Origin of the sequence: Microcoleus sp. MON1_C1, from assembly GCF_036701945.1 — a bacterium.
In the GTDB taxonomy this organism is placed as follows: domain Bacteria; phylum Cyanobacteriota; class Cyanobacteriia; order Cyanobacteriales; family Microcoleaceae; genus Microcoleus.
The window spans coordinates 1-57,671 of record NZ_JAUBRO010000005.1 but is presented as its reverse complement, the minus strand read 5'-3'; the positions used below and the strand labels follow the sequence as shown (position 1 = coordinate 57,671).

Genomic DNA, 57,671 nt, shown 5'->3' with positions numbered 1-57,671 from the left:
TGACCTTTGGCAGGAGGTTTGCCGAAAAGGGTGCGACCTGCTAGCAGTAAATCGGGGCGGCTGGTGGTGAAATTGGCATCTACCAGGAAGTATTCTTGTTCGGAACCGCAACTGGAATTTACCGGAGCAATTTCGGTGTTTCCTAATAGCTTTAACACTCGGGTTGCTGCTTTGTTCATTGCGGCAATGGAACGCAAAAGCGGCGTTTTCTTGTCTAAGGCTTCACCTGTCCAGGAGATGAAAACAGTAGGAATGCACAATGTCATGCCGTTGTCTGTTTCCATGACATAAGCAGGGCTGGTGACATCCCACGCTGTATATCCGCGAGCGGCCGCAGTCGAGCGGATGCCACCGTTGGGGAAGGAGGAGCCATCGGGTTCGCCTTGTACCAGAACTTTCCCTGCAAATTCTGAGATGACGGAGCCGTCGCCTTGCACTGAGATGAAACCATCGTGCTTTTCGGCGGTGCTGTTGGTGAGCGGGTAAAATACGTGGGCGTAGTACAGGGCTCCTTTGGAAATAGCCCAATCTTTCATTGCTGCTGCAACTACATCAGCTACGGAAGCATCGAGTTTTTGGCCGGTTTGAATGGTGTTTTTTACTGATTTGAAAATACTTTTGGGCAGACTTTCTTGCATCTTGCTCAGACTATAAACGTCTGTTGCCCACATATCTTCTAGCCGCTTGGGAGGCCGACCAGGCATCAGTTTGCGGTTGACGATTTGAGAAATTGCTTGAACGCGCGATTCGTTTCCACTCATGGTTATTTTTATTGGGATTGGGGGACGAGTAGTTGTGAAAAAATAGATGTTAGCAAAAGTTTAACGATTGACAAATATGTTGGATTTACCCAACGTTTTTAGTCAAAGCTAACTTTGGGCAGAATGCCTTTTTTGGCAGGCTCTAAAAGATTGGATGAGCGAGGCCCTATCACTTCGCCCATCTGGCGTGACAATCCAGTGTGAGATGCGGTTGGATTTCGGTTATTAGCAGCAATAAAATAGATGACAAGAGCCTGTACTAACTTGAGTCAACATGATAGATGTCTGCGCTGCACAGATTTAGTAACTAATCTTCACCCTGGTCAGCTCAAAAATTTTGTGCGAATCAATTCCGATGAATTCAGGTCAAAACTACTTATGGTTTTTAACGGTTCGACGATCGATAAATCGCAGTCCAGCCAACAACGCACTCGTTTAGGGGTTTTGGAGAATTATGGAGAGTACACAATCTACACTTGGAGAGTTTAAACAATCATTAACCAAATAAATGTATTCTAGGCTACAGAAATTTAGTTTTTTTTCCGAAGGGTCGATCGCACCGATCGCACACAACCGCAGGATTTTAGTGTAACAGAACGCGGGGCGCTGAAACTGGGGGGCGATCGTACTCGCATAGGGCATAGGGCATAGGGCATAGGGCATAGGGCATACCTCACCACGCGATCGAACCGCTATATGATAAATAAAGTCTTGCAACTCTTCTAAAAGTTGGTGCGACAATTGGCAGTAGAAATCTTTAGGAGATTTGGGAACTTATTAAACTGTTATAGCCGCAGTTTATTGAGCATAAATGAGTAAGTTGATAATTTTTAGTTAACTCGTTGGTAATCCGAAGACTTCAGAGAATGAGCCAAAAAGCGTTCTGTGTAGTACAAAGCTAATTGATTGCTCGGGCCATTAAAAACTGCATCAAAGGCGTGTTCAGCCCAAGGAATTTCGAGTAAAATAGCCCGATCGCCCGTGGCTCGCAATCGTTCGTAGAGCGATCGACCAAACTTGGGCTGAACGATATGGTCGCGACCTGCATAAACCAGTAGAGAAGGGGGAAGATTGGGTTTAATATAATTTATGGGAGAAGCCCGACGGTAAAGCTCGTTGAGTTCGTCTGGCGTTCCTCCCAGAAAAGCACGCAAGACGGCTCGAACATTTATAGCATCAGGAAAAGGTGGGTCATTGTATCCCCGAAGCAGGTCATTTGGCCCGTAATAGTTCACCACTGCTCGAACTGGAAGCACACTAGAATTATAAGCAGTTAGCATTGCTAAATGGGCACCTGCAGACCTTCCCATCAAAGCAACGCGATCGAGATCGATTCCCCAATCACCAGCATGAGTTTTGATATAGGAAAGAGCGGCTTGTACGTCCTCAAGCTGAGCAGGAAATCGATACTTGGGAGCGTGGCGGTAAGCAATTGCAACAACACAATAGCCTTGGGCGGCCATATAGCGGCTGAATTCCTCATTGGAATCGGGATTGCCTCTTTGCCAAGCTCCCCCGTAGAGGGTGATAATCGCCGGATATTTGCCAATTTGCATCGGCCGATAAAGGTTTAGTTGCAGTGAAACTCCGTCAGGGTTGGCAAATCCAATAGCCCGATCGATCCTAACCTCTCTGAGGGGAATTCCTCGGAACGCATCTGCGAGGATAAACGGTTGAGGGCGTAGCTGCGCGCGATCGGCTTGAGGAACGGCTGCTAAATAGTTTTCCCCTAGAACAGCTTGCATTTGGGTAGCTACCGCTGCATTGGCTGCGGAGAACTGAATCAGGGGTAGCAGGCTCAGGATGAGGGCGAACAGGTTACAAATTAACAAAATAATGTAGACTTTGCCTTGATGCCGTCTGAGCAGGTTCAGGACAAGGGCGATCGTATTGATACCGACCAACCAAGGACTGATTTCTGGTGCTCCCACCGCCAAAGGGTACAGGAACATCGTGGGTGCTGGTACGATGACCCAGAGACTGAGAAATAGTGCGATCGCACTTAGGAACCAAGGGATAAATGGCGAGACTAATAACGCTGCTAATAAGGGTAACTTTTTGCGGTTCTTCTTGTGGATCATCGGATTTTCGCAGCCTAATTTTTAATCAGTTTAAATTAATGTGGCCGTTTTATTGGTGAGTCGATCGCCTCTGGCATTACCAAACCAGCAGCTTCATTGACTCGGACATCCTGCGTCGAGCGAAAATGCTTTGCATCGTTGTATTTTCATCTTTGACGTTGTTCGCTTTTTCTGAGAATGTGAAGCAGAGGTTCTCTGGCTAAACTAGCTGTATGGGCGGTTACTCATCAAAAGTTTGGCTATTATTCCGATTTTGGTAGTTAGACAGAGAGATCACTTAGGCACGGGTGTGGAGAAACCGGGTTTTTTTACAGATTATTAAAATTTATGGAAACCTCAAATGGGAACGCAATTAAATTGTAGAGCAAGTGTATTTCTCAGGTAAAATCGAGTCTAATCCTTTAATTGCTGAGGCATAGTCTCATGCCCATTCCTAAACTCAGTGAAACAACGATCGAGCATCACACCTCTGCCCAATCTCTCAAGCGGGGTGAAGCTTATTATTTAGCTGGCAATGTTACTAGGGCAGTCCGGCGTGGCAATATGGTGCAAGCAGTAGTGGAGGGTTCCGAAGTAGAACCCTACCGTGTTACCCTGGCCTTTGATGATGCCGGATTAGCCTCTACATTATTCTGCACTTGTCCTTACGATAACGGTGGGTGGTGTAAACACATTGTTGCGACGCTGTTATTGTGTCTGCGGCAACCAGAAATAATTGAGCAGGGCCCGACACTGGAACAATTGCTCGATCGCCTCAACGATGTACAAACCCAGCAATTAATACAGCATTTAGTAAAAGAAGAACCATCACTCATTGATGCGATCGAACGATACATTAACTTAAGTGCTATTCCTGCACCTTCAAACCAACCAACCAAAGCACCCCGCCGCACCTCCATCGATCCTGCTCCCTTTCGGCACCAAGTACGACGAATTTTGCGAGAGGCTGTTCGTTATTTCGAGGATGGATGGGAGGAAGAAGACCCGATTACAGAAGAACTTTTAGATGTAATTCAGCGAGCCCAGGAATTCAGCGAACAGGGGGATGGCAACAACGCTTTAGTAATTTTAGAAGCCATCACCACAGCCTGCGTTGAAGATTGGAATGATGTAGAAGAGTTTGGCGCTGAAAATTATGAGATAGCTAACGCTTTGAAGGAAGCTTGGACAGAAGCCATTTTGACGGCTCAACTAACTGCTGAAGAAGAGATTGATCTCCAGGTGATGTTAGAAGCTTGGCAAGATGAATGGGATTGTGATTTCAGCATGAGCTTGGAAGCTTTACGCCAAGGTTGGGATGACCCCCTACTCCAACAGGTACTTGAAGGAAACATTACTGGGTCAGGAGTTTGGGCTGGTGACGCACCAAAATGTGCTCACGACTTAAGCTTAATTCGCTTGCAAATCCTCGATCGCCAGGAACGCGATCAAGAATACTTATACTTAGCCCAAGCAGAAGGTTGTACTCAACAATACTTGACGATGTTAACTCGTTTGGGGAGAGTAGAAGAAGCAGTGGAAGCTGCTGCTACCCAGATGCAATCAGCGGAAGATGCTTTGGCTCTCGTTCAAACTTTAAAGCAACAGGGAGCCTTAGAACAAGCTCTGAAAATTTGCCAAGCTGGGTTAAACTTGTCAGGTCATTGCCATTACCAACTGGCAACATCGATGAGTGAGTTGGCTGTTGAGTTTGGCGAAGACGAACTTGCCTTAAATGCTAGAATCCAGATATTTAAAATCAAACCTTCTTTTAGCGATTATACTTTAGTGAAGGAGTTAGCAAGAGATAGTTGGTCAACTTTGAAATCAGATTTGTTAGCAACTCTGAAAAGTAATGAAAGTTGGAATTTTCCTGACGCGAAGGTTGATATTTTTCTGGATGAGGGAATGATTGAAGATGCGATCGCCCTTGCTGATGACTTGGGTTATTACCACTCAGCACTGATTCACCGAGTAATGGGGGCTGCTATCAGCCACAGCCCCGATTGGGTAATCGCCAATGCTTGTCGGCGTGCTGCATCGATTATGGATCAAGGGAAATCAAGCGAGTACAATCTTGCGATTAAGTGGTTGGAAAAAGCCCGCGCTGCCTATTTACACGCTGGGCAAAATCTTCAGTGGTCTGCTTATCGTTCTCAACTGATGCAAGTACACAGTCGGAAGCGGAAGTTGATGGAAATGCTCAAAAGTCCCCATTTAGATTGAGCCTTAAGTTTACAGTAAACCCAAGTGAAAGCGACCCAACCCAGGAACGAATAAACCTTACTTAATTTTTGCTTTCACCGCCCTAGATTCCACTGTGAATCCTGGAATATCTTGCAGTTCTGTTTCGCTCAAACTGTACTGTTCGCAAACCAAACTCAAACGAGTTCCGGTACTTTTAACAGCGTTGACAGAGTGAGTCAAATCTCCTTGAAAATAGATCAGCGAGTTCGCTTGCGGCTTAATCTGCCCGACTTGCTGTTTGTTGCGCCGCAGTATCAACTCTCCCCCTTGCAAGTTTGGCGGCACTTGCACGTATAAAACGCTGACGGCTGCGGGAGGTTCAACCGTTTTGCAGTACGATCGCAAAGATCGATCGATATGCGGATCGACGCGGGAACCTTCACCCAGCAACAAAGGGTTGAGGTAAAAAGCATTGCATTCAGGCTGTAATGCTTGGTCTAGATAGGGTTTGAACAAGGGAAACCGCCGTTCTACTTCGGGGATTGCCGAACGTTGAAACACTACGGAAAACCCTTTTGTGCCAATGAAATCGCGGTTGAGGTTGTTGATTGCTAGATAAGGGGAGGCTAGAATTGCTCCTCGCAAGTCGTTGAGGTAGTCGATCGAGAAAGCGTTAGGATGTTGGCTATAGTATTTCAAGGCACTCAAAAATCATCAAAGTTTAAGGAAACAGCAGATAGAAATGCAGCAATCGCTCAGACTTGGGATTGCTTCGTTCCGCGCGGATGACATCATAATCTTGATTTAAGTCCGCGTACTTAAGTCCAAGGTTTTTCTTAACTGCGGGCGATCGCCCGGAAGTGTCGCAACCGACTAGCAACGGCCGAATATCAGTATACAGGCGATCGTGGTGGTGATTCGATTATATTTGCAATTCCCTTATACATGATGCCGCTCAGCAGCCGATCGCCCATTTATTTTAACTTGTGGAATTGCAGGGGCGGGCCTAATTTCCGCGATCGCATCAGGCCTCTGTTTTATCACCAATTTCTTGAGTTTGCTAGCTGGAAAACAGATGCGTGTTGGGCCTTTTTCGGAAGCCTCTGGCTAAAACAAGCAATCCGTGCATTAGGTCAAAATGTTGGGAAGGCGATCGACAATATCTAACTGGCAATAGAACTTTAATAAAGTTTACAAATAGAGGGCGATCTCAAAAATACCACCAGTCGCAACAGTTACCAAGTAATTATTTCAGATTAAATTAATATTTCGCAGGGTGAAAACACCAAAGCTGCCAGCTAACATTAAAGAGTAAGTGAAAAAAAAGAACTCGCTGAAACGATATGGCAACAACATTGTACGAGAAAATGGGTGGAGAATCAGCCATAAAAGAGATGGTTGATGATTTTTACCGCGATGTTTTGGCTGACGAGATAGTGAGCCATTTCTTCGATCATACAGATATGGAAAAGCAGCGCCGCCATCAAACTGCTTTTATCTCTTATGCCCTCGGCGGCCCCAAGCAATACTCAGGCCGTTCAATGGAGAAAGCACACGAAGGTTTGAATTTACAGCCAGAACACTTTGATGCGATTGTGAAGCATTTGACCGATGCCATCATTGCCCACGGCGCGTCCCAAGAGGATCTCGATGAAGCGCTAGGTAAGGTAGCGGCTTTGAAAGAGGCTATTTTGTACAAGTAAGATCGAGTGAATGCAACAGGGTTTTTACAGCCATTAGAATAGTTATAAAAGTGGAGATTTCGTAATTTTGCAGCAAAAGATCTACTTCGTTTTTGACCGAATAGAATGAACCGCGAAGACGCGAAGGAAGAGAAGAGAATAGTTCACAAGAGAGGCGAGGATTGCTAGAGTTGTTTAACTGATATCCCGTATGAGTTGTGGGAAACAATCCCGCGAGCGATATAGTAGTAGATTTAAGTTATTTCTGACATCTTGCACCGTTATCAATAACAGGCAAGATGCCTGTTCCACAAAGACTAAATTTTCTTGTGGAACAGGCATCTTGCCTGTTCATAAAGCCTGATTGAGAAGGGTGCAAGGTGTCAGTTCTTTTTGACTGGGTTTATTGATACCGATTTAATTTTTAATAGTAGCTTATTCGGCTAGCCACGGTATTGCTGAAGTATATTTTACCGCATTTGTTCATTTACTTGAAATGCTGAGAAGTTATATTCATCCTTTAGCTAGATGACGGTAGTCAAGTGCGGATTGCACGATCGGTTTACTAATTGCCAATTACCAATTACCAAATCGTATATGCCGCAATACTTCGGAAAACTTCAAAAAACCGAACAGCCTTGGTCAACAATCGGTTCGGTAGAATCCATAAATAAAACCGATCGCACCTTTCACTTTAATTGCGGTGAAACTTCCCTAAACCTCAGCATCCTCGCGCAGAATTTGATCCGAGTGCGAATGTCCCCGACAGGTGAATTCAAAAGCCGATCGCAATCAATAACTGTCCCTGACGAAGAGTGGGAAATTACACCATTTGAAGTGCGAGAAACAGACGAAAAAATAGAAATTGAAACAGCACAAATAACGATTTCAGTCAAGCGCGATCGCGCTTCCATCGAATGCTTTGACAAATCGGGAAAACCCTTTGCTAGCGACTGCGATCCTAGTATGGGATGGCGCACCGGCGCAACCGCAGGCTGGAAACGCATCGAAGCAGACGAACACTTCTACGGTTTTGGCGAACGCACCGGCTTTCTCGACAAACTCTCCCAAGTCAAGACAAACTGGACAATAGACGCGCTTGACTACAATTCCCTCAGCGATGAAATGTACCAAGCGATCCCATTTTACATCGCCCTGAATCCCGATCGCGCTTACGGCGTTTTCTTCCACACTACATTTTGGAGTCAGTTCGACATCGGCGCCCAACAACCGGGAGTTTTGCGGATGGAAACCAGAGGCCCGGAACTCGATTACTACATTATTTACGGCCCGGAACCCGCCCAAATTCTCGCCACCTACACGCAGTTAACCGGCCGGATGCCGCTTCCGCCAAAATGGGCGCTGGGATACCACCAATGCCGCTGGAGCTACGACTCCGAAGACGTTGTGCGGGAGTTGGCGAAGCAATTTCGCGATCGGGCGATTCCTTGCGATGTCATCCACCTCGACATCGACTATATGAACGGCTACCGCATTTTTACCTGGAGCCCGAAGCGTTTCCCCGATCCCGCGAAACTGCTCGCAGACTTGAAAGCAGCGGGTTTTAAGGTTGTCACGATTGTCGATCCCGGTGTCAAGTACGAACCGGAAGGAGATTATGAAGTATTCGATGGGGGTGTGGAAAACGACTATTTCGTCCGCACCGCAGAGGGAAGGCTATTCCACGGTTACGTTTGGCCCGAAAAAGCGGTGTTTCCAGACTTCCTGCGGCCAGAGGTGCGCCAGTGGTGGGGCGAATTGCACAAAAACCTTACAGATATGGGGGTTGCGGGGATTTGGAACGACATGAACGAACCTTCGATCGCAGAACGGCCTTTTGGCGACGGCCACCAACACGTCTGGTTTCCGCTGGATGCACCGCAAGGCCCGGAATCTGAGGGCGCCACCCACGCGGAAACGCACAATTTGTATGGGTTGATGATGGCGAAAGCTTGTTCGGAAGGGTTGCAAAAAGTGCGATCGGGCGAGCGATCTTTTGTGCTGACGCGATCGGGTTTTGCGGGCATTCAGCGTTACTCGTCGGTATGGATGGGCGACAATCTATCGCAGTGGGAATACTTAGAAATGTCGCTACCGATGCTTTGCAATATGGGGCTTTCCGGCGTGGCGTTTGTCGGTTGCGACATCGGGGGTTTTGCGGAGAATGCAACCGCTGAATTGTTCGCGCGGTGGATGCAGGTGGGAATGCTGTATCCCTTGATGCGCGGTCATTCGGCGATAAATACGGCCCAACACGAACCGTGGGTTTTTGGCGATCGCACTGAGAAGATTTGCCGCGAATACATGAATTTGCGCTATCAGTTGTTGCCTTACATTTACACGTTGTTTTGGGAAGCTGCGACGACGGGAACACCGATTTTGCGACCGTTACTATATCAATTTCCGCGCGATCGGGCAACTTATCACCTTTACGATCAAGTATTGCTCGGCCCGTCGCTGATGGCTGCACCTGTTTACCGGCCGGGAGTTGAACACCGCGCCGTGTATTTGCCGGAGGGGACTTGGTACGATTGGTGGACGGGCGAATGCTATCAGGGCCCGACGCACATTTTAGCTTATGCACCTTTGGAGAGAATGCCGCTTTACGTGCGGGGCGGCGGCATAATTGCGATGGAACCTGTGAGGCAATTTGTCAGCGAAGAACCGCTTGAGTCATTGAAAATGCGAATTTGGCCCGGAAGCGGTGAATGGACGCTTTATGAGGACGACGGACACAGTTTTGAGCATGAACAAGGTGTCTGGGCAACGACTAATTACAAAGTGTATTTGGAAGAGGAAAAAATCCTCGTTGAAATTGCCGCGCGCGAGGGTCAATTTTCGATTTCTGAACGCGAAGTTATTGTGGAAGTTGTTGGCGTTGGCGAACAGCGATTTACAGATGACGGTACGGCGCGGCGTTTGACATTTGGATAGTTTGATATTTGTCGCTTTCCCACTAACCCGCCGGGGGTTAAAACCCCCGTCTCACAGCTCAAGTCCACTGAAGTGGACTGAAGAAACAGCCTAGCAGACTTGATATAAATCCTGTACATATTGAGCGGCACTCCTGTTTAAACGAAGCTAACCGACTCAAATTATAAATATTAACCAACAGTCCTCTTTAGAGGACTTTAGCTATGAGGCAGGGATTTAAATCCCTGGCGGCCTAATTGTTAGCGAACTATATTACGGGACAACTACTGTTATAATACAGCAGGAGGAGATGAATAAATAAAATTATTGCTATTGAATTATGCAACCCATCCAAATTACCACATTCCAAGCTTTGTGGCGCAGCCTCGGCCTGATAATCAAAGCCGCACCAATAGAACTCCGCAATTTAATATTACTCAACATTATTCGCGGTGCTGCCCCCTCTGCCGTCCTATTTTTAGATAAGTTAATCATTGATGAAGTATCTCGGTTGCTGTCGCAAACCCAAACAGCACAGCCCTTTGCTTTGATGCTTTCCCGACCAATATTGCTGTGGAGTATTGGCGGAGTCTTAAGTCTCAAGTTAATCGGCGACTCCCTCGAAACAATGAGCTCCTTTGCAGCGACATCTTTGCGCGATCGCGTTCAAGGCTTTGTCGAAGGAAAAGTCCTCGAAAAAGTCGCTAATTTCGACGATATTGCCCTGTTTGAAAACCCCGAACTATTAAATATTGTAGAACTCGCAAAAACCGGAGTATCCAAAATACAGCAACTAGCATTTACCCTCAGTATGACCATCACGGGAATTTTTATATTTATTCCATCTATTAGCCTTGCTGCTACCATAGCTTGGTGGGTGCCACTCCTGATGCTGATTTCATCATCTCCGTCAATTTACATCCAAAGAAAATATAGCAAAATCATCTGGAGAGTTCAAAGAAAGCAAGCTAAAATAAGTCGTGAAATGAACTTATCCGCTAGAGTCTTGACGGGCGAAGAATACGCTAAAGAATTGCGTTTGTTTGGCTTGCAGGAACTTTGGCTCAAACGCTGGCAAAGTCAGTTTGTGCAGTTTTTTAGCGAGATGCAACGCATCCGAAAAAAAGGAGCAATTGTTGTACTTTTATGGTCAGTGTTTAGTAGAGTAGGAGTAGCTTTGCCATTTGTTTATGTGGTAATGGGAGCTTTGGGAGGGCGCTATACTTTGGGGGATTTGGCACTTTATTCGGGTTTGATTGTCCAGGTGGAGCAAAGTTTGCAATTACTGATTGGCAATTATACTAATTTGTACGATATTTCCCTCGGCGTTAGTCCGATTTTTCAACTTTTGGAACTCAAACCACAATTGCAGTCTCCGCTTGTGGATGTGGCATCTCGCCTGCCTAGTTTACCAGATGGCGGGCAAGATGCCCGCCCCACAAAAGATAAAATTGGCATCGAAATTAAGCATCTATCTTTCTGCTATCCCGGTAGCAATAAAAGCACGGTTGAAGATATCAACTTAACGATTAACCCGGGTGAAATGCTAGTGCTTGTCGGTGAAAATGGCGCGGGTAAAACAACCCTTGGCAAACTCCTCGGCCGCCTGTACGACCCGACAAGTGGTACGATCGCCTGGAATGGCAAAGATTTGCGATCGTACTCTCTAGCATACGTGCGATCGCGCATCGCCGTAGTCATGCAAGATTACGCCCGTTTCCCCTCCACAGTCCGCGAAAACGTCGGTTTCGGCGACTTGCTTTCACTGTCGGATGACACCGCAATTAACGAAGCTATTTCCGAAGCAGGAATTGCAGCTAAAGTCAACAGTTTAGAGCAAGGTTTAGAGACTCCGTTGGGGAAACAATTAGAAGACGGCATCGACTTATCGGGGGGACAGTGGCAAAGAATTGCGATCGCCCGCGCCTTAATGCGGCTTTCTACAGCCGAAGTGCTCATTTTTGACGAACCAACCGCCGCCCTAGACCCCAAGACAGAACACGAAATTTACAGCATCTTCCGCCAAATAGCCGCCGGGAAAACAACCATAGTCATCAGTCACAGATTAGGCTTGGCAAAAATTGCCGATCGTATCGCCGTCATGGAAAACGGTAAAATAGCAGAAATAGGAACTCACGACGAATTGATCGCATCAAACGGAATTTACTGCTCAATGTTCACACGTCAAGCTAGTAGCTATATTTAGAGTGAAATCAACAGTCCGCCAGGGGTTAAAACCCCTGTCTCATAGCGAAAGTCGGTTGAAACTGAGATGTTGCACCATTCTCAAGAACAGGCAAGATGCCTGTTCCACAATAAAATTGATCTCTTGTGGAACAGGCATCTTGCCTGTTCCTAAACAAGTAATTGATATTGGTGCAAGATGTGAGTTGAAACCGACTGGGGACATATTCAATGCTTGTTCAAAAATGTGTCTTTCAGTCCTCTTTGAGAGGACTTTTGCTATGAGACGGGGGTTTTCAACCCCCGGCGGACTTGTGGGTTAGCGTGGGGAATTTGGCGCGGGTGATTGTGATAAATTATCGCGGATTTGCCATCTAATTTCTCTCGTTAGGTGGCGAGAAACCGAGTTTCTACCACAATTTTCAGTTGAGTACGAGAAATATCGGAAGAAACCCGGTTCCTGGGATGATTGTGGGAGATAGATTTATGATAGATTAATCTCATTTGTTTTGTGGCAAAGTTTCGATCCCCCCTAGCCCCCTTAAAAAGGGGGGGACAAAAGTCAAATACAAATTCCCGCTTCTTAATGAGGGGACAAAAGTTCGATTCAAAGTCCTCCTTCTTAAGGGGGATTTAGGGGGATCTAGCCTTCGAGGTAAAGCAGAGATACCTATTTTACTGTTGAATGCGATCTTTTTGAGAAAATTGTCTGAAAGTGCGATCTATAATAAAACCAACCTAGTTGGCGATAATATCAACGATGGAAACTATAACTCTCAACCTACCTGCCGCCGTCGCTTTAACCGACGAACAATTTTATCAATTGTCCATCGCTAATGAAGAGTGGCGATTAGAACAAACCCCCGAAGGAGAACTAATTATTATGCCTCCAACAGGCGGCGAAAGCGGCATCAGAAATTCCGATCTCAACCTGGGACTCGGTTTGTGGAATCGTCAGACTCGATTGGGAAAAGTCTTTGACTCTTCCACTATCTTTCAATTACCTAACGGTGCGAAGCGTTCCCCTGATGCTGCTTGGGTACTCCTAGAACGTTGGGAAGCATTATCCGCAGAAGATAAGCGCAAATTTCCTCCCCTGTGCCCGGACTTTGTAATAGAATTGCGCTCGCAAAGTGATTCCCTAGAAACATTGCGGGCTAAAATGCGGTATTATCGAACTAACGGCTGTCGCTTAGGTTGGCTAATTGACCCCCAAACGCCTTTAGTAGAAATCTATCGGTTGTCTGAAGATGTAGCAGAAGTGATTAATTTCTCTTTTGACCAACCGCCAATACTTTCGGGTGAAGATGTACTTCCCGGATTTCTTCTAGATCTTACACCTATTCTCAATCCTTGAATCTAGATCCAGAACTGTCGCCCAAGTGGCGAGAAACCGGGTTTCTGCGACAATTTGGGTTGAGTACGAGAAATAAGGGAAGAAACCCGGTTTCTGAGATGAGCCTCCATCCACAAAAATGATGAGCAATTATCTCCCCGTCAACGTATCCGCATAAGGATCGGGCAAAGCTTGCTGCACCTCCAAAAGCGACAAAGCATCTCCACTCAACGGTTGGCTAATCAAATTTTTTTTTAGCCCATCCCCCCGGCGATCGCGCTCTTGCAGCTTCAGCAATTCCTCTTGATAAACAGCAACAATTCGCCCTAAACTCAGCACTAAATCATCCCAATTATCATCTCCCACCAACTTCTCAGAAATTCCCTCAAATAACTCTCCCGCTTGCCTTTTTTGAACATAAGCTTTCAAAAGCTTTCCCGACTTTTGCAAAACGGCCTGATAAATATCCCCATCCGACCACCACAGCCCCTGTTGACTCAGCAGCCAAGTCAAAATATACTCGCGAGCGTGTTGCTCCTTCACCCAGGCCGCGAGATACTGCAAATCTTCCATAGTTAAAACAGTCTCCTCAATTTTCCTCAAAATGTCCGCTTGTTTGTATCTACCGTTACTGCGATCGACATAATACCTGCCTTATCATCACCTGCCCGCGCCATTAATATCCCTTAAATCTTAAAAAAACCCTACTGATTTACCAAACAGCAATTCTGAGAATATAAAAATAAACCTAAACCTCCTAGGTCTATTGTCCAATACTTTTAGTCCACCGGAAAGCGCTACACCCCGCCTCGCTTTCCTCTCTCGCAAATCAATCCTCAAGCGGGAACAACCAGCGGGTTATTAGCATGACAAAGCAAAATTTTGGTTTAATCGGTCTAGCAGTGATGGGCGAAAACCTAGCGCTCAACGTCGAAAGCAGAGGCTTCTCCGTGGCTGTGTACAACCGCACAGCAGCCAAAACCGACGACTTCATGGCCCTACGCGCCCCCGGCAAGAACATTGTAGGCACCAAGACTCTGACAGAATTCGTCGATGCCCTAGAAACCCCGCGCAGAATCTTAGTCATGGTGCAAGCTGGGAAACCCGTAGATGCGGTCATCGACCAGCTCAAACCCATGCTGTCACCGGGCGACATGATTATTGACGGCGGCAACTCGCTATACGACGACACCGAACGCCGCACCAAAGATTTAGAATCGATGGGGCTGGGATTTGTCGGCATGGGCATCAGCGGCGGCGAAGAAGGCGCGCTCAACGGTGCTAGCTTGATGCCCGGTGGCACGCACGCTGCTTACGGCTTACTAGAGCCAATTCTTACCAAAATTGCGGCTCAAGTAGATGACGGCCCCTGCGTCACATTCATCGGCCCGGGCGGCGCCGGTCACTACGTGAAGATGGTTCACAACGGCATTGAGTACGGGGATATGCAGCTTATTGCTGAAGCCTACGATTTGCTCAAAAACGTTGGTGGATTGAACGGCCAGCAGTTGCAGGAAGTTTTTGCCGAATGGAATACCACAGACGAACTCAACTCGTTTTTGATTGAAATTACGGCTAATATTTTCAAGTACAACGACCCGGAAACTAAGCAACCCTTAGTTGAGGTAATTATGGACGCTGCCGGCCAAAAAGGTACCGGCCGCTGGACTGTTATGAGTGCTTTGGAATTGGGCGTGAGCATTCCCACAATTATCGCTGCTGTGAATGCCAGAATCATGTCTTCTTACAAAGACGAGCGCATCAAAGCTTCCCAAGAACTGACGGGGCCTAGCGGCAAGTACGAAGGCGATACTAAAGAGTTTGTGAACAAAGTTCGGGATGCGCTTTACTGCTCGAAGATTTGCTCCTACGCGCAAGGCATGGCGCTGTTGAGCGCGGCCTCGAAGTCGTACAATTACGACTTGAGTTTGAGCGAAATTTCCCGAATTTGGAAGGGTGGCTGTATTATTCGGGCTGGATTTTTGGACAAGATTAAAACAGCTTTTAAGGACGATCCCACGTTGCCGAATTTGCTGTTAGCGCCCGAGTTCAAACAGAGCATTCTCGATCGCCAATCGGCTTGGCGAGACGTGTTAGCTACTGCTTGCCAACTGGGGATTGCAGTGCCAGCATTTAGCGCCTCGCTGGACTATTTCGACAGCTACCGGCGGGAAAGATTGCCGCAAAACCTCACGCAAGCTCAGCGTGATTATTTTGGGGCTCACACCTACGAACGCACCGACAAACCACGCGGCGAATTCTTCCACTCTGAGTGGACGCAGACTGCTAAAGAGTCGCTGCAAACTGGTAGTGGTGATTAATTAATTTTTGTAGGGTGCGTTTCGGCGCACCTTACAAATAGACAATGATATTACTACCAACCGATCTTATTCCTGAACCCACACAGATACTGAACCGCCTTGACAGCGAAACTCGCCCCAACCCCACTCGTTAGTAGAAACAGGTTCCTGAATATGCCCTGTTAAATCCACAAACTTAGCATGAGGTTTACCAACTTCCATCCACTTGAAACCCTCCGGGCCGTCACTCATAATTACTGCCATTGCCTGTGGATGTTTCCGATTGCCCAATCTCGTCCAGCCAATGGTATTCCAATGATCGAAATAGTCATATTGAGGGCCGTAGGCGAAGTGTTTGCGAGCATGGAGAAACTTGTCAATTAGCGATCGATGAGAAGGCATAACAATCTTGTACCGATTGCCATCACGCCCCCAATCTTCATATTCTGCACCGTAATAATCCGGGTAGAAAACGCAGGGATAACCTTCTTTTCGCAATAGAATAATCGCATAAGCAAGAGGTTTAAACCAGGGTTCTACCACCGATTCAAGTGCTTGCAGCGGTTGGGAATCGTGGTTTTCGACAAACGTTACTGCATGAGTCGGTTGCTGCTGCATCATTGTACCGTCTAAGATGCGCCGCATATCGTAGTTACCGCCCTGTTGGCTGGCGTAATGAAAGTTGTAATGCAGCGGCACATCAAAAACTGACATTTTGCCCTTAACTGAACCGACATACCAGTGCAGGATATCGATATTTGGTGCCCAATACTCACCGACAACAAACAAATCTTTGCCGACATATCGCTCCAATTCATCCAACCATTCCGGAAAAAACCAAGACGATATGTGCTTGATTGCATCTAAACGGAAACCGTCGGCACCTGTTGTGTCGAGATACCACTTACCCCAGCGTGTAATTTCATCTCGTACCCCTTGCTCCTGAAAATCCAGATCGCACCCCATTAAATATGCAAAATTGCCATTTTCTAGGGCAACATAGTCATCAAAACTTCTACCTTCTACCAAATAGACTGTGCTGCGATCGTCTTTATTGTATTCGTTGTAGTCTACTGCGTCAAGATGCCACCAGTGCCATTCAAATTGGGAATATTTACCTTGGCGTCCGGGAAAGTTAAAATGAGTGTAGCTTTTGATTTCTTGCAATCCACCTTTGGGATTTAGCCGATTGTTTTGAGGATAAGGAGTTGCCTTAAATATCTCTGCTGCATCTGCACCCATTTTGTGGTTGATAACTACATCGGCATAGACTTGAATCTGAGATTTGTGCAAGGCTGCGATCGCATCCAAATATTGCTGCTTAGTACCATATTTGGTGCGAATTGAACCTTTTTGGTCGAATTCTCCCAAATCAAATAAGTCGTAAACCCCATATCCAACGTCGCTTTGCCCCCCACTTCCTTTGTAAGCTGGCGGCAGCCACAGTGCCGTAAAACCCGCATCAGCCAATTCTTTCGCTTGATTTTTCACCTCATCCCACAGGGTTCCTCGATCGGGAATGTACCAGTGGAAATATTGCATCATCGTGCCGTTGATATCTGCCATTTTGCACCCTTGCCTTGAGATGATACTGACAATTTAAGCCGATCTTAGGCTACAGCCTTGCCCATTGTCACTGTATCCGCCGTAATTTTGGCTAAAACTCAGGTTTGGGTGTGATTAAAGTTTTGTTACAGTTCTCAACTATAAAATCCCTTGACTTTCGCCTGACTCTTTGAACCATACTTGAACTTGAGTGCAGACAAAAAGCCCCAGTCCAATATCGGGAATCTAAAAGAATCAGTAATTAAGATCACAATGTGCTTGTGATCTTACTTGCGATCTTAGTAGATAACTATACTGAGCAAATCTGCTACCATCATAACTACTCCTTTTAAAAAAATGTAATTTTATGAAATCTTTTATTGGAAGAGCCGCTGCCGTTTTGGGTGTGATTGCGACATCGGTATTGGATACAGTGAAAGAAGAAGAGGAAAAAAAGCGTTTATTAGACAGTGGCATTCTGGAAGTGGATGAAATGACGGGCAAAGAGTTTGAAAAATTTCTAGAGGCTCATTTTATAAACTTTGGTTATGGTGTTACTTTAACTCAAGAGAGTCAAGATTATGGGGCGGATTTAATTTTATACAAAGATGGCTCAAAAACTGTGGTTCAAGCGAAAAGAAGCAAAAATCCAGTTGGGATTAAAGCAGTTCAAGAAGTAGCAGGAGCCGTCAGACATTACAAAGGAAATAAAGGAAGAGTCATCACAAACAACAGATTTACCGAAAATGCTTACAACCTTGCTGAATCTAACGACGTAGAGTTATGGGATAGAAAAAAACTCATCGAATTCATCTTGACAGCTAAGAATTGTAAATAACTTATATACTAAACTAAGTTATATATAAAAGAGGCACTGCTTTCCCAGTATCTTTAATTTCACTGATGAATCATGCTACAAATTTCTAATACAGTGTTCCTGGACGATCGCGAAATCGATATTAGTGCGATTCGCTCTCAAGGCGCGGGGGGACAAAATGTAAATAAGGTGGCGAGTGCGATTCACTTGCGCTTTGATATCCCAGCTTCCTCATTGCCCGATCGCTACAAGGAGCGTTTGTTGCAAATCAACGACCAGCGCATCACCTCCGAAGGTGTGATTGTCATCAAAGCCCAGGAACACCGCAGCCAGGAACAAAACCGGGAGGAGGCTTTGAGACGGCTGCAAGAACTGATTAAAAGTGCGATCGTCATACCGAAAAGGCGCAAACCCAGCAAAGCAACTCGTAGTTCCCAGCGCAAGCGTCTCGACAGCAAAACCAAGCGAGGGCAGATTAAAGCTCTGAGAGGGAAAGTCACGGATTGAGCGATGAAAGGTCGATCGGGCTTTTTGACTTTTTAGTTGTCAGTCGGGATTTGGTGGGCCTAAGTCGTCAGGTAAATCGTTAAGCGTTTTTCCGAGAGCTTTGCAAAGGGCTTTCATTTGAGCAATGGTCAGTTCGGGTTGGTCTAGTCCTCGCTCCCAGTTACTGATTGCTTGTTGGCTTAGGGTTTTTGCGCCCGTTTTGTCGGGAATTTGCTTTGCTAAAGCGGATTGCGATAAACCAGCAGCTTCCCGCAAGATTTGCAGTGCTGGTATATCTTTGGAATCTTGAGTTTGTTTCTTTCTGGGCATATCATAGGAAATTTACAAGCAAACTTGTTGACAACCGAGTTGTTTACAAGTATCCTTGTTAAAGATAGAGACAACACAAAGGCGGCTCCTTTAGCCGGACGGTGGAAACGCTTTGGTTTAGCGAGCTGCCTTATTTGTAGTTTCTACCCATTATGCCTGCATACCCTTAGTATTTTCCGGGCTTGGGTGCATGACTCAAGCCCCTTTCCCTAGACTTTTCCGAACCCCTGCGGGTTAGTTATCGTTCGATGAGGGCGCGAGACTTGGTAAGTCATCGGGAATTTTGGTTACGTCTAATCCTAAAACCTCAAACATAGTTTTTAGAGAAACCTGGTACAGGTTAGCCATAGCAAGTATTGTAAAACTTCATTGAGTTTATAGGCAATTATAAACAATAATTGTATTGTTTTGTGAGTGGTGAACAAGGAATAGGCATAGCCCAAAGAGCGGAAGTCCCAAATGCAACTAACAGAGAGGCACATTATTAAATCAACGGAACACCGTTTCGCCCAGATTGACGAACTAGCTTTCAAGTCCAAAAACCTCTACAATGCCGCTAATTACGTCATTCGTCAGAGCTTTATTTATGGATGGAACTATGTCAATTACAACGAAATGAATCGTTTGATGAAGTCTCACGAAGCATATAAGGCTTTGCCTGCCAAGGTCAGTCAGCAAATCTTGATGGTGCTAGACAAGAATTGGAAATCGTTTTTTGAAGCCGTTAAAGCTTACAAAGCTGACTCTTCAAGATTCACTGGTCGCCCGAAACTACCAAAGTACAAAGATAAGATCAAAGGGCGAAACCTTCTCGTCTACACGATTCAAGCGATTAGTAGCAAACAGTTGAAGAAGGGAGTTATTAAACTTTCTGGGAGTGAGTTTTTAATCAAAACTAAAGTCAATCCCAACCAGATTTGTCAAGTTAGAGTGGTTCCGAAATGTGATTCCTATGTTATGGAGGTAATTTATGATGAACCCGAGTCCACCATCAGCAATGCCAACTCTGTAGCTAGTATTGATTTAGGATTGGATAATTTAGTGGCGTTAACTTCAAATCAACCGGGATTTATCCCTTTGTTGGTTAACGGGCGACCATTGAAATCGATCAACCAGTTCTATAACAAGCGAAAAGCACGACTACAATCCCAGTTAAAAAGAAATCGTCAAACCACACCCCGGATTCAGCGCTTAACTCGCTGTCGCAATCAAAAAGTTGATAATTACTTGCATCATGCTAGTCGTGTGATTGTTGACCATTTGGTAGCGAAACAAATTGGAACGCTAGTAATCGGCAAAAATGCACAGTGGAAAACCGATATCGGTCTAGGTAAACAAACTAACCAAAATTTTGTCAGTATCCCTCACTCTCGATTAATTGAGATGTTAGAATACAAAGCTCGGTTGGTGGGAATCACAGTGATTGTGCAGGAAGAATCCTACACGTCCAGAGCAAGTTTTGTGGGTTTAGACCCAATGCCTGTTTATGGAAAAACAGAAAAAGAGCCTGTGTTTACTGGTAAGCGGATTAAGCGGGGTTTGTACAAAACATCGACTGGTCAGCTAATTAATTCCGATGTGAATGCAGCGTACAATATCCTCAGAAAAGCAATCCCAAATGCGTTCAGCGATGGGATAGGGAGCTGCGTAGTTCAGCCGAGGCGGGTCGATCCGCTCAAAGTAAAAGTGAAAGGGGAGGGGCTTAACGCCTCCGATGTCTATAAATGACTATACTTTTGCCAGCTATCAAAGATCCAGACCAAAACATCTACTTTGCGATCGCACAACTTCCGTGGTATCGTGCCCTTTCTCGAACCATTCCAGATCATGTCCACATCAATTGACAACTTCTACCTAGGCGATGTCGCCTCCAACTTTCACTTTGCAGGCCCGCTGCTAGACTTTGAAGAAGAAATCCAGAATCAATCTCCCTTTCACGATTTAGACTACCTGACAGGCGAAATTAAAAGGGGATTCCTAGACTACGTGCGTCAAGGAATCATGCTAGACGCGATCCGAAAACTGCGATTGTACAAAGACAAGTTCAAAACTTTTAAAACTTACTGCGAACAAGCATTAGGCAGGCAGTATTTTTACTGCACGCAAATTATCAAAGCTGCTGGCATTTGCCTGCGCTTAATTAAAGCCGGATTTGAGATTTTGCCTAGCTGCGTCGCTCAAGTTGTTCCTTTGTTCAAACACGCAATTACCGACCAATATGGCGACTGTCGTTTACAGGAAAAGTGGCAAGAAGTTGTCGATGTCATCCCCAAAGAAAGGATTACCGCAGTAACTATTGCCGAAACAGTTGACAACAATCCCAACCTCCGGCTCAAACAAATTCGCATTAAAACCGACACCTACGCCCTTTTAACCAAAAAAGCAGCCGCAGCCGGACTGTCAATTTCGGAATTTTTGGCAAGGTTGGTTGGCGAATACAATCCCAGAAATTTAGAGCAGCCAGCGGAACATACCCCGGAACAAGAGGAGATTTTAGACCAATTAGACGCGGAGTTTAAGAAGCCGGCAACGGAACAGACTTCAACTTCTGCCCCAGGAAAAGTTAAGTCTAAAGGTTTTGGAGTCAAAGTTGGCCCTAAAGGTGGTAAAAGGGAAGTGAAGGCGAAAACTTCGGAAAGGGAAGTTAAGGCAAAAACTTCGGAAGGTGAAGTTAAGTTCAAAAATCGGCAAAGTGAAATCAAAGCCGAGAAACAGTCGAATTCATTTAATGAGAAAAATCATGAAGTCATCTGCCCAAAATCCAATCATGCGTCAACTGAAATTAATGGAGGTTCAACTGAACGAAATTCAGTGCCACCTTATTAAAGCCACTGTGTTGAATTGGTGGCAAATAGTTTTGCCTGACGGACAGAAGATTGCGATCGAGCACGCGGGCGCCGGACACTGGATTTTTCGGGCTAACGGGCTTGAGAAATCTCATCCAGAAGTGCGGCTAGCGGTGTTAAGGGCGATCGCCCAAGGCTGTCGCAGGTAAGTTATCAGGGGGTTGTTCCCCTTGGCGTCTCAAGTAGTGCTGCGGGTGAGGACACGGCTGTGATGCCGTGTCCCGGAAGGGACTGGTGGACTGCTAGAGTGGTGGGCGATCTGATTTGAGATGATTTGGGGATGCAGGGGGGCGAGCGACATTAGTTGCGATTGCGATCGGAATTTCCCAACTGTAGGTCAAAGTTAAAATTTCCCGCGTTGTGGGCCCAGGGCTGGTGTCAACGATATATTATGGGGTTTGGGGAGCAATGCCTTAGCAGAGCCTATTCATACATCTAAGCCAAGCAGCATTAGGCTAGCCCTCAATTCGTGACATTTTCTTCCCAGACTATACTCAAAAGACATCTCCAATAATCAACTTGAAATCTTTGTACCGAGGTAGCTGAATCTTAATTTCCACTCTGTCTAATACTCTGCCTTATATTAAATCCGCGCTTCATCGTCGGGCGTAAAATCGAGTCAACAATCAACACTCAACCATCATATCAAACCTGTTAGCATCGGAATTATTCCTATCTCTCTTCTCGACCTCTGCGTTAATTAGCCTCAATCCCTTGTCATCTGCAGCCGGAGAAATTATCTTTTTTTCAGCGCAGATGAGGGCAGATAAACACAGATTAACGCAGATGAATTCTATCAATTCCGGTTGCACCATCCGTGATTGTTGACTGTTGACGGGATTTGACTATTCCGCTGCAACCGGAATTTATCTCATTCAGTTTTTCGACTGACCGTTAACAGCCAACAGTCAACAATCATCACGAGTACAACCGGAATTAAGATTACTCTATTGGATGAAGCAATTTCTCAATTGTCTCCACTAACGTTTCAGGCTCAACAGGCTTGGGAAGATGCCTGTGAAATCCGGCTGCTAGTGCTTGCTGTTGATTTGCCTCACCTGCATACGCTGTGAGGGCGATCGCGGGAATCTCTCCTCCCTCCTGTGTCGATAGTTGTCTGACTTGACGAATCAACATATAGCCATCAATTTGTGGCATTCCAATATCAGCAATCAAAACATCTGGCTTAGATTCATTGAGCTTTTGTAGCGCATCTTTTGCTGAAGATACAGAGATCACTGTGGCTCCCGCTTGCTCCAAAATACATTGAACTAACTCTAAATTGTCTACTTCGTCATCGACGGCCAAGATACATAATTTAGCCAAGGGTGAAGTGTGAGCTTTGAGTGATAGATTATCGTTGTGGTCACTGTTTTCATCATTGCTTCTGGCTAATAAGGGAAGTGTGACAGTAAATGTTGCTCCCTGTCCTTCTCCAAAACTTTCGGCTTTGGCTGTTCCACCGTGTAGCTCTACGACGTGACGCACGATCGCTAATCCCAGCCCTAACCCACCAAAGGTTCTCGTAATACTGCTGTCGGCTTGTCGAAATGTGTCAAATACATAGGGAATAAATTCTGGCTTAATCCCTTTCCCTGTATCCCTGACTTGTATTTGAGCATAGGAATCAATCCTTTTTAGCTCAACTTCAACTCGACCTCCAGTTGGGGTGAACTTAATGGCATTTGTGAGCAAATTCCAGACAACCTGTTGCAATCGGGTAGCATCTCCTAACACCTCGCCCACATTGGGTTCTAGGTGAGTTTGAATTTGAATGTTTTTCGCTTCGGCGGCTAAACTAACTGTTTCGAGCGCAGCTTTAAGAGTTGTTTTCAAATTAATAGGAGTAGAGTTCAAACTCAGCTTGCCTTGCAGAATGCGAGAAATATCCAGCAAATCCTCAATCAGTTGAACTTGCAACTGGGTATTGCGTTCAATCGTTTCGAGAGCTACCGCCGTCTTGCCAGAATCCAGGGTTCCCCTTCGCAGCAGTCGAGTCCAACCCAGAATCGGATTCAACGGAGTTCGCAATTCGTGCGACAAGACAGCTAAGAACTCATCTTTAATTCGGTTAGCTGCTTCTGCTTGTGTGCGTGCTTGCGATTCAGACTCGTAGAGCCGTGCTCGGTCGATCGACTGCGCCGACTGCTGTGCCAGTGCTAAAACAAAAGCGCGATCGCTCTCACAAAGCTGGGGAAGAGTTGAAAAACTGAGCGATAGTCCACCAACGGCTTGTCCTTCAATCAACAATGGCACTGAAATCCAGGCTTCTAAACCCGCCTTGGCATACGCTTCGGCTAAATGAGGATAACGGGCAATTCGGTTTTCAATAGTTTCTACCCAAACAGGTTGCCCACTTCGCACAGCTTCTGCCAGAGGATAGGGTGCATGAAGTGAAAAACTGCGCTGAAATTTTCCTACGTGTTCATACCCGATCGCTTGAATAATCTCCAGTTCGCTTCCATCCTGGTTTAATACGGCAACCAAACCAGAACTCGCTCCCAGTGCGGACATTCCCTGTTCAATAATCACCTGAGCCACTTGAGCCGAGGTTAGCGATTCAGACAAAGCCGTCATCACCGCCAGCAGTCGAGCCGTCCGGTTAGCAGCGAGTTCGGCGGCTAATTTCGCTTGTTGTGTTTCCTTATAGAGACGAGCATTATCAATGGCGATTGCTGCTCGCTGAGCCAAATCTTCAGCCAGGCCAATGTCTTCCAGGCGATAGCGGCGATCGGATTCAGTAAACACAAAGGTAATGCTACCCAACACGCGCCCGCGTGCCTGTAGCGGTGCAATGATGCAGGACTTTAACCCAACTCCACGTAAGATTTCCAGGTATTCAGCATTCGGCACTGTGGCAACTAACTGTTCATCTGTAATCTCAATCCCAATTTCAACCTGTCGTGTTTGCATGACTTTAGTAATGCCATACCCATCATCGAGATGTCTGGGAAAGCGTTGAGCCAACTCCCAGCCCAACTTCACTTTTTCGGGATCTGAATGAGCCACCGCAACACGACCGATCGTGCGATCTTCATTCAGCAGATCGACACTACACCAATCTGCAAAATAAGGAACTGCCAGCTTTGCAACGCTTTGGAGAGTTTGTTCATACTCTAGCGAAGAGGAAAGGATAGCACTCACTTCCGCTAAAAATGCTGATTTTTCCTGAGAAACCTCTGCTAAAGCACGGGCTGCCTGTTCTTTAACAAGCTGTACTCGTTCGTCTTCGGTTTGCTTGCGTTCAGTAATGTCGCTGAAAGCAGCAATGATATTGATAATTTTTTCTTCTGCGTCAAACAAAGGGGAAGCATTGATCGAGAGAATGGTGCGGGTGCCATCGGCATGGTTAATGGCATGTTCAATGCCATAAATAGCCTGACCTGTTTGCATAACCCTCGCAAACGGCAGTTCATCTTCTGGGAAAGGATGACCCTCCACGGTTGTAATGAACCAGGATGGATCTTTATAGCCTCGCTCCACAATGTCGCTGCTAGTTAATCTTAAAATCCTCTCTGCTGCCCTATTTGCGGAAATAATCTGTCCGGTAGAATCTAAAATAGTGATGCCATCAGGAATAGTTTGGAAGATGCTGGATAATTGCGCTTCACCCTCACGCAGAGCAGTTTCTGCCTGCTTGCGTTGTGTAATGTCGTGCATCACGACAACAGCACCTTGTTTTTCGCCGTTGGCGGCAATAATCGCCTGTCCAGTTGCTAACAGCATTCGCGGCGTTCCCTGCTGCGGAACAATCATCATTTCCACATCACGAACGTTGTGTCCTTGCAAGGCCTGGAACAGGGGAATATCCTCTGTATTCATCCGTGTTTTGCCGTCGGGCAAATACAAGTTATAATACTCGGCCCATTGCTCCGGTGGAACTGGCTGCTGAGGTAATCCATGAAAATCTTTAGCTGCTTGGTTAAATACCGTCAATATGCCATCTGCATCGCAAGCGACAATGCCAGCTTGAACGTTGTTTAGGATTGCCTTCAAAAAGTCCTGTTCTTTGTGAAGGGTGGCTTCCACCTGCTGGCACTTTGTGATTTCGGCTTTCAATTGTCGATCGGCTTGAGATGTTTCGGCGGTTTCTTGGAAGTAAAAGAGTAAGCTATCTTCACTCTTGATTGCGCGAATTCTCAACCACTTGTTGAGTGAGGGATAGTGTTCTTCAAACTCGATTGCAGTTTGCTTTACGCTCGCTCGATGACAATACTTATATAGCTCAGAGGTAGGCTCGACCGCAAATACTGTCCATATCGTTTTGCCAATTAGGTCTTGCCACTTCCTATTTAAAAGCTGCTCGGCTTTACGGTTGACATAGCTGCAGTACCACTCTAAATTAATGCAAATGAATGCCTCAGTCATATGGTCTACGATCGCCCCAAATCGAGCTTCGATCGCCTGACAGTCTGTACATAGCTTTTGAGGAAAATTTACAGTAAACTCTTTTCGATGATTCAAGGAGTTTGTACGTTCTACATTCATTGCGGTTAGTTCTGCCTATTTACCTATTATGCCAGTTATTGTTAGGGAATCAAGATCCAACGTACCCAAAACTCAAGTCCTTCAGTGTCTTAGCAAATGTGCGATCGCTTTCACCAATTTTTCAGGTTCGACAGGCTTCGAGATATGTATCGCAAATCCGGCAGCATGGGCTTGCTGCCGATCGATCTGCTACATAAAACTGACGTGCTGCGGGAATTGGTAAGAGGGTTGGAGCGGAAAATACCGAAAAGTACCGAATTGTCCTAGAAATTAGGGATTAAGTGGAATCTTTCCAGCATAGGTACTAAGAGGATTTTCTCGATTCAAGCTGAGTTGCTTCCTAAGGAAGATCTCCCTTAAGGCAGATGCTGTGGCGAGATGGTTCGCTGCTCAGGACGTTAAAATAAAATGGATATCGCCTGTATCAACCCCTTTGGTTCAATGGGTGTTGCTAAGCTGATGTGCATCTAACTCCTTAGATGCACATCAGCTTAGCAACACCTCCGGCATTGTGGGCCCACTTCTCCTGCAAGGTAGATAAATATATCCCCCTAGTGGCAGACAATCAGATATAGCAAATGTTATATCTTCCTGAATTTGTCTAATTCCTCCTCGAACTCTCGTGCTTCAAGAGGCGATCGTGCTTAAGCAACCAGACGTTACAAACCTTGATTGATGCCTGTCCGGTCGCCATTGCTTTCGCCTCCGGCTTTCAACAGCATATTTCTAAACCTGTAGAGCCAGAAGACCTGATTCAGGCGATAACTTCGTTAAGCGCTGCTAACGCTGCCTTGGTCAGGCACCTCTGAATAACGCAACCTCATTCCCCTTGCATTTCCCATTCTCCACTCGCCCGTTGACTCAAAACCCATGACTGAAACTTCTTCTAAACCCATTGCCCTAACCGCTCTTTTGCCAGCAAATGAGGCGGAACGATTAGAGGCACTGCGGCGATACAAGATTCTGGATACTCCAACTGAAGCGGCATTCGATCGCATTACGTCACTAGCGGCTCGTATGTTTGATGTGCCAATCGCCCTAGTCTCTCTGATAGACGAATCGAGAGCCTGGTTCAAGTCCTGCTACGGCTTTGATCTACGGGAAGTGCAACGGGATGCTACCATTTGCAGCTTGGCGCTGTTATCTAACGATGTTCTAGTAATTCCCGACACCAGGCAAGACAAGCGCCTCACCTGTAATCCATTCGTACAAAATGAACCCGGTCTGCGTTTCTATGCGGGTGCGCCGTTGCTCACTCACGATGGGTTTAACCTGGGTACCCTTTGTTTGTTAGATACGAAACCGCGCGATGCCTTAACCGATGAGCAAACAGCAACTTTAGCAGATTTGGCGGCAATGGTTGTGGATGAATTAGAGCTACGGCTAGCAGCGCGTAAAATTGCTCTACTGGATGCGGCTCTGCTAGAGGTGACACAGGGCGTTTCTGCCGTGACGGGTGAGGCATTTTTTTCGGCTCTGGTACAACACTTCACGAAGGCACTGGGAAGCGATTATACCTATATTGGTTTGGTCACTGGAGACGACAAAGAAGCGATTACAACAATCGCGGCTTGTGCCCAAGGTCAAATTATCGACAACTTTGAATATCTGTTGCAGGACACACCTTGCCGAGAAGTTATTCGACAACAAAAAATGTGTTGCTACCCCCGTGGTGTGCAAGCGTTATTTCCCAAAGCTCCCCTTCTAGAACCCTTGAAGGTGGAAAGCTATGTGGCAATTCCGTTCTTTGACTTGGCAGGCAAACCGTTAGGGTTGCTGGGCGTGATGGACGGCAAGCCGTTGGAAAATGTTCAGCTTGCAGAATCCCTGCTGACAATTTTTGCCATACGGGTTGCCACTGAACTGGAGCGGCAGCAGGCCGAGGAGATGCGAATACAAACGCTGATCAAAGAGCAGCAGTATAGCCGCCAACTGCATGGATTGACGCAGGCAGCCTTAGCAATCAACGCAACCCTTTCTGTTGAAGAAGTGCTGCAAGTCATTACCCAGCAGGCATATCAAATCATTGGCACTCACCAGTCGGTCACAAGCCTGACAATCGATCAAAACTGGACACAGGCAATTAATGCTGTTTACCTGTCCGACAAGTATGCCCAGTGGCAAGATTATAACGACCCGACGGATGGATCTGGAATCTATGCCTGTGCTTGTCATTTGAACCGATCCATGCGAATGACCCAGGCAGAACTGGAAGCTGACCCCAGGTGGAAAGGGTTTGGCGATGCAGCAGACAGGCATCCCCCCATGCGCGGTTGGTTGGTTGCTCCTCTCGTGGGACGAGACGGACGCAACATTGGGTTAATCCAGCTATCCGATAAGTACGAAGGTGAGTTTACAGAAGAAGACGAAGCGATTCTGGTGCAACTGGCACAAATGGCATCGGTGGCTGTTGAAAACACTCGGCTGTACGAAGCCGAACAGCGTGCCCGCACACAAGCAGAGTCAGCGAACCGGATTAAGGATGAGTTTTTAGCCGTGTTGTCCCATGAGTTGCGATCGCCCCTTAATCCGATTCTGGGCTGGACAAAGCTCCTTCGCAGTCGCAAGCTGGATGAAACAGCCACAGCTCGTGCGCTAGCAACGATCGAGCGCAACGCTAAATTGCAAGCGCAACTGATTGAAGACTTGCTCGATGTCTCTCGAATTCTTCAAGGAAAGCTGAGCCTCAATGTCTGTCCCGTTAATTTGCCATCCATCATTAAAGCGGCAATGGAAACAGTCCGTCTGGCAGCAGAGGCAAAGTCAATTGAAATTCAGATGCGATTTAAACCGGGTATTTGCCAAGTTTCCGGTGATTCAACCCGCTTACAACAAGTGGTGTGGAATCTGCTATCCAACGCGGTTAAGTTCACCCCAACTGGGGGACAGATAGAAATCACATTAGAGCAAATCGGGTCTGAGGCACAAATTCAGGTGAGTGACACCGGCAAGGGAATTTCTCCAGACTTTTTGCCCCATGTGTTTGAGTATTTCCGACAAGCGGATAGCACTACAACCCGTAGGTTTGGGGGATTAGGGTTAGGGTTGGCGATCGTGCGTCACCTCGTCGAGTTGCACGGAGGAACTGTTACAGTAGACAGTCTAGGAGAGGGACAAGGGGCGACTTTTACAGTCAGACTGCCGTTGAGAAGGGAAAGTGTCGCGCCGAACGATGAAACCGCTACGACTAACTCGTTCGCGACTGTTCCTGAGACTTTACCTCTTACAAACATCCGGGTTTTGGTTGTGGATGATGAAGCAGACTCGCGTAATTTCCTCGCTTTTGTCTTGGAACAAGCAGGTGCAGAAGTGACGGCAGCAGCATCCGCTAGCGAAGCCTTACAAGCACTGACGCAATCGAAGCCAGACATTCTACTTAGTGACATCGGGATGCCGGAGATGGACGGCTATATGCTGATGCATCAGGTGCGCCTGTTGGAATCAGAACAAGAAAATAAGATTCCAGCGATCGCACTAACGGCCTATGCTGGAGAGATGAATCAGCAGCAGGCACTTGCCGCAGGTTTTCAACGGCACATCGCCAAACCTGTTGCCCCAGAAACACTGGTTCAAGAGATCGAGAACATGGTTAGCTGTATTTAAGTGGCTGATGTACACTAACAAATTATTTGTCACATTAACGAATTCGCGACACAAATCGGCAAACAACGAAAACTATTACACAGCAATGCTTGTAACGATTTGTACTCTTTGTTCTCCCTCCACCTTGCATCCCACTGGATTAACAAATTAAATGTCTTATTCCCGATATTTAACTTAATTAAGTAAGTGTCATTTCCCTGAAATTGAGAATTATGGATTAAACTCAAGGTTAACAAATTGACTGGGACTGTTTTACCTATAAAATACATTTATTTTGTAATCAAACAGTAATGTTTCTGTCTGATGCTCATCCCTCAGAAACGATTCCAGATGAGAGGCGCAACATCGAAGAAGCCAATACCATCGCCTCTGAGCTTTCCGACGAGGCGAAGCTCAGGCTCGAAGTGATTCAAAGCCTTATTGTATAAAGCTTGTGAAGCTATCGAAGGTAGCGGTCAATAATTTGGCAAGCGGACAAATAATTTGACACTCGACAAATCTGTCAACGCGGACAAATAATTTGACACTCGACAACAGCCAACCTCAAACCCTAGAGTTATAAATGATGGAAATTCATGGACACAACTGGACTCGAACCAGTGACCCCTACGATGTCAACGTAGTGCTCTAACCAACTGAGCTATGCGTCCTCACGAATTCCTAATGTAGCAGAACACTCGATCGCCTGTCAAGCATAAATATAAGATTTTTAAGCAGGCACTCTTGACATCGCCCCTAATGCCCAATCCCCCGCCAAATCTTCACAGTTCGATCGCCCGCACCGCTAGCCAAACTCCCCCCATCAGGACTAAACGCCACCGACAAAACCTCGCCCCTGTGGCCCGTCAGAATTTCCAGCAAACCCCCCGTACCCGCATCCCACAAATAAATCGTGCCATCCCGACTCCCCGTCGCCAAAACCCGACCATCGGGACTCAACGCCAGACACAAAACATCCCCAGAATTGTCCCTCATACTCCGCAACAGCGTCCCTCGCCCTTGTGCATCCACCCGCCACAGCTTCGCCGTACCATCCCGACTCCCCGTCGCCAAAATCAATCCTTCTCCTACTCCCCCCCTTACCAAGGGGGGGCTGGGGGGGGTCTGACCGGCAAGGGAGTTGGGGGAGTTCGGAGCAAAAACGATCGCCCGCACCCAATCCCCGTGCTCTGCTAAAGTACAAATCGATCGACCCTTTTGCCAATCCCACAACTGCACAGTCTTGTCTCGGCTGCCGCTAGCCAAAAACTCCCCGCCAGCACTAAAAGCCACCGCCTCCACCCCGCCAGCGTGACCAGTCAAAGCCGACATCCGCCTTCCCTTATTCAAATTCCACAACTGCACAGTTTTGTCCCGACTGCCGCTAGCCAAAACCTGACCATCCCGACTAAACGCCACAGCAGAAACCCTGTCAGAATGACCAGCCAAAGCGTACCACCACTTACCCTTATTCAAATCCCAAATATGAATCATTTTGTCCCGGCCGCCACTAGCCAAACTCGCGCCATCAGGACTAAACGCTACACAAGTCACCCAGTCAGAATGACCCGTGAGAGTGTACCACCGCTTACCCGCGTCCAACTTCCACATCTCAATCGTCTTGTCCTCACTGCCGCTAGCTAAAATCGCGCCATCAGGACTGAAAACTACCGACGTGACAGCATTAGAATGCCCTACCAGAGTATGAACACACCTCCAAGTAGGCGCGCCTGCGGGTACAACCCGCTGCATGGGCGGCACAGGTATGATTGTGCCTGCAAGCGTTGGCGGCACTGCATTCTGCACCGCCGGCGTCCTCGGCGGCAGGGAAATAGCAGGGGCCGCCGGAGTCGGAACCTGTGCCGCCGACTGCTGCGGCTGCAAATCTTTCAATACCTCAGCTACAGATTTGTAGCGCCGACTGAGACTCGATTCGATCATTTTGTCGAGGATGCGACTTAATTTCGGCTCCATTGGAACCTTCAAAAAGTCTCGCCAAACCCAAACATCTTGATTAATATCAAACAAATCAAAAGGAGATATTTGAGTTAGCAAATAAATGCAAGTTACTCCCAAACTGTACAAATCGCTGGCATAAACCGCTTGACCTCTAATTTGTTCGGGCGCCACAAATTCGGGAGAACCGATGACTGTACCGGTTTCTCTCAAACCCTCCACAACTTTTGCAGCGCCAAAATCAACTAAAACTAATTCCCCGGTTAATGCTGGGTAAGTATAAATGATGGGAGTTTTAGAAATGCGGCGCCGGATAATGTTGGGGGGTTTAATATCTCGGTGAATTACACTGCGATCGTGCACGAACTGCAATACTGGCAATAAATCCTTCAGCAGACTGAGAATCTGACTTTCGCTGAAAGGCCCAGTCCGCGCCAACTCTTCCTGTAAATTCTGACCTTCTATAAATTCCTGTACCAAATACTGATAGCGTTCCTGCTGAAAGTGCGCCAGCAGTTCGGGAATTTGCGGGTGTTTCCCCAATTCGTCCAGCCGCACCGCTTCTCGGTTGAATAATTCTGCTGCTTTTTCGCTGCTGCTGGTACCTTGGGATAGCGGGAAAAACTGTTTAATTGCACAGCGGGGTTTTGAGGGTTTGTCTTCGTCTATTGCTAAAAAAGTGCGACCGAAACCGCCGCGCCCCAGGGGTTTGATGGCGCGGTAACGCTCTCTCAGCAACAGTTTGGAGCCGCAATTCAGGCAGAATTGGGTACGATCGGCATTTTGCGGGTTGTGACAAGCGGGGTTTAGGCAGTAACTCATAACTGAACCGAGAAGGAATCAGCAGCACATCTCTATGATACTGATGCCAAAGGACGATCGGCTCTCGCGTTAGAATTATAGTCTTGGACACACGGGCGACCAGAAACCGGGTTTTTAACCAAAATATTTGCTTCAAACTTTCAATCTCGGTTCAAAAACCCGCTTTCTTTGTTCGGGTGCATAAGTCCTAAATTAGAAATTAAAGGACTGAATTCCTTACTACAAACTGGTTAGTAGTCATGACTTCAGTCCTCATAATTTAAGATGTCGCTTTCACTTCCAGAGCATACTCTTTAAACCTTTCCAAGTCAGCCATAAGAGTCGATTCAACTACTCGCGCTAGAAATGAATTGTCCATCAATTTTGCCAGCCAGCCGGGAACTCCATAAGCTACCGTCAGTTTGACAATGCTGCTGCTTTTGCGATCGTAAAATCTTATCGCACCCCGATTTGGCAAACCGTCTACCGATTCCCACTGAATTATCTGATTCGGCACTACTTTGAGAATCCGAGAAAGCCAGCTAAATTCTAACCCGCCAGTTGCGAGCTTCCAGCGCGACAATTCCGGGTTGTCTTCGAGGATGCGAACTGATTCGATCCACTTCATCCAGCGCGGCATTTGCTCTAAGTCTGACCAGAGTTGCCACGCTAATTCGATGGGAATTGCTACTTCTACTTGGACGCTGTGTTCTAACCAATCAGTCATGCGATTTTAGATCTTAGATTTTAGATTTTAGATTTTAGATTTCTGGTTACCAGGCAGAGCCTGGTAACGCATTTCTAGAGGCTCTGCCTCGCATTTTCTGTCTAAATACTGGAGGCGGAGCCTCCTGATAGGCATTCCCAGGCTCTGCCTGGGAACGAGAGAAAACGAGAGAAAACGAGAGACGACTAATGACTAATGACTGTAAGCTTCGAGAATTGCCTTAGCCGCTTGATGACCTGAAAGTGTCGCTCCTTCCATGCTATCAATGTAGTCTTGCTGAGTGTAACTTCCTGCTAGAAAGAAATTGGCGATCGGAGTTTTTTGAGCGGGGCGGAAAACATCCATTCCCGGTGCTTCGCGATACAAAGATTGAGCGAGCTTGACTACACTGTACCAAGTCATGTTTAATTCCCGCGCTGAGGGAAATAAATCCTGAACTTGCTTAAGTACGTGTTGGGCGATCGCCTCATTGCTTTGTTTGATAAACGGATCTCCCGGTGTCAGCACCAACTGCAGCAGCGAACCTTGTCCTTCTTGATAATAATCTTTGGGACTTGTCAGCGCCAAATCTGCAAAACAAGAAAAATCGGCATCTGCTGAATATAGCAAATTATCGATTCCTACAGCGTGGCTCAACTGTTTGCGCTTGGCTTCGTCTTCCAGTTCCGTTACCCAACCGTCGAACCGCAATTGTACTGTAGCCACCGGCACCGCATCTAATTTATAAATGTTGTCAAATTCTGACCATTTGCGCCAAGCTGGGGGCAATATTTTCTGAATTCCGGGCACGTCGCAGGCGAAAACGTAAGCGTCTGCGGTAATATTTTCTTCTGTTTCGCCGTTAGCTACTACCAAGCCTGTTACGCGGGTTTCTTCGCCTTCTTCAAACTGAATTTCTCGGACTCTGCGCCGCGTGTGGATTTTCGTTCCTTTGCTTTCCAAATATTCCACAATTGGTTTGTGCAAATATTCGTTGGGAGAACCAGCCAGCATCCGCATGACAGAGGCTTCGGTTTTTGATGCAAAGAATTGGAAGATTGTCAACATACACCGGGCTGAAATATTTTCCGTGTCGATAAAACCCAGTGCGTAGGCGATCGGATTCCACATTCTTTTGAGCGAGTTTTGGTTGCCACCTTGGCTGCGGAACCAGTCAGCGAAGCTAATTTTATCCAAATCGCGGATAGTTTTCATTGCCCCCTCAAAGTCTATCAAACCTCGGACGATCGGGCTAGTTCCCAGGGCGATCGCATTTTGAATTTTGTCTTGTACGGATAGCTGAGATGTCGTGAAAAACGCCTTCAATCCGTGCAAAGGAGCACCCACGGGAAAGCGAAAATCTAAAGAACCGGTTTCGCCGCCTCGATTAATAAAAGTGTGGACGTGTTCTTTGAGGAGCAAATCGTCAAAAGCTCCCACTTTTTTCATGAGGGCAAATAAGTTATAATAACAGCCGAAGAAGACGTGCAAACCCATTTCAACGTGATTGCCGTCGGGATCTACCCAACTGCCGACTTTGCCGCCGACAAAGGGGCGGGATTCAAAAATTTCTACTTCGTGGCCGGCTTCCACTAAATCGACTGCTGTGGTCATTCCAGCCAGTCCCGCACCTGCGATCGCAACCCGCATTTTACCTATCCTTTCCAGTATTTTTACAGATTGTAACAAATTTTAGAATTTCCGAAACATTCAAAGTTCATAAATGCTGATCGACACTTGCATAGCCCTCTGAATTCTTGCTATGACATCGGCACTAAGTTGACCGTAAGGGCCTTGTTGTAGAAATGTCTGTCGCAAAGCAGAAACGTTTTCACATACAGCTAGAGAATCAGCTTGCAATCCTCCCTCACCCGCAGGAATCTAGACGCGAGTAGGATTTTCTACTCCTGCAAGGTTACTGGTGAAAGGAACAACAATGACAGAATCCGTAAACTCCTTGCGGATCTCGGGAGAAACCACAACTACAGGTCTTTTTTTGGTATCTCCTAACTGACGCAAAGCTCTTGAAAGGTAAATCTCGCCTTGGCGAGGATAAGTTTTTGCTGTTGAGTTAGAGTCCAGGGCTGCTCCATGTTTCTTCTATCTGTTCCTCTACCAAATTAAACCATTCTTTTTCATCCTCAATATCTTCTTGGCTGCGGTTTTGATAATATTTCCGCAACTTATCTTCGATTTGGTTAGCGTACCAGAGACGGAGAGCTTGCTCGATCGCCTCCGTCCAATCATCAGTAAGCTGGTCTATTTTCTCCACGAATTCAGCATCAAGGGCGACTAACACTTCTCGCTTTTGAGTAGAATTTGACATAATCATTCCCCTTAATAATTTAAAAACTATGGTGCGCTGGGGCGCACCTTACATATTAATTTTACATATTCCTTCTTCCTTCTTCCTTCTTCCTTCTTCCTTCTTCCTTCAAAACATCGGCATCAACTGAAGTGGCCCAATTCCCAAGTCTTTAGCAGACACCCAGCGCACCTCCAGCAAAGCAACCATATCCTTAAACTGAGGCTGACCGCGAGAAGCACCCATCAACCCTTTAGCAATAATCAAACCGCACCAACCGTTGGTTAATTTACAGCGATTGTCCCACTTCTTGCGAGCTTCCTGATGCACCGGATCGTCTTCATTAAACTCCCCAAACAAATACAGATCCCCATTTTTAGTTTGCAAAATACCCAAGTCGTATTGCTCATCCTGAAAAGGATTTTCGCCCGGATTAAAACCAATTGCCTTGACCCCTCCAGCTTCTTTCAAATCCTGAATCATAGTTTTTGCCTTCGGATGAGAAGTTTGGATCATCACCACCGGCAAACCATCTCCGGCGGTATTAATATCAATTTCTGCACCTTGGTGAAACTGCACACTTTCGCGCAGGAACTCTACCGTTTCCCAAGGTACGGCGCCGAGACTCAAAAATGAATTTTGCGGCACCAAATCGTCCCGCAGCAGTGGCTTTTCAAATTCATCATCATCATCATCGTCATCACCGTCATCATCACCGAGCATCTGTAATAATTCCTCTGACACATCCGGCATCGTTGAAACTTTAACGGATACCTGTTGAATTTCTCCGTCAGGCTGCGGAACTGGGATGCGGTAGCGACTGCTAAGACTGGGAAAAGTGTCCGATCCCAATTTCCGGCGGCCGTTGCGGAAAAAGCGATGAAATGCTTCGAGAGCAACTAACATCGTGAGGGCTTCTTCTTCGTAAAGAATCGATCGCAATCCTTCTAAAGGATGTAGGTTGCCGAAATTTGGTTCAATTTCCGATGGAGGCAACTCGGCTAAATCAATTTCTTCGTCGTCGTCCTCATCAATATCTGCTGCACTTTCAAAGGTAAGAAACAAACAGTCTTGCCCTAAAAAAGCCTGTTCTAAATCTTCAAAAGATTCATCGTTGACGACTCGTTCTCGAAACCGCTTCAAGGATTCTAGAGAACGGTACAGTAAAACTCCGTAATCCATTCTGCCTTGCCCCAATACGGACACGTAGAGGCTGGCGACATCCCACTGATTGATTTCAATAGATATAATTTGGTGTTCCCTCAAAGTCCGCCACGGAGCATCTTGCCAAATTTGAGCAGCTTTTTCCATTAAAACTTCAGCATACTGAGGGGGCAACTCAGGAGGCCTGTTGATCGCGACCTCTTCCATGCCGCGAAATATTTCGTCAATTAAGGGCAATTCCGGCACGTAGTCAATGGAAATGCTTAAATCTTGAAGTACGCCCCGCAGATAAAATTGAATTTCTCGGTTTTTGACTACTATTTTTTGGGGTCGACCTGCGGGAGCCGGACTTTGGGGATGTTCCATTGCCCGTAGCAGGGCCCGGACGATCGCCTCTGGGCCGGCATCTGGGCCTACCATGTCCATAGCCCTCACGACTCCCTCGGAGCCATCGACCCAGAGAATGCACTCGCCACCCGCTTCTAGAATGTCATCGTCATCTATCATCAGGTGTGAGTCAGCATTAGATAAGGGTCGGCGATCGCCCTCCCACACGCTGGGAATTTGAGGTAAGTTTTGTAGCCGACGAAGAGTAGTGCGATTCAGCGCTGCCATAGAGTAAGCCCGTTGGGTGAAGCATTGTTGCGGTGCCGGTAGCCGGTCAACCGCTGCTTATCAATCATAAACCCTATAGGGGGAGAGGGCATCGAGCTTGGGAACGAGGCCCCACGGGAATTAAAAATTAGAAGCTAAAAATTCTGCCTTCAGCATCTAACCGAATGCCTTCTGGCGAATGCCTGTACAATGGAGCAATAAGATTAAACTCTTTGCATTAGACAGTCTCAGGAGTTCGGCAAATTATGACTCAAGCCATTTCTGAAAAGCGCGGCATTCAAATGACGGACTCTGCTGTCCGTCAAGTTTTAGCCCTGAGAGAAAAACAAGGTAAAGACCTCTGCTTGCGGGTAGGGGTGCGCCAGGGCGGATGCTCTGGAATGTCCTACGTGATGGATTTCGCAGATCCCAGCACCGTGAAATCCGACGATGAAGTGTTCGACTACGACGGTTTTCAGGTAGTTTGCGATCGCAAGAGCATTCTTTATCTCTACGGTTTGGTTCTCGACTTCAGCGATGCTATGATCGGGGGCGGTTTTCAGTTTACTAACCCCAACGCAACTCAAACTTGCGGTTGTGGCAGTTCTTTTTCTACATAAATCGGAAAAGAGGGCATGGGGCAGGAAGTTGTTAACTGCCCCATGCCCTTTTCCGTGCAACATCCCAAATCTAAAATCTAAAATCGAATGACCCCTGAAGAATTGTTTAAAGACGGTTTCGATCGCTACCAAGCTGGCGAAGCCCCGGCTAATCTGATCCCCGTGTTTAAAGAAGTGTGCGAAAAAGCTCCAAAAAATGGCAATGCCTGGGCTAGCCTCGCGTGGCTCTACCTGTTGGAAAATAAACCTGCACCGGCTCAAAAGGCAGCGAAAACAGCCGTTAAATTGAACCCTCACGACCCCCAAGCTCGCATCAACCTAGCAGTAGCGATCCTGGATCTCAAAGATAAAGGAGTGCGCCCCCACGTAGAAGTGGCTCAGCAATTAGTGATGGCTTCCGAAGAGTTGCTCGACGAAGTTAAAAAAAATTTTGAAGAAGGATTAAAGAGAAAACCCGACTGGAAGAGTCTCGCCCGCGTTAAACAGTGGCTTCTGGAGCCGTAACCAGGAAAACAAGTCGATTTTTGGGCGGGGATCGAGGAAATCGATTTTGCGGTTTATTACGATATCGTAATAAATCAATAAATAACTTTATGGAAAACTCAGAAAGTCAGTGCTAGTATTTGAAAACTTAGACGATTCACAAACCCGCTCAGCGGTTTTCAGATTTTTCTACCATAATACTAGGAGTTGTAAAAACATGAGCACTGACAGCCACGTTAACATCAAACCAGCAACCCGCAACCACAAAGGTTTCTTTATTCAGCCAGCTTCTTACAAGTTGATGAGCATCGATAAATCCGGCTGGGCCTTGATTTGCATGGACAAAGCAGTTTGTCACTATGTAGATCCTGATGACTTGCAATTGCCGAATAAATCCGGAATGTCTGAAGGTTAATTCTGAAGTTTTGAGAGACTTTAAGATGCTTTATTTGAGTAGCTGCCCTCTATGGAGGGCAGCATCTTTTTTTTGTCAGAAACAAGTCCGACAACAAAGCCGTGTACGAGATTTAACGGATAGAAAGAATTAAGGAAGAATTACCGATTACAAATTAGCGATTACAAATTCCCTAATTGTTAGATTTGAAGGCAAAAAGCATCTCCAACTCAGCAGTTGTCGGTTGTTTAGAAGCTGTGGCTACGCTAACTCCTCGGAGAGAATTTAGCAATTCAGCAGCGGGCGGTGAAACTAAATTTGGCTGTACTGCGAGCAAATATTGGTTAGCCCAAGACATGGTTTTTTCCATATCTATGTAAAAGTAACCTTGGTTGGCCCGGGGTAAAGAAGTAGCGATCGCCTGAAAACTCGGACTGCTGCTTAACGGTTGCGGTGGCGTCGAAGTAATCACATCAACTAAAGGCCCGCCGAAAGCTACAAACACAGAATTTTCATTCAGCCAACCGTGCCCGAATAAAGTGCCTTGCTGGGGTATTTGCCACTCCGTAACTTCTTTGCCTTGAACTTGTCTGGGGGCGACACTGACTGTAGGATTGCTTTTGGCGATCGCATCGAGTTTTTTCAGGGTTGCTTCTGCAGCAGGGCGATCGCTCGTTTCAAAAATCATCGCCGCCCCCATCCCCAACTGAGACAAAATCCCTTGATTGGAACCGATCGCCCCGATCGCAAATTCCCCGTTCATCCAACCAAAAACCTCTCGATCCGCATCCAAATCCAACCGCTTAAAACTATCCCTCACCTGCTGAACTCCCTTGTCAACTTCCGGGCTATCTTTTGCCTCAGCGGTTGCTTGCGACCAAATTTTATCGATTCCCTTGCCGCCGACTAAAGCAATAGTTTCATCCGGAAATCTGGGCAACAATTTGGATGCGAATTGTGGATTTGGCTGCACGAATTTAGGGTCTAACTGAGCAATAGTTTTTACCCTCAATCCCTCACTATCTGCTCCAATTCCCGCAACCAAAGACTTAACTTGTTTGAACTGTGAAAACACTGTCCAAGGCAACTGGATATCTGCGGGCAAATTAGCTTTCAATTGCTCAAGTGCCGCCGGATAGTCAGCAATATAAACAGTTGCGATCGGATTCTTGACACCAGCACTCTCTGCAAAAAACTTAGTTGTGCTCTGCTGCGTAGCGAGGGAGGGTTCTCCTTTAAAAGTATCGATCGCCAATTCCACAGGCTTTTTCAAAGGAGCCATCACTAATTGGTCGTTCAGCAAAGCCACACTGTACCGCTTGCCAGTTGGCTCTGCAATCTCAAAAATTTTAACTCCTTTATACTCGCTTTCTTGAGTTGTTGCACCGGGCTGAGATTTTAATTTATTCGCAAAATTCCAAGCGCTAATTTTATTTTTCACGCTGACTACTACCAGCAGTTTTGGAGGCTCTGTATTCGTCACAGCATCAGCGGGCAGCAAAGCGACCATCACCCCCCCTAACCAAGGCTTTAAGTCCCTGTCAAAGTCGATTTGAGTGCCTGCCAAGCTTTGTTCTTGAAAGCCCTTCAAACCCTGACCCATCAACTTTTGAGCTCCTGGCGTGCCAAATCGCTGCAACTGGGCCAACGCTTGCGGATTGGGGGAGATAAACGCGGCCATCATTGCTTCGTCGGGCACAACTTTGGCGCTGTCTTGAGGGTTGGATACTTGTTGGCTCAAACCCTGGAAGTAAAAGTAGACCGCAGCGCTACCTGCTGCGACGGTGGAGGCAGCAATTAGAAGCTTTGATTTTTTTGCAGGCATGGTTTGTGTTCCTCGCGTCCCATATCAGTTTAATCAAAATACAGAAAGCTTGTGGGGAGGCGATCGGGCCGGCGCTCTAGTTTTGTATAATTCAAAACAAGTTTGGACGATCGTCTAAACTGCTAGAACTGTGCATTATTGGTAAAAGATGAAAGTAGCGATCGCGGGAGCAACGGGATTTGTAGGTAGCCGGCTGGTGGAGAAGCTGCAAGCTGCGGGACATCAAGTGGTAGTTTTGAGCAGGGATGCGGCGAAGGCTGGCCGAGTTTTTCCCGCTTCAGCTTATCCGAATTTGGAAGTTGTCGCCTACACTCCAGCGGAGTCTGGTGATTGGCAAAAGTCGATCGCTGGCTGCGACGCTGTTGTCAATTTAGCAGGAGTGCCGATTGCAGAGGAAAGGTGGACGGAGGCGCGCCAGCAAGCAATTCTGGACAGTCGCAGACTGACGACGGCAAAATTGGTCGAGGCGATCGTCAATGCTAATCCTAGACCATCTGTATTAGTGAGTGCATCGGCGATCGGCTATTACGGAACCAGCGAAACCGCTGAGTTTGACGAAACTAGCCCTGCTGGAAATGATTTTTTAGCAGCAGTTTGCAAAGACTGGGAAGCAGCGGCCCAACCTGCAAAAAATGCGGGAACGAGGCTAGCAATTTTGCGGCTGGGGATAGTTTTGGGAATGGGAGGCGCGTTGGCAAAAATGCTGCCACCTTTTAAACTATTTGCAGGCGGGCCGCTAGGCACTGGGAAACAGTGGTTTTCTTGGGTTCATCGCGAGGATGTGGTTGATTTAATTTTGTACGCTTTGCAAAATCCGCAAGTTGAAGGCGTTTTGAATGCGACAGCACCGAATCCGGTGCGGATGAATGAATTGTGTCAAACTTTAGGGGAAGTTTTGCAGCGGCCTTCTTGGTTGCCGGTGCCAGGTTTTGCTTTAGAAATGCTGTTGGGAGACGGGGCAAAACTTGTTTTGGAAGGGCAGAAAGTGTTGCCGAAACAAACTTTAGCTAGTGGTTTTCAATATCAATATCCGACCCTGAAATTAGCACTCGAAGAGATTTTATCGGGAAGTTAGGAACCTACGGAATAGAACCCGCCGAATAGAATTCGGATGCTCCACAAACAAAGAAAATTCCTCGTTACCAGGCTCTGCTGGTTGATGACAACTTAAGACTGAAACGCATAATAAATGTCGCTTTTAGTCGAGTCTCGATCCCCCTAAATCCCCCTTAAGAAGGGGGACTTTGAGAAGAATCTTGTCCCCCCCTTATTAAGGGGGGTTAGGGGGGATCGAGACTTCGATACAAATAAGAGAGACTGTCGGTGTGAGCTTAATTTGTCACCAATCTGGGAACGAGGAATGTGCTGTTTAAATTTTCACACGATCGTAATAAAGGTGTCAATATAAAAATATTAATATTCATCTACAAACTGCTCGTGAACCCACAGAAATTCGCGGCGTCTGTTCTGCACCCGCACCAAACCACCAAAGCCAGGATCTTTTGCTTTTAGCAGGGCGTGTAATTCTCGCAAAATCGAGCCTTGGGCGCGGATGGCTGCTTCGCCCTGTTGCCAATCAGGGGCATCACTTCCGGTAGACAAATTAGTCGCTAAATCGCTTCCTTTCAAGGTAGACTCGATGCTTTTTTGTCCTAAATCGAGTTCCTCTTCAATGCCTTTGTAGGTGGCTTCATCTAGCATTAGCTTGGTTGCTGAGGCTGCGACAGGTAAGACTAGACTAAGGGTTCCGCTCAAAATTTTGAGATAGGGGGCTGCTTTGGTAAACCATTCGCGCGACACTTCCAATTCATAAACTCCCTGCTTTTTGTCGTTAGGATTTAAGGCGGGAAGCGGTTGACGAGAGTGTTCGCACCAGAGGGTAATTTGCAATTTTGTACTTATCCATTTTGGGCGATCGAAAAACTTTGGATCGACGGGCTTGAAACTGAACAGGCGCGGGCCATCTTTCGCTTCATCGGTGAGCATTTGCATTAGCGACGCAAATTCCTCATCGATTTGGCTGAGAATCTTGCGCTGATCTTGAGACAATGACTCAAAACGTTCTTGACCTCGACGATCGACAATCACTAAATCTTTGCGGATGATTTTTAGCTCGTCTTTGAGAATATTTCGCCATTGCTGAATGCCGATTTCTTGGGATGGGGGTTGAGCAGTCGGCGCGTTATTCAGCAGACGATCGATGTTTTGCCATTCACCACAGCCTGAAATGGGACAGGGATACTCATGACGATTCTTCTTTTTGCTCTCAATTAGTTTCTCAACCTCAAATAGCCCGTTTCCAGGCGAATTCATACCGCAAGTCGCAATGCAGGGAACCATCACATTACATCGCAATCCTTCCCAGAAATTCTCGACTAGCCATTTAATCTCTTCCGTGAGATAAGACAAGAACCGTTCTGGATAAGCTGCCCGCACGGTAATTTTTACATCAGTGTTAACATATTCCAGCAATGCCCGACCGTTGTAGTCGTTGTCAAGCATCAAACCCCGTTGCCAATGGATACTTTTTTCGTAATTGCAGCGCCCCAGTGAGTATTTGTGCAAGCGCACAATCAACTTGTAAAACAATCCTTCTGCTACTGCAAGTTGTCCTCGATCGTCCACAATCCGGCAGATTTGCACTTGTTGTCTGTCTCCCCCTTCCGGTTGCTGTCCCCAATTGGGCAATTCCGGGCGTGTATCGGGTACAAGTTGAGCAATCAAGCTGGTATTGCTGGGTTTAGCTGGGTCGAGCACCACCTGGTAGGACAAATCGAAGCGTTCCATCAGCTTGAGAAAGATGGGATGTAGTTCTTTCGGGTAGCCGTCCTCGCCTGGAAACGGGGGATTACTCCATAATTGGCCCAGATGCTCAAAATCTACTAAACCGTTGCGGCGGCGGGTTGTTTCATCATCGAGTACGAAGCTGATTGCCTTTGCTAGCCAGTCGGGTTTGAGGATGACGATATCGCGCAGTATTGGATCGTAATGGTAATGGATGATATGCCCCAAGATATGGGAAATGCCAAGGAAAAGTTCTGCTTGTTCTTTATCGATTCCCTGTTGAGCGCAGATGGCAAGGACATCATTGTAGGGCAGATAGGCTTTGTCGTTTGTCTGCAAGATTTCCCGCACTCGCTGCCACTTGGCGGGAACGGAACGTCCCATTTCGGGAAGAGATGCGGCGACACTAGCAATCTTTTGTTTTAATTCTGCCAGCCCGGTGCAGGAGTTCTGAGGGTCGGGTTTGCTGTCTACATGGAAGAAGTCAAGCACCGTATCGCTGCCGAATCGATCCTGAATTTCCTGTCTGTCAATGTCAGGTTGTCGCTGTCCGGGGCCGCCGTGGGTGGCGACTACTAGCACTTTGGCATCTGGTTCCCGATGCTTGATCAGGGTAATCCACTCTTTGACAAAGCCCTGCTGGGGGCCTTCCCGTGGCTTCCACACCACCAGATACACGGCTGGAGCACTGAAAAACAACTGGTGTGTCGATCGATAAATCGGTTGACCGCCAAAATCCCAACCATTGAGTGATATCTCTGTGCCACTGTCGGGATGGGTGACAATAACTGGCTTAATTTCAACGCCGTGAGTGGTGGGACGACTTTCTAGCCATTCATCCTCGCGCAATGCTCCCAACAGACAACTCTTGCCCACCTCACCTTCACCGATCAAAATCAGTTTGGCTTCATTCAGGGTGATTTGTGCTTGTGCTTTTGCCCGCAGGTATTGCAAGACGGCTTCAGTGCCTTGCTCATAGGCAGCAGCGAGGTCAGGATTGAGAGGGTTGTTTTTCAGGTCAAGCCGTTGCAACTCGGTGAGGGATGCGATCGCCTCTGGTAGTTCCCTCAGTTGGTTGTTTTTGAGGTCAAGCTCTTGCAACCTGGTGAGGGATGCGATCGACTCTGGCAGTTCCCTCAGTTGGTTGTTGCTGAGGTCAAGCTCTTGCAACCTGGTGAGGGATGCGAGCGCCTCTGGCAGTTCCCTCAGTTGGTTGTTGCTGAGGTCAAGCTCTTGCAACCTGGTGAGGGATGCGAGCGCCTCTGGTAGTTCCCTCAGTTGGTTGTCAAAGAGGTAAAGCTCTTGCAACTGAGTGAGGGAGCCTATCGCCTCTGGTAGTTCCCTCAGTTGGTTGTTGCTGAGGTCAAGCTGTTGCAACCTGGTGAAGGATGCGATCGCCTCTGGCAATTCCGTCAGTTGGTTGTTGTAGAGGTAAAGCTGTCGCAACTGGGTGAGGGATGCGATCGCCTCTGGTAGTGACCTCAGTTGGTTGTTGTAGAGGTCAAGCTGTCGCAACCTGGTGAGGCAGCGTATCGCCTCTGGCAGTTCCCTCAGTTGGTTGTTGCTGAGGTCAAGCAGTTGCAACCTGGTGAGGGAGCGTATCGCCTCTGGTAGTGACCTCAGTTGGTTGTAGGAGAGGTAAAGCTGTCGCAACTGGGTGAGGGATGCGATCGCCTCTGGCAGTTCCGTCAGTTCCATGTAGCTAAGATCAAGTGCTATTGCTCGCTGTCGCCGTGCCTGTTCAATGCGCTGCTGTACTTTCCGATAAGCCTCATTTCCTAACATGGCCAATTCCTTGTTTGGATTTTTGTATATAAGTGCGATCGCCTTTTGAGATGACTCGGGCGATCGCCAGACATGATTTGATTTTGAATATTGATTAAGCTCACTTCAAAATAACATCAATATTTTGTCGATCGTGAGGTTGGAGTAAAGGAGAGAATGGAGGGTTTTTTAGAGGGTTAAGGCGAGGCCCAGCCTCTGGATATGCATTACCAGGCAGAGCCTGGGAACGAGATCGACCCGGTTTTTGAGTTTCTGCCCAAGCATCCAAGAAACCGGGTTTCTGCGATTATTCTGGCATCTTCACGCCCGATTTTGTTAAGAAACCCGGTTTCTGAGCCCGGCGCGATCGTGAGCTTTGAGCAAACTCGCCGGATCGGGCCCAGCGGGGATAATGCAGCCGGGATTCAGCGGGAACAAATTGCCGTAATAATCGCGCTTCACAGCCTCCAAATCGCAAGTGGCAGCAACTCCCGGCAACTGGTACAAATCGCGCAGATAAGCTCCCAAATGCTCGTAATCTTGAATGCGGCGCACATTGCATTTGAACAAGCTGTAGTAAACTGCATCAAAACGGAATAGAGTAGTAAAAAGCCGCACGTCTGCTAAAGTCACCCGATCGCCACAAAGGTAACGACTCCTCAAGAGCGAGCGATCGATCTCGTCTAAAACAGCAAACAATTCACTGCAAGCCGAGTCATAAGCAGCTTGAGATTGCGCGAAACCGCAGCGATAAACGCCGTTATTCACCGATTGGTAAATCTTCTCATTCCACTCGTCAATTTGCGATCGCAAATCCAGAGGATAAAGATCCATTTGAGGATTGCTAGCAAACTCGTTAAACTCCGAGTTTAGCATCACAATAATTTCCGAACTCTCGTTATTGACGATCGCCTTTTTCGAGTCATCCCACAGCACCGGCACTGTACACCGCCCCTGATAGCCCGGTAAAGCCAACTGGTAAAGTTCGGGCATCGTGTTGCAGCCAAAAGTCTCCGACTCCATCACCCACATTCCCCCTTCAGAGGGATAGACAATCGACACCGATATCGCATCTTCAAGCCCTTTGAGCGCTCTCGTCACCAGAGTGCGGTGCGCCCAAGGGCATCCCGTACCCACGAAGAGGCGATACCGTCCCGCAGCGGGCCCGTGAGGGTTGTCTGGTGCAGTGCTGACAAAGTTGCGGAAACTGCTGCTGGGGCGAATGTATGCTCCGGTGCGATCGGGCGGCGCTAGTTTTGACATCATTAATTGCCACATTGATGTCCAGACAAATTTGCCTAGCTTGACTGTTACGAATGAAGGAAGCGATTTGTTTTTCACAATGCGATTAAAAGAGGTTTGCTAACATAATCTGCTTATTTTAACTCACATTGCGAGGTTTATTCCCTCGTCCCCAGGCTCTGCCTGGGAACGCATATTTAGAGGCAGAGCCTCGCTGTTCGCTCTGTTCCCTCACCTGGGAACGACTTTTCTAGTATCTGCCAGAGGCTATTTCAGCATAAGCTCGATCGATCAATCGGCGAGCAACCGTCTGAATTCCCGTATGTTCGTAATAATTGGTAGTCATGTCTAAAAACGCCGCCACATAATCCAATTTGTCATCGGCAACATCAATGTATTGCTTGAGATGGCCTAAAACTATGGCGGGAGTTAAGCCGCGAGACTGTACTAAATTGTTCATCCAACCTTGGGCTGAGGCGAAACTTGCTGTCACAAATCCGAACTTTTGTGAATTATTTGCGCCCGGAATTAGGTTGCTGATATTTTGGAATGTTGAGTTTTGCTGCAAGGTTGAAGGATTCAATCCGCCTAGGGTATTTTGTGCTACTCTAATGAAGTCCGGGCCAAGGGGAATTAAACCGTCAGCACAAACTAAAGCAGCCATCCGCATCAGAGATTCGCCCTTGTAATGGGATAAATAATTACCAAAGCTTCCCACATTGTCAAGGGAAATATTGTTAAGTTTGCAGTAGGCAATTAGCTCGATCGCCACTTTGACGCACAAGTCGATCGTTTGAGTTGTGTCAGCTTTGGGAGTGAGGCGGTTGAGAAAGGAAAGAAAGCCGATATTTTCGCCAATTTTATTCGCCATAGCCGTTGCACCTAACGCACTGTCGGCGCTGTCTGCTAACTGGTAAAGCCTGAGTACGCCTTGATATGGCTCATTGGGGTTAGCGTAAAGCTCGATCGCGCGATCGCGAATTTTCCCAACTAACTTGCGCTTTGTTTCCCCTGTCAGCGCTTGAATAGTATTATCAAAACCCACTAGATTGTTCCACTCCCCCGGAACCACAAAATCGAGAGATTTTAACATCATCACAGTGACGCCACCAGACTGCAAATTGTCAACAAATTCCACAATAGATTTGCTCATCACAAACTCCTGAATAGCCAGATTTAAAGTGTTCTTCCAAATACTCCAACTTCGGCAAATCCGATTCCCGATTCCAGAGGAATTCCCCAGAACTAAGTAGGTAAGCACAAATAAATATTAGACGACCAGCTCCTGTTTTGCAATCCTCTGAGCTTTTCTCTCTTCTCTAACTCTGCGTTCTCGGCGCCCTCTGCGGTTCATTAAAAAAAAGTCTTTTCCACAAAACATTTGCATTTCATTCGCCAGCACAAAGTTAAGTTTCATTATAGTGACCGACTCAAAATCGCCCAAACGTGTTAAAATAGAGGGCGCAAAATAGAAAAAAATAAAATATGACTGTTGCAGTTAACAAAACTCCCGGAGTAGCATCGCGTTTAGTAAATGGCGTCCTTTCCATCAAACCTTTAGCTAATCTAGCCAAGCACCAAGCGCGGGAAATGATGATAAAAAGAGCCGAAAAAATCGGAGTGCATTGGCGACAAGAAGCCCAAGCACTTTTAGCTCGAAATTGGGATGCAGAATTGCTCAGTGTCCAAAATCCAGATATTGTTTACCCGAAATATTATCTAACTTCATTTCACGCTTACGAACAAGGTAATATGAGCTGGGAAGCTGCTACAGAAGTAGAAGTTGCCGCCCGTACAGTTCACGCGGGAATTTGGCCGGAAGCGGGTGCAGAAGGCGATGCAAAACTCCGGGCCAGCTATCACGAAGTCATCAAATCTCAAATTGCTTCTTCACCGCAAGATATTGTTGATTTGGGATGCAGCGTGGGAATGAGTACCTTTGCTCTTGGGGAGGTTTACCCGGAAGCGAAGATGACTGGGGTGGAGTTGTCGCCTTATTTTTTAGCAGTTGCTAAATACCGTTCCCAACAGCGAGAATCTGAATTTTCAAATCAAAAGTCTCCGACTTGGGTTCACGCTGCTGCTGAATCTACTGGTTTACCGGCGGCTGCTTTTGATTTAGTTTCTATTTGTTTAGTTTGTCACGAATTGCCGCAGAAAGCTACTAGAGAAATATTCCGGGAAGCGAGGCGTTTGCTACGTGTTGGCGGACATTTGACAATTATGGATATGAATCCTCAGTCGGAAGTTTATGCCAAAATGCCTCCTTATATTTTGACTTTGCTCAAGAGTACGGAGCCTTATTTGGATCAGTATTTTGGGTTGGATATCGAGCAAGCTTTGGTAGATTCTGGTTTTGCCCAGCCGACAATTACTTGCAATACACTCCGACACCGGACTATTGTTGCTAAGGCGATATAGCGGTTGCCAGTAGAGTGAAGTACAGATATCGGGTAGGAGACGGCACTGCCGTGTCTAAAGCTGTACTTCATCCGATTGAAAACTGCTATAAATAGTAAAGTTGCATCGATATTATTCAATCTTTGGGGCGGTGCGTGAGTGTAAATAGTCTAATTTGTGGATTTAAAAATTTCTGTTCCCGCGCCCCCTACCGATAAATAATTCCGATGCTACCGGATTTGATATTAGACAGCAGTAGGAACTATTCACACCGTTATTTGTTACACATTTTGATAGAACCCTAAAACAAGGACATCATCATGACCCCGACAGCCCCCTCTCAAAACGTCATCGATTGTTTGCAGGTTATTTTGAATGCGACTGCATCGAAAAATTACGAGCTTTTTACTACAGTCGGTGATGCAGGCTACAAAGCGAGCATTACACAACAAATGTTTGACGATGTTAGCGAGCAGCTCGCTTCACGCCTGCAAAAGGGATACTCAATTACTTATTTTGGTGAGATAAAACAAGGTAATTCTCCGATTTATTTGTGGAAGCTGAGTTTTGAAGATGGTGGAGATGAATTTGTGGCACACATGACGATGAATGGAGACAAAGTTGCTGGGATTTTCATCGAATAACATATCTTGCTTGACACGGCGTTTTACTGCAATGAATCTAACGCCGATCGCCCACAACCGTTAATCGGAATCTATCGGGCGGAACAAAGGTGATTCCCCGGCGCGCCGGACGAATTGGCCGATCGAGATTCGATACAAACTCACGGGAAGACAGCACCGTTGCTAAAACGAGTTTCATTTCAAACATCGATAACGCCATCCCGATGCAGCTTCGACTCCCGCCTCCAAACGGTAAAAATTCAGAGGCGGAAAACTTGCGCTCTAAAAAGCGATCGGGATTGAATTGAGCGGGATTTTCGTAGGTTTCAGGCCGACGGTGGGCCAAATAGACACAGGGGATTAAAATCGTTCCCGGTTGATATGTATAGCCTTCGAGTTCGATCGTCCGTTTCACCTTGCGCGGCTGCGAAATTAAGGCAATTGGATAAACCCGCAGCGCTTCCTTGCAGACTGCTGTTAAGTAGGGCGACTGCGAAAGGGCGATCGGATCGGGATTCTCGCCCAATTCATCCAATTCCTGCCGCAATCTAGCGAGACATTCGGGAAACTGATGCAGCCAGTAAAACGCCCAAGTCAACGCCGATCCAGTCGTTTCATGTCCCAACAACAACAGCGTCATCAACTGATCGCGCAATTCTCGATCGCCGATGGATTCGCCGCTGTCGTCGCGGGCCATCATCAACACCGACAGAATATCCGTGCGAGACGAATCCAGAGAATGCGATCGCCTCTCGGCAATTTCCGCATAAATCAGCGAGTCAATCTGCGCCATCTGCTGCAAAAACTGCCCCCACGGGCTCCAAGGCCCTAAATTTTGCTGCAACGGTTCAAAGAAAAATTGCATGGAGTACAGCTCAGAGGTAATCGCCTCTAAAAGCTTGCTGAGCAATTGTTTCAGGCGTTCGTAGCGCTCTCCCGGCACTAATCCAAACACGACTTGCAAGATTACTTGCAGCGAAATTTCTGACATTTCTTCGCGGACTGCGATCGCATCTGCGGCTTTCCAGTCGATCGTCTGCTTTTTCGTCAAATCAACAATCAAATGCCCTTGACTGTGCAACTGTTCCCGATGCAGGGCGGGCATTAATAGCTGTCGCTGTCGCAGATGTCGCGTCCCTTCATTCATAATGAGGGATTCATTTCCTACCAGCGGGCGAAATACGTTGGTCACTTTGCCAAACTCAAAGGCATCGGCTAAGGTCGTAAACACCGCCTGAATCGCTTCTGGACGGCCCAGAAACACCACGGGAGGCGAAGAGGGCCCCAACACGCGGGCGGTAAATGTATCGCCGTATTTGGCAGAGTAGCGATCGAAAAATGCGATCGGGTCAGCTACCAGCGAAAGCGTTTGGAACAAAGCAGGAGAACGAGATCCGGTAGGCAGCGTCATTGCAAAACTGGCGATACACAATATTTCTAGTGTATTTTGACATACTCCGAAGTCCTCGATCGACCTTGCAGCCTGAAATTTATCTGCGATCGATTGCGAAGGCAAGTAGCAAAAATAGTAATGCTATCGGGATCGATCGCAGATTGTACGGCTAGCTTCCCAACCTAAACTGCTAAAAGTTGTAGTTTTAGATGAAATGGATGCTAGCGATCCTTTGGGCATTATGCTCACGAAAATCAAAGGACTTTGGGATACAATTGTTGTAAAAGCTGGTAGCCAGTTGGCTAAATTTGTTATGACATTAACATCCCGTGTTGTTCATAGCGACCCCGATATTCTGGGGGGAACCCCTGTTTTTGTGGGGACTCGTGTACCAATGAGAACCCTACTTGATTATCTGGAGGCTGGTGATTCATTAGAGGTATTTCTCGACCATTTCCCTAGTGTCAGTCGGGAGCAGACAATTGCAGCTCTTGAATTAGCCAAGGAAATGCTGACAGCCTATGCGAATCCTGCTTGATGAATGTGCCCCACGACCTTTAAAGCGTGAACTTGCTGATTACGAGATACGCACAGTTGTTGAGATGGGATGGTCAGGAAAAAAGAACGGTGAATTGCTGCGGCTTATGAGTCAAGAGGGCTTCACAATTCTGCTCACCACAGATCAAAATTTGCGCTATCAGCAAAACTTGCAGCAAGCTGGAGTTGCAGTCGTTGTTCTTGTAGCATCAAGCAACTGCGATACAATTATAAGTTAGACTGAAAAAAAATGTATTACCATAAATTCAGCCCTTAAATATAAAAAATTTCTACAACAAGATGCACTGCTCGTCACTGTACATTATAGGTTTTTACTAATGGCAACTACTGCGAATTTACTGACGATTTCAATCACAAAAATAGAGTTACTTTGTAACGATCATCTAGTTGGTAACGCAACGGGTTTTTTCTTGAAGTATCAATCCAATTGGTTTTTGGTAAGTAACTGGCATGTTTTCTCAGGACGCGATCCTAAAAGCGGTCAACCTAAACATAAAAGTTGTGCTGTACCAGATGCTTGTAGATTTTATTTTGCTTCGTTTCAAGAGGAATCCCTCACTTTTAAGCCAGTTATACGCTCATTAGGCGATGCCTCAAATCTAGAAGCAACTTGGTTTCAACATCCGATTCGTGGTCAAGATTTTGATGTCGCCGTACTGCCAATTGAAGCAAATGAGGTTGGCTTGGCAAGGGATCTTTTTGATTCTAGCGGGCATGATCATGATATGTTGATTGATCTTGGAGATAACCTCTTCCTGCCAGGCTATCCTCTTGGACTTTCAGCAGATGGCTTTTTGCCAATCTGGAAGCGAGCGAGTCTAGCTTCATCGTTGGAGTTTGGTCAGGGGATAAATTGTTTTTTTTATGTTGATACCGCCACTAGGGAAGGCATGTCAGGGGCACCTTGTTTAGCAATTTCTAACTGGCGACACTACTCTCTTGACCGTGCAACAAACAAGGTTAGCGTTGTGGAACGTCCTTTGAGTTGGCGGCTTTTAGGGGTTTATTCAGGGCGTTTAAACCCGAGTGATAGCTTTGAAGCGCAAATCGGGATAGTATGGCGAGAGAACTTGATAACAGAGACGATTTTACAACGTAGCGGAGGGAACGTAAAATTAACCTCCTCAAGCTGAGTGTCACGAAGAATATAGTGGGACAATTGCTGGATAGTGTAGCCTAACAACCCGCTTGCACACCGACCATATCAAGGTTGTCTGGTGGAACCAAGAAATTGTCTGCGGCGGGTGAAGCGGAGCGTTAGACCACTCTATTCCTGCAAGGGTAGTTCCGTGGGTTGTATCTCTCACCCCATATGGATTCCCCCGGTGTATTTGCCTCGATCGTGCAGCCATGTAACTTAAGCTTTTCTTCCCGATTGATCGCAGATTGTACGGCTAGCTTCCCAACCTAACATGACTGTTTTACGTTCTACTCCCCAGCAATAGCCACCGAGTTCTCCAGATTCTCGAATGACTCGGTGACATGGAATTAGATAGCCGATCGGGTTGTTACCGATCGCATTTCCTACAGATCTAGCAGCAGTTGGCCGTGCTACCATTTGAGCTATAGTTTGATAAGTTGCGATCGCACCAAATGGCAATTTCAAAAGTGCTCGCCAAACTTGAATCTGAAAGTTAGTGCCTTTTACCAACAGCGTTAGTGGTTTTTGCTCGCTGAAAGTTTCTGAATTGAAAATCAGGTCACGCAATGATTGAGTGGCTTGCTCATCACGAATGATTTCAGCGTTTTTCCATTCCAATCGCAGTCTTTGTGCGGCGGTTTGTTCGTCTGTTGTATCCAAGAAATAAAGATTACAAATACCACGGGCAGTTGTAGCAATTAAAGATTTGCCAAAAGGGGTATCGTGAATGCCATAGCGAATTTGCAAACCTGCTCCGCCTGCTTTGAACTCCCCTGGTGACATTGCTTCTAAGTTCACAAATAAATCGTGCAATCGTCCGGGACTCGATAGTCTCACGTCCAATGTTAGGTCTAGAAGGCTTTTAGTGTGAGTGATTTTTGACTTGGCATATTCAACTGTTAGATATTGCAAAAACCGCTTGGGGCTAATGCCGGCCCATTGAGTAAATAGGCGTTGAAAATGATATTCACTCAGTCCTATGTGTTGGGCCACAGTTGCCAGATTGGGCTGGTTTAGGTGGTGTTGTCGCATAAAGGCGATCGCCCGAGCAATCCGGTGATAATCTTCGCTAGCATAGACACTCGCATTCTGCATCGAAATCATCTAGTCTAAATCAAGGGAATTTTGATGTTTCCTTACTTTAGCCATAGAGCAGGCTCAAAGCCACCCGTTTCTTGCGGTGAATGCAGTCAGTCGATTTTAGATTTTAGATTTTAGATTGAAGAAAGCGACCTCACTGCTAAACCCGGGGGCTTGCGATGAGGATTCAAAGCTTTTTTCTCACTCCACCGATGCCTCGGGCGACTTGTAACCAAATTTCTTTCGGTCAGTCACTTAACCGAACTTTCGCTCTCACCCTCCCCGCAACTGCGTCACCAAGTGAACTAATTCAGGTAAAATTAGCTTTTCCACAGCTAGTTTTACACCATTGCTAGAGCCCGGAAGAGAAAAGACTAACTTGCCTTGATACACCCCTGCAACTGCGCGAGAGGCGATCGCCCTCGAACCAATTTCTTGATAGCTCAAAAACCGAAATATTTCACCAAATCCTGGTAAAATCCTGTCTAGCAAACTCTCCATCACATCATAAGTCGTATCTCGGGGAGCGATGCCCGTGCCGCCGTTAAAAATGATTGCATCCACATCTTCACGCTGGGAAAAAGCCTGCATTTGCAATACAATTTTGGCCGCATCATCTTTAACAACAGTGTAAGCTACCACAGAGTGACCCGCATCTTTTAGCAGCTTCTTAGTTAACAAGCCACTATTGTCTGTTTCGGCCGAGCGCGTGTCGCTAACAGTAATGATAGCGCAGTTTACGGTTATTTTAGATAAGTCGGGGTGAGGAATTTGCGTCATATAACAGATGTTGAAGGAAAAAGGAAGAAGCAAGAAGGAAGAGGAAATCAGGAAAAGGGAAGAGGGAAGAAGTCATTAGTTAGTTGTGATTTATTAGTTATTAATTATTGATCATCAAATAACTAATAACTAATAACCAATAACCAATGCCCCATTCCCCATGCCCCATTCCCCATTCCCTATTCCCCATCAATTATGCCTTGCTAAATCCTAAGCCGTTTGCTTCCGAGTAGCGTTCCATAAAACGCATAAATCGATCCCATTCTTCGGGATTTCTCATTAGATAAAGAGCTTCCAAACCGGCAGGCTGACCGTTGATGAACTTAGCCTTAACCTCGCGAGTGAGGATTTCGCCTTCTTCGTCGATCATGTACATTCCAGTAATGTCTTCGGTACTGGTGCTGCTGAGAGCTTTGGGATTTTCAAAGATAAATGTGGCAGTGCCTTGAGCTCCCGTTTTAGAACGGGTTAGGCGCACTTCGGGCACAGCCTCTTCGTCTATACCCCGAGAAAATTGAATTTTAGCCATAATCTGACAGTCAAACCTTAAGGATTGCTTAATTTCTTAATGTTTAATCATAAAACGATTCGGGTACTCGCAAATCAAGACTTGGGAGAGTGGGAGTGGGTGAGAGTGGGTGAAAGTGGGTGAGAGTGAGGCAATTGGAGACAAGGGCGAGGGAATATGGGTTGGTTCTTTGTACCCCAAGTTATCCTCTCCCTTGTCTTCCAATTCCCTTAGACGATGTAAGGAGAGTTAATAGGATCGGCCCGCTTTGTGGCTACCATAGTTTGGTAGATGAGGGCGGATATCTCGCCACGGGTGATGTCGTGGGCGGGGCAAAGCTTTTCGCGCGCGGGATAGTTGACCACGATTTTGCGCTCTGTGGCGGTTGCTATCTCGTCGGTGGCAAAACTGGGAATCTGAGCTCGATCGACATAAACGCTCAAAGAATTGGGGTTGCCGCCCGCCAACTGCAAGCCGTTTACCAAAGAAACGATCGCCTGAACTCTAGTCAAATTCTGCTCCGGGCGAAACGTGCTGTCTGGATATCCAGCCAAAAAGCCAGCTCGATTAGCTTGGTCGATCGCTCCCTTAGCCCAAAAATCCGCCGCCACATCCTTAAAAACCGTCGCCTCACGGCGCGGCACCAATTCAAACGCTTTCGCCAGCATAGCCGCATACTGAGCTCTAGTTACAATCTCGTAAGGTTGAAAAGTGCCGTTGGGAAACCCGCTAACAATATTCATCTTTGCCAAGCGATCGATAAAATCCTTGGCCCAGTGCGTGCTGGTGTCGCTGAACTTTACCTCCCCAGGAGTCGGAGTTGGCGTCACATTGCCCAACTCAAATAAACCTTTCACCCGCGAAGAATTGAGCTGATTTCCCACCGCAGAAATCTTAACCCCAGTCGCGTTTTGCAAGTCTAATTCACCGTTATTCTGAAAAATATTGCCGCCCAAATCTTGAGCAGTACCAATATCTGGCAGCGACTTCCCCCCCGCAGTCAAACCGTCTTCGGTATTTTTTTCAATGCGATTCTTGCGTAAAATCGGCTTAGATTCCCCCGCTAAAACTATACCGGAGCGATTTTCCAAAATTTGGTTATCAGCAATCAAAGGAGCCGACTGAGCTTGCAGAGAAATGCCGAAACCCGTCTTTTGAAAAATATTGCGCCGTATTGCTCCTTTAGCAGTTCCCGCCACAATCACCCCAGCGGCGGAGTTTCCCACAAATATGTTGTCGAGAATCGCAGGATTAGCAGTGCCCGTGGCAAAAACGCCTTCGCCCTTACAAAGTGTGAAACTGCAGTTAGCCACAGTCGGAGAAGTTGACTCAATCCAGACTCCCGTGCCGCGAGTATCGAGATTAGTAACAGTTACTCCGCGCAATTCCGAATTAGTTGCTAGCAGTATCGTGATATTTTGGCCCGCAGCGGTGGGACTGACAAATTTGCCACTGCCTTGAATCAGAATGCCTCTACCTTTGTTAGTTTCATTGCCAACAACTTTTACTCCCGAGGGAATTTCCAAGGGAAATTTTTCGCCACTAGCAGCGCTGTAAATTCCCGGTGCTAACTGAATAGTGCTTTCCGATGCAGCGCGGGCGATCGCGCGGGCTATAGTTTTGAATGGAGCGGATTGGGTGCCGGCTGCGGCATCGCTGCCTGTTTGCGGGTTAACGTAAAGTGTTGCCATGTTTTTGTTAAAGAGATAATTTGCGATCGAGCTTTTGTGCAATTTTCATTGTCTGCGAACTGAACCCCGGATTTATATTCACCTTTGATTGCGGAGATTATTTAATTGCACGATATCCGCAACATTACCTCTCAGGAGTGGCAACCGCAGGGGGATTGCCCCTACAAAAGACTGTATTTCTCGTTCCCAGCAACAGCAGAACCAGACTTATTTAAGAAGCCCGGGATGTGGGGATGCTATTTTTTCCAGATGTTGCCAAAACCACTAAAATTTCGATCGCCAATTAGGAAAATCGAACGTCTTGCAGTCATGTAATATCTATCGAGATTCCCTGGCCAAAAACCTTAACCGCTTCAGCCAAATCAGTTTCACCCATTAAAATGCAGCGTCTTAGCAAATCGATATCCAGCGTTTCCAATCCTGACAGTTGACTCTGAATTACTTGCTCGTAGCCATCTTCGCGGAGATGATACAGCCGCAGCGTGCCATCTTCCCAAAACCAGATTTCAGGCACGCCCAAAGCTCGATATTTTGGCAATTTGCTCAGTCCACCGCTAGTATAAACCACCTCGATCGACAAATCGGGAATCAACTTAGGTTCTCCCAAGAAAAACGATTTGTCTGCTTGAGTAGAAGCTTCTGGCGTCTTCTCCTGCGTCATTGAACCAGAAGGGTAAAACTTAAAACCTTGTTGCAGCAGAAAAGTGGTCACTAAGTAACCAATGATTTCAGAAAAATTTTCGTGTTGGAATCCCGGCATCAGAATCTCGATCGCCCCTGCAAAAAAAGACAACTTTATGCCAGGGGAAGCTTCCGAAACCTTCTGGATTAACTTGAATTGCTCCCAAGTGCCGTTGAGCACCACTCGCCCATCGAGAGTTTCCCGGTCGAGAACTTGTGTCATTGACCCGCACCATTATCTCCTATCGGCATTATAACGCATTGTGCGATCGCTCCTACAGAATATCCATGCAGCAATTGTAGCTTCAGAATCCGAACAGTTCTTTCTCGTTTTTGAATAGAACAGGATCGACGCGAGTCTTAATTTTGAAATATAGCCCTGAAGGGCAGCAAATAGGATTAGCAGCAGATTCGGTATTAATTTGGCTTGTTCACTCATGGCTGCGGCTGATTAGAGAAATTACATCTAATTCTGGTATTGAAAAGCGTCGGCACTCGGCAACGCTGATAGTGTAGCGAACATCGCCAACGCCATTTCGGAGATCCGCTTCAATAATTCTGGGAAAATCTCTCTCGACTTTGAAATATAGCAATTCCATTTGAGATGTAAATATGGATTTCTCTGGTAAAATAGGAAAGTTTGATAATAAATGAAAGGGAA

48 protein-coding genes and 1 tRNA gene (1 of these 49 running past the window's edge) are annotated in these 57,671 nt (G+C 46.7%); 23 read left to right on the top strand and 26 right to left on the bottom strand.

All coding sequences use genetic code 11. From position 1 onward, the window contains the following. The 3 genes from QUA62_RS04150 to QUA62_RS04140 all read right to left on the bottom strand — a co-directional run. Positions 1-761: the 5' end (the start) of a glutamine synthetase III gene (locus QUA62_RS04150; protein WP_333218493.1), read on the bottom strand. The gene continues 1,414 nt to the left of window position 1, outside the view; only the first 761 of its 2,175 coding nucleotides appear in the window; the start codon lies at positions 759-761; the stop codon falls past the left edge of the window. A gap of 435 nt (positions 762-1,196) precedes the next feature. Further along, positions 1,197-1,424: a hypothetical protein gene (locus tag QUA62_RS04145; protein WP_333402552.1), complete on the bottom strand. Its 228-nt coding sequence runs from the start codon at positions 1,422-1,424 to the stop codon at positions 1,197-1,199. A gap of 167 nt (positions 1,425-1,591) precedes the next feature. Next, positions 1,592-2,842, bottom strand: coding sequence for an alpha/beta hydrolase (locus tag QUA62_RS04140; protein ID WP_333402550.1), 1,251 nt, complete (start codon positions 2,840-2,842; stop codon positions 1,592-1,594). A 423-nt stretch (positions 2,843-3,265) separates the two neighbouring features. Between QUA62_RS04140 and QUA62_RS04135 the strand changes: the two genes are divergently transcribed. Beyond that, positions 3,266-5,047 (top strand): SWIM zinc finger family protein, encoded by a 1,782-nt coding sequence (locus tag QUA62_RS04135; protein WP_333402549.1) that lies wholly within the window; start codon positions 3,266-3,268, stop codon positions 5,045-5,047. Positions 5,048-5,104: 57 nt separating this feature from the next. Here QUA62_RS04135 and QUA62_RS04130 read toward each other — a convergent pair whose 3' ends face one another. Next, positions 5,105-5,707, bottom strand: a complete 603-nt coding sequence (locus QUA62_RS04130; RefSeq protein ID WP_333402547.1) for a 2OG-Fe(II) oxygenase — start codon at positions 5,705-5,707, stop codon at positions 5,105-5,107. A 246-nt stretch (positions 5,708-5,953) separates the two neighbouring features. Between QUA62_RS04130 and QUA62_RS04125 the strand changes: the two genes are divergently transcribed. The 5 genes from QUA62_RS04125 to QUA62_RS04105 all read left to right on the top strand — a co-directional run bounded on the left by QUA62_RS04125 (position 5,954) and on the right by QUA62_RS04105 (position 13,144). Further along, on the top strand, positions 5,954-6,175 hold the full coding sequence (locus QUA62_RS04125; RefSeq protein ID WP_333402545.1) for a hypothetical protein: 222 nt from the start codon (positions 5,954-5,956) through the stop codon (positions 6,173-6,175). 176 nt (positions 6,176-6,351) lie between these two features. Beyond that, positions 6,352-6,711, top strand: a complete 360-nt coding sequence (locus QUA62_RS04120; protein ID WP_333402543.1) for a group 1 truncated hemoglobin — start codon at positions 6,352-6,354, stop codon at positions 6,709-6,711. A 576-nt stretch (positions 6,712-7,287) separates the two neighbouring features. Beyond that, a complete protein-coding gene (locus QUA62_RS04115) occupies positions 7,288-9,624 on the top strand; it encodes a glycoside hydrolase family 31 protein (RefSeq protein ID WP_333402541.1) in 2,337 nt (778 codons plus the stop codon). Positions 9,625-9,943: 319 nt separating this feature from the next. Next, the gene (locus QUA62_RS04110) at positions 9,944-11,809 is read left to right on the top strand and encodes an ABC transporter ATP-binding protein (protein WP_333402538.1); all 1,866 of its coding nucleotides are present in this window, start codon (positions 9,944-9,946) and stop codon (positions 11,807-11,809) included. Between the two features lie 738 nt (positions 11,810-12,547). Continuing rightward, positions 12,548-13,144, top strand: a complete 597-nt coding sequence (locus tag QUA62_RS04105; RefSeq protein WP_333402536.1) for a Uma2 family endonuclease — start codon at positions 12,548-12,550, stop codon at positions 13,142-13,144. Positions 13,145-13,273: 129 nt separating this feature from the next. Here QUA62_RS04105 and QUA62_RS04100 read toward each other — a convergent pair whose 3' ends face one another. Continuing rightward, the gene (locus QUA62_RS04100; RefSeq protein WP_333288618.1) at positions 13,274-13,696 is read right to left on the bottom strand and encodes a hypothetical protein; all 423 of its coding nucleotides are present in this window, start codon (positions 13,694-13,696) and stop codon (positions 13,274-13,276) included. Between the two features lie 293 nt (positions 13,697-13,989). Here QUA62_RS04100 and gnd point away from each other — a divergent pair, with 293 nt between their 5' ends. Beyond that, complete coding sequence (gene gnd, locus QUA62_RS04095) at positions 13,990-15,444, top strand: decarboxylating NADP(+)-dependent phosphogluconate dehydrogenase (protein ID WP_333402534.1); 1,455 nt, start codon at positions 13,990-13,992, stop codon at positions 15,442-15,444. Between the two features lie 66 nt (positions 15,445-15,510). On the opposite strand, the gene QUA62_RS04090 is transcribed toward gnd, so the two are convergent. Then, complete coding sequence (locus QUA62_RS04090) at positions 15,511-16,989, bottom strand: alpha-amylase (RefSeq protein WP_333402532.1); 1,479 nt, start codon at positions 16,987-16,989, stop codon at positions 15,511-15,513. 346 nt (positions 16,990-17,335) lie between these two features. Between QUA62_RS04090 and QUA62_RS04085 the strand changes: the two genes are divergently transcribed. Together QUA62_RS04085 and arfB are read left to right on the top strand one after the other, a co-directional pair. Continuing rightward, the gene (locus tag QUA62_RS04085; RefSeq protein WP_333402531.1) at positions 17,336-17,806 is read left to right on the top strand and encodes a restriction endonuclease; all 471 of its coding nucleotides are present in this window, start codon (positions 17,336-17,338) and stop codon (positions 17,804-17,806) included. A 72-nt stretch (positions 17,807-17,878) separates the two neighbouring features. Next, positions 17,879-18,292 carry an alternative ribosome rescue aminoacyl-tRNA hydrolase ArfB gene (arfB, locus tag QUA62_RS04080; RefSeq protein ID WP_333402530.1) on the top strand — a complete coding sequence of 138 codons (414 nt, stop codon included), beginning with the start codon at positions 17,879-17,881 and terminating at the stop codon, positions 18,290-18,292. A gap of 39 nt (positions 18,293-18,331) precedes the next feature. On the opposite strand, the gene QUA62_RS04075 is transcribed toward arfB, so the two are convergent. Then, the gene (locus tag QUA62_RS04075; RefSeq protein ID WP_333402529.1) at positions 18,332-18,601 is read right to left on the bottom strand and encodes a helix-turn-helix transcriptional regulator; all 270 of its coding nucleotides are present in this window, start codon (positions 18,599-18,601) and stop codon (positions 18,332-18,334) included. 459 nt (positions 18,602-19,060) lie between these two features. On the opposite strand from QUA62_RS04075, the gene QUA62_RS04070 reads away from it, so the two are divergent. From QUA62_RS04070 to QUA62_RS04060, 3 genes are all read left to right on the top strand, one after another. Next, positions 19,061-20,329, top strand: coding sequence for a transposase (locus tag QUA62_RS04070; RefSeq protein WP_333402528.1), 1,269 nt, complete (start codon positions 19,061-19,063; stop codon positions 20,327-20,329). Between the two features lie 99 nt (positions 20,330-20,428). Then, a complete protein-coding gene (locus QUA62_RS04065) occupies positions 20,429-21,427 on the top strand; it encodes a hypothetical protein (protein WP_333402527.1) in 999 nt (332 codons plus the stop codon). Positions 21,428-21,434: 7 nt separating this feature from the next. Further along, positions 21,435-21,596, top strand: a complete 162-nt coding sequence (locus QUA62_RS04060) for a hypothetical protein (RefSeq protein ID WP_333402526.1) — start codon at positions 21,435-21,437, stop codon at positions 21,594-21,596. Between the two features lie 793 nt (positions 21,597-22,389). Here QUA62_RS04060 and QUA62_RS04055 read toward each other — a convergent pair. Next, positions 22,390-25,935 (bottom strand): PAS domain S-box protein, encoded by a 3,546-nt coding sequence (locus QUA62_RS04055; protein WP_333402525.1) that lies wholly within the window; start codon positions 25,933-25,935, stop codon positions 22,390-22,392. A 144-nt stretch (positions 25,936-26,079) separates the two neighbouring features. Here QUA62_RS04055 and QUA62_RS04050 point away from each other — a divergent pair, with 144 nt between their 5' ends. Further along, the gene (locus tag QUA62_RS04050) at positions 26,080-26,202 is read left to right on the top strand and encodes a hypothetical protein (protein ID WP_333402524.1); all 123 of its coding nucleotides are present in this window, start codon (positions 26,080-26,082) and stop codon (positions 26,200-26,202) included. Between the two features lie 603 nt (positions 26,203-26,805). Further along, positions 26,806-29,538, top strand: a complete 2,733-nt coding sequence (locus QUA62_RS04045; protein WP_333402522.1) for a GAF domain-containing protein — start codon at positions 26,806-26,808, stop codon at positions 29,536-29,538. Positions 29,539-30,114: 576 nt separating this feature from the next. Here QUA62_RS04045 and QUA62_RS04040 read toward each other — a convergent pair. The 7 genes from QUA62_RS04040 to QUA62_RS04010 form a co-directional block, all read right to left on the bottom strand. Continuing rightward, a tRNA-Val gene (locus tag QUA62_RS04040) sits at positions 30,115-30,188 on the bottom strand. An 85-nt stretch (positions 30,189-30,273) separates the two neighbouring features. Then, positions 30,274-32,295, bottom strand: a complete 2,022-nt coding sequence (locus tag QUA62_RS04035) for a serine/threonine-protein kinase (protein ID WP_333290089.1) — start codon at positions 32,293-32,295, stop codon at positions 30,274-30,276. A gap of 259 nt (positions 32,296-32,554) precedes the next feature. Further along, a complete protein-coding gene (locus tag QUA62_RS04030; RefSeq protein WP_333290091.1) occupies positions 32,555-33,001 on the bottom strand; it encodes an SRPBCC family protein in 447 nt (148 codons plus the stop codon). A 192-nt stretch (positions 33,002-33,193) separates the two neighbouring features. Beyond that, positions 33,194-34,630 (bottom strand): 9,9'-di-cis-zeta-carotene desaturase, encoded by a 1,437-nt coding sequence (gene zds / locus QUA62_RS04025; protein ID WP_333290100.1) that lies wholly within the window; start codon positions 34,628-34,630, stop codon positions 33,194-33,196. A 231-nt stretch (positions 34,631-34,861) separates the two neighbouring features. Next, positions 34,862-35,017, bottom strand: a complete 156-nt coding sequence (locus tag QUA62_RS04020; RefSeq protein WP_333402691.1) for a type II toxin-antitoxin system PemK/MazF family toxin — start codon at positions 35,015-35,017, stop codon at positions 34,862-34,864. Positions 35,018-35,051: 34 nt separating this feature from the next. Next, entirely contained in the window at positions 35,052-35,306 is a 255-nt protein-coding gene (locus tag QUA62_RS04015) for a hypothetical protein (RefSeq protein ID WP_333290093.1), read from the bottom strand. Between the two features lie 108 nt (positions 35,307-35,414). Further along, positions 35,415-37,064, bottom strand: a complete 1,650-nt coding sequence (locus tag QUA62_RS04010; protein ID WP_333290095.1) for a DUF6930 domain-containing protein — start codon at positions 37,062-37,064, stop codon at positions 35,415-35,417. Between the two features lie 245 nt (positions 37,065-37,309). Between QUA62_RS04010 and QUA62_RS04005 the strand changes: the two genes are divergently transcribed. From QUA62_RS04005 to QUA62_RS03995, 3 genes are all read left to right on the top strand, one after another. Further along, a complete protein-coding gene (locus tag QUA62_RS04005) occupies positions 37,310-37,663 on the top strand; it encodes a HesB/IscA family protein (protein WP_006632680.1) in 354 nt (117 codons plus the stop codon). A gap of 87 nt (positions 37,664-37,750) precedes the next feature. Next, on the top strand, positions 37,751-38,167 hold the full coding sequence (locus tag QUA62_RS04000; RefSeq protein WP_006632681.1) for a tetratricopeptide repeat protein: 417 nt from the start codon (positions 37,751-37,753) through the stop codon (positions 38,165-38,167). A gap of 196 nt (positions 38,168-38,363) precedes the next feature. Then, complete coding sequence (locus tag QUA62_RS03995) at positions 38,364-38,561, top strand: hypothetical protein (protein ID WP_006632682.1); 198 nt, start codon at positions 38,364-38,366, stop codon at positions 38,559-38,561. Between the two features lie 172 nt (positions 38,562-38,733). On the opposite strand, the gene QUA62_RS03990 is transcribed toward QUA62_RS03995, so the two are convergent. Beyond that, complete coding sequence (locus QUA62_RS03990) at positions 38,734-40,365, bottom strand: DUF3352 domain-containing protein (RefSeq protein WP_333402519.1); 1,632 nt, start codon at positions 40,363-40,365, stop codon at positions 38,734-38,736. 148 nt (positions 40,366-40,513) lie between these two features. Between QUA62_RS03990 and thyD the strand changes: the two genes are divergently transcribed. Beyond that, positions 40,514-41,440: a thylakoid membrane protein ThyD gene (gene thyD / locus QUA62_RS03985; protein ID WP_333402516.1), complete on the top strand. Its 927-nt coding sequence runs from the start codon at positions 40,514-40,516 to the stop codon at positions 41,438-41,440. Between the two features lie 338 nt (positions 41,441-41,778). Here thyD and QUA62_RS03980 read toward each other — a convergent pair whose 3' ends face one another. The 3 genes from QUA62_RS03980 to QUA62_RS03970 form a co-directional block, all read right to left on the bottom strand. Continuing rightward, complete coding sequence (locus tag QUA62_RS03980; RefSeq protein ID WP_333402514.1) at positions 41,779-44,934, bottom strand: leucine-rich repeat domain-containing protein; 3,156 nt, start codon at positions 44,932-44,934, stop codon at positions 41,779-41,781. Between the two features lie 315 nt (positions 44,935-45,249). Beyond that, positions 45,250-46,191 (bottom strand): glutathione S-transferase C-terminal domain-containing protein, encoded by a 942-nt coding sequence (locus QUA62_RS03975; protein WP_333402512.1) that lies wholly within the window; start codon positions 46,189-46,191, stop codon positions 45,250-45,252. A 214-nt stretch (positions 46,192-46,405) separates the two neighbouring features. Then, positions 46,406-47,308: a hypothetical protein gene (locus tag QUA62_RS03970; protein ID WP_333402510.1), complete on the bottom strand. Its 903-nt coding sequence runs from the start codon at positions 47,306-47,308 to the stop codon at positions 46,406-46,408. Between the two features lie 332 nt (positions 47,309-47,640). Between QUA62_RS03970 and QUA62_RS03965 the strand changes: the two genes are divergently transcribed. Continuing rightward, positions 47,641-48,576 (top strand): class I SAM-dependent methyltransferase, encoded by a 936-nt coding sequence (locus tag QUA62_RS03965; protein ID WP_333402508.1) that lies wholly within the window; start codon positions 47,641-47,643, stop codon positions 48,574-48,576. Positions 48,577-48,875: 299 nt separating this feature from the next. Then, the gene (locus QUA62_RS03960) at positions 48,876-49,199 is read left to right on the top strand and encodes a hypothetical protein (RefSeq protein WP_333402506.1); all 324 of its coding nucleotides are present in this window, start codon (positions 48,876-48,878) and stop codon (positions 49,197-49,199) included. Positions 49,200-49,236: 37 nt separating this feature from the next. On the opposite strand, the gene QUA62_RS03955 is transcribed toward QUA62_RS03960, so the two are convergent. Beyond that, positions 49,237-50,589 carry a cytochrome P450 gene (locus QUA62_RS03955; RefSeq protein ID WP_333402504.1) on the bottom strand — a complete coding sequence of 451 codons (1,353 nt, stop codon included), beginning with the start codon at positions 50,587-50,589 and terminating at the stop codon, positions 49,237-49,239. A 196-nt stretch (positions 50,590-50,785) separates the two neighbouring features. Between QUA62_RS03955 and QUA62_RS03950 the strand changes: the two genes are divergently transcribed. The 3 genes from QUA62_RS03950 to QUA62_RS03940 all read left to right on the top strand — a co-directional run bounded on the left by QUA62_RS03950 (position 50,786) and on the right by QUA62_RS03940 (position 52,262). Further along, positions 50,786-51,109 (top strand): DUF433 domain-containing protein, encoded by a 324-nt coding sequence (locus tag QUA62_RS03950; RefSeq protein WP_199292732.1) that lies wholly within the window; start codon positions 50,786-50,788, stop codon positions 51,107-51,109. Next, positions 51,093-51,347, top strand: coding sequence for a DUF5615 family PIN-like protein (locus QUA62_RS03945; protein WP_333402501.1), 255 nt, complete (start codon positions 51,093-51,095; stop codon positions 51,345-51,347). Before QUA62_RS03950 ends, QUA62_RS03945 begins: the two co-directional genes overlap by 17 nt. A 99-nt stretch (positions 51,348-51,446) precedes the next feature. Then, positions 51,447-52,262 (top strand): hypothetical protein, encoded by an 816-nt coding sequence (locus QUA62_RS03940; RefSeq protein WP_333402499.1) that lies wholly within the window; start codon positions 51,447-51,449, stop codon positions 52,260-52,262. Positions 52,263-52,486: 224 nt separating this feature from the next. Here QUA62_RS03940 and QUA62_RS03935 read toward each other — a convergent pair whose 3' ends face one another. The 6 genes from QUA62_RS03935 to QUA62_RS03910 form a co-directional block, all read right to left on the bottom strand. Beyond that, positions 52,487-53,365, bottom strand: coding sequence for a methylated-DNA--[protein]-cysteine S-methyltransferase (locus QUA62_RS03935; RefSeq protein WP_333402498.1), 879 nt, complete (start codon positions 53,363-53,365; stop codon positions 52,487-52,489). Between the two features lie 258 nt (positions 53,366-53,623). Further along, positions 53,624-54,130 carry a MogA/MoaB family molybdenum cofactor biosynthesis protein gene (locus tag QUA62_RS03930; RefSeq protein ID WP_006632696.1) on the bottom strand — a complete coding sequence of 169 codons (507 nt, stop codon included), beginning with the start codon at positions 54,128-54,130 and terminating at the stop codon, positions 53,624-53,626. A 193-nt stretch (positions 54,131-54,323) separates the two neighbouring features. Continuing rightward, on the bottom strand, positions 54,324-54,659 hold the full coding sequence (gene psb28, locus QUA62_RS03925; RefSeq protein WP_333285182.1) for a photosystem II reaction center protein Psb28: 336 nt from the start codon (positions 54,657-54,659) through the stop codon (positions 54,324-54,326). Positions 54,660-54,868: 209 nt separating this feature from the next. Next, the gene (locus QUA62_RS03920; RefSeq protein WP_333402497.1) at positions 54,869-56,329 is read right to left on the bottom strand and encodes a DUF1565 domain-containing protein; all 1,461 of its coding nucleotides are present in this window, start codon (positions 56,327-56,329) and stop codon (positions 54,869-54,871) included. A gap of 307 nt (positions 56,330-56,636) precedes the next feature. After that, positions 56,637-57,233, bottom strand: a complete 597-nt coding sequence (locus tag QUA62_RS03915) for a Uma2 family endonuclease (protein ID WP_333402496.1) — start codon at positions 57,231-57,233, stop codon at positions 56,637-56,639. Positions 57,234-57,441: 208 nt separating this feature from the next. Then, positions 57,442-57,671: PD-(D/E)XK motif protein (locus tag QUA62_RS03910; RefSeq protein WP_333402494.1), on the bottom strand; the 230-nt coding region annotated here is incomplete at its 5' end.

What these genes read in the sequence shown, in the direction of transcription:
- QUA62_RS04100 (WP_333288618.1), bottom strand. Translation starts at nt 13,696, where the DNA reads ATGGAAGATTTGCAGTATCTCGCGGCCTGGGTGAAGGAGCAACACGCT.
- QUA62_RS03995 (WP_006632682.1), top strand. Translation starts at nt 38,364, where the DNA reads ATGAGCACTGACAGCCACGTTAACATCAAACCAGCAACCCGCAACCAC.
- thyD (WP_333402516.1), top strand. Translation starts at nt 40,514, where the DNA reads ATGAAAGTAGCGATCGCGGGAGCAACGGGATTTGTAGGTAGCCGGCTG.
- QUA62_RS03930 (WP_006632696.1), bottom strand. Translation starts at nt 54,130, where the DNA reads ATGACGCAAATTCCTCACCCCGACTTATCTAAAATAACCGTAAACTGC.
- QUA62_RS03960 (WP_333402506.1), top strand. Translation starts at nt 48,876, where the DNA reads ATGACCCCGACAGCCCCCTCTCAAAACGTCATCGATTGTTTGCAGGTT.
- gnd (WP_333402534.1), top strand. Translation starts at nt 13,990, where the DNA reads ATGACAAAGCAAAATTTTGGTTTAATCGGTCTAGCAGTGATGGGCGAA.
- QUA62_RS04105 (WP_333402536.1), top strand. Translation starts at nt 12,548, where the DNA reads ATGGAAACTATAACTCTCAACCTACCTGCCGCCGTCGCTTTAACCGAC.
- QUA62_RS03970 (WP_333402510.1), bottom strand. Translation starts at nt 47,308, where the DNA reads ATGAGCAAATCTATTGTGGAATTTGTTGACAATTTGCAGTCTGGTGGC.
- QUA62_RS03935 (WP_333402498.1), bottom strand. Translation starts at nt 53,365, where the DNA reads ATGCAGAATGCGAGTGTCTATGCTAGCGAAGATTATCACCGGATTGCT.
- QUA62_RS04045 (WP_333402522.1), top strand. Translation starts at nt 26,806, where the DNA reads ATGACTGAAACTTCTTCTAAACCCATTGCCCTAACCGCTCTTTTGCCA.
- QUA62_RS03945 (WP_333402501.1), top strand. Translation starts at nt 51,093, where the DNA reads ATGCGAATCCTGCTTGATGAATGTGCCCCACGACCTTTAAAGCGTGAA.
- QUA62_RS04010 (WP_333290095.1), bottom strand. Translation starts at nt 37,064, where the DNA reads ATGGCAGCGCTGAATCGCACTACTCTTCGTCGGCTACAAAACTTACCT.
- QUA62_RS04030 (WP_333290091.1), bottom strand. Translation starts at nt 33,001, where the DNA reads ATGACTGATTGGTTAGAACACAGCGTCCAAGTAGAAGTAGCAATTCCC.
- QUA62_RS04035 (WP_333290089.1), bottom strand. Translation starts at nt 32,295, where the DNA reads ATGAGTTACTGCCTAAACCCCGCTTGTCACAACCCGCAAAATGCCGAT.
- QUA62_RS04055 (WP_333402525.1), bottom strand. Translation starts at nt 25,935, where the DNA reads ATGAATGTAGAACGTACAAACTCCTTGAATCATCGAAAAGAGTTTACT.
- QUA62_RS04050 (WP_333402524.1), top strand. Translation starts at nt 26,080, where the DNA reads ATGTATCGCAAATCCGGCAGCATGGGCTTGCTGCCGATCGATCTGCTA.
- QUA62_RS03955 (WP_333402504.1), bottom strand. Translation starts at nt 50,589, where the DNA reads ATGACGCTGCCTACCGGATCTCGTTCTCCTGCTTTGTTCCAAACGCTT.
- QUA62_RS04070 (WP_333402528.1), top strand. Translation starts at nt 19,061, where the DNA reads ATGCAACTAACAGAGAGGCACATTATTAAATCAACGGAACACCGTTTC.
- QUA62_RS03920 (WP_333402497.1), bottom strand. Translation starts at nt 56,329, where the DNA reads ATGGCAACACTTTACGTTAACCCGCAAACAGGCAGCGATGCCGCAGCC.
- QUA62_RS04140 (WP_333402550.1), bottom strand. Translation starts at nt 2,842, where the DNA reads ATGATCCACAAGAAGAACCGCAAAAAGTTACCCTTATTAGCAGCGTTA.
- QUA62_RS04115 (WP_333402541.1), top strand. Translation starts at nt 7,288, where the DNA reads ATGCCGCAATACTTCGGAAAACTTCAAAAAACCGAACAGCCTTGGTCA.
- QUA62_RS03915 (WP_333402496.1), bottom strand. Translation starts at nt 57,233, where the DNA reads ATGACACAAGTTCTCGACCGGGAAACTCTCGATGGGCGAGTGGTGCTC.
- QUA62_RS04120 (WP_333402543.1), top strand. Translation starts at nt 6,352, where the DNA reads ATGGCAACAACATTGTACGAGAAAATGGGTGGAGAATCAGCCATAAAA.
- QUA62_RS04065 (WP_333402527.1), top strand. Translation starts at nt 20,429, where the DNA reads ATGTCCACATCAATTGACAACTTCTACCTAGGCGATGTCGCCTCCAAC.
- QUA62_RS04145 (WP_333402552.1), bottom strand. Translation starts at nt 1,424, where the DNA reads ATGCCCTATGCCCTATGCCCTATGCCCTATGCGAGTACGATCGCCCCC.
- QUA62_RS04110 (WP_333402538.1), top strand. Translation starts at nt 9,944, where the DNA reads ATGCAACCCATCCAAATTACCACATTCCAAGCTTTGTGGCGCAGCCTC.
- QUA62_RS04015 (WP_333290093.1), bottom strand. Translation starts at nt 35,306, where the DNA reads ATGTCAAATTCTACTCAAAAGCGAGAAGTGTTAGTCGCCCTTGATGCT.
- psb28 (WP_333285182.1), bottom strand. Translation starts at nt 54,659, where the DNA reads ATGGCTAAAATTCAATTTTCTCGGGGTATAGACGAAGAGGCTGTGCCC.
- QUA62_RS03965 (WP_333402508.1), top strand. Translation starts at nt 47,641, where the DNA reads ATGACTGTTGCAGTTAACAAAACTCCCGGAGTAGCATCGCGTTTAGTA.
- QUA62_RS04135 (WP_333402549.1), top strand. Translation starts at nt 3,266, where the DNA reads ATGCCCATTCCTAAACTCAGTGAAACAACGATCGAGCATCACACCTCT.
- QUA62_RS04000 (WP_006632681.1), top strand. Translation starts at nt 37,751, where the DNA reads ATGACCCCTGAAGAATTGTTTAAAGACGGTTTCGATCGCTACCAAGCT.
- QUA62_RS04005 (WP_006632680.1), top strand. Translation starts at nt 37,310, where the DNA reads ATGACTCAAGCCATTTCTGAAAAGCGCGGCATTCAAATGACGGACTCT.
- QUA62_RS04075 (WP_333402529.1), bottom strand. Translation starts at nt 18,601, where the DNA reads ATGCCCAGAAAGAAACAAACTCAAGATTCCAAAGATATACCAGCACTG.
- QUA62_RS04090 (WP_333402532.1), bottom strand. Translation starts at nt 16,989, where the DNA reads ATGGCAGATATCAACGGCACGATGATGCAATATTTCCACTGGTACATT.
- QUA62_RS03990 (WP_333402519.1), bottom strand. Translation starts at nt 40,365, where the DNA reads ATGCCTGCAAAAAAATCAAAGCTTCTAATTGCTGCCTCCACCGTCGCA.
- QUA62_RS03980 (WP_333402514.1), bottom strand. Translation starts at nt 44,934, where the DNA reads ATGTTAGGAAATGAGGCTTATCGGAAAGTACAGCAGCGCATTGAACAG.
- QUA62_RS04085 (WP_333402531.1), top strand. Translation starts at nt 17,336, where the DNA reads ATGAAATCTTTTATTGGAAGAGCCGCTGCCGTTTTGGGTGTGATTGCG.
- QUA62_RS04125 (WP_333402545.1), top strand. Translation starts at nt 5,954, where the DNA reads ATGATGCCGCTCAGCAGCCGATCGCCCATTTATTTTAACTTGTGGAAT.
- QUA62_RS03940 (WP_333402499.1), top strand. Translation starts at nt 51,447, where the DNA reads ATGGCAACTACTGCGAATTTACTGACGATTTCAATCACAAAAATAGAG.
- zds (WP_333290100.1), bottom strand. Translation starts at nt 34,630, where the DNA reads ATGCGGGTTGCGATCGCAGGTGCGGGACTGGCTGGAATGACCACAGCA.
- QUA62_RS03975 (WP_333402512.1), bottom strand. Translation starts at nt 46,191, where the DNA reads ATGTGGCAATTAATGATGTCAAAACTAGCGCCGCCCGATCGCACCGGA.
- QUA62_RS03950 (WP_199292732.1), top strand. Translation starts at nt 50,786, where the DNA reads ATGGATGCTAGCGATCCTTTGGGCATTATGCTCACGAAAATCAAAGGA.
- arfB (WP_333402530.1), top strand. Translation starts at nt 17,879, where the DNA reads ATGCTACAAATTTCTAATACAGTGTTCCTGGACGATCGCGAAATCGAT.